At 57.9% G+C, this 56,596-nt stretch carries 55 protein-coding genes and 1 tRNA gene (1 of these 56 cut by a window edge); 36 read left to right on the forward strand and 20 right to left on the reverse strand.

The window, feature by feature from the left end; genetic code table 11:
* The first annotated feature begins 451 nt into the window (after positions 1 to 451).
* From ACR0IP_RS18705 to ACR0IP_RS18720, 4 genes are all read left to right on the forward strand, one after another.
* Positions 452 to 778 (forward strand): PepSY domain-containing protein, encoded by a 327-nt coding sequence (locus tag ACR0IP_RS18705; protein WP_480527214.1) that lies wholly within the window; start codon positions 452 to 454, stop codon positions 776 to 778.
* A gap of 83 nt (positions 779 to 861) precedes the next feature.
* Positions 862 to 1,545 carry a winged helix-turn-helix domain-containing protein gene (locus tag ACR0IP_RS18710; RefSeq protein ID WP_480527216.1) on the forward strand — a complete coding sequence of 228 codons (684 nt, stop codon included), beginning with the start codon at positions 862 to 864 and terminating at the stop codon, positions 1,543 to 1,545.
* Entirely contained in the window at positions 1,529 to 2,800 is a 1,272-nt protein-coding gene (locus ACR0IP_RS18715) for a sensor histidine kinase (protein WP_480527219.1), read from the forward strand. The genes ACR0IP_RS18710 and ACR0IP_RS18715 overlap by 17 nt, the downstream gene beginning before the upstream one ends.
* A 78-nt stretch (positions 2,801 to 2,878) precedes the next feature.
* Positions 2,879 to 3,088 (forward strand): hypothetical protein, encoded by a 210-nt coding sequence (locus ACR0IP_RS18720; protein ID WP_170379232.1) that lies wholly within the window; start codon positions 2,879 to 2,881, stop codon positions 3,086 to 3,088.
* A 528-nt stretch (positions 3,089 to 3,616) separates the two neighbouring features.
* On the opposite strand, the gene ACR0IP_RS18725 is transcribed toward ACR0IP_RS18720, so the two are convergent.
* The gene (locus tag ACR0IP_RS18725) at positions 3,617 to 4,951 is read right to left on the reverse strand and encodes a tetratricopeptide repeat protein (protein ID WP_480527221.1); all 1,335 of its coding nucleotides are present in this window, start codon (positions 4,949 to 4,951) and stop codon (positions 3,617 to 3,619) included.
* Between the two features lie 78 nt (positions 4,952 to 5,029).
* Between ACR0IP_RS18725 and ACR0IP_RS18730 the strand changes: the two genes are divergently transcribed.
* From ACR0IP_RS18730 to ACR0IP_RS18745, 4 genes are all read left to right on the forward strand, one after another.
* Positions 5,030 to 5,284, forward strand: a complete 255-nt coding sequence (locus ACR0IP_RS18730; protein ID WP_170678230.1) for a hypothetical protein — start codon at positions 5,030 to 5,032, stop codon at positions 5,282 to 5,284.
* 10 nt (positions 5,285 to 5,294) lie between these two features.
* Positions 5,295 to 6,767 (forward strand): guanitoxin biosynthesis MBL fold metallo-hydrolase GntH, encoded by a 1,473-nt coding sequence (gene gntH / locus ACR0IP_RS18735; protein WP_170678228.1) that lies wholly within the window; start codon positions 5,295 to 5,297, stop codon positions 6,765 to 6,767.
* Positions 6,768 to 6,771: 4 nt separating this feature from the next.
* Positions 6,772 to 7,752: a CobW family GTP-binding protein gene (locus tag ACR0IP_RS18740; protein WP_480527224.1), complete on the forward strand. Its 981-nt coding sequence runs from the start codon at positions 6,772 to 6,774 to the stop codon at positions 7,750 to 7,752.
* Between the two features lie 90 nt (positions 7,753 to 7,842).
* Positions 7,843 to 8,952 carry an HlyD family secretion protein gene (locus ACR0IP_RS18745; protein WP_480527226.1) on the forward strand — a complete coding sequence of 370 codons (1,110 nt, stop codon included), beginning with the start codon at positions 7,843 to 7,845 and terminating at the stop codon, positions 8,950 to 8,952.
* Between the two features lie 267 nt (positions 8,953 to 9,219).
* On the opposite strand, the gene ACR0IP_RS18750 is transcribed toward ACR0IP_RS18745, so the two are convergent.
* The 3 genes from ACR0IP_RS18750 to ACR0IP_RS18760 form a co-directional block, all read right to left on the reverse strand.
* Positions 9,220 to 9,309: transfer RNA gene (locus tag ACR0IP_RS18750), tRNA-Ser, on the reverse strand.
* A gap of 651 nt (positions 9,310 to 9,960) precedes the next feature.
* A complete protein-coding gene (locus ACR0IP_RS18755; RefSeq protein ID WP_480527228.1) occupies positions 9,961 to 10,404 on the reverse strand; it encodes a hypothetical protein in 444 nt (147 codons plus the stop codon).
* A 37-nt stretch (positions 10,405 to 10,441) separates the two neighbouring features.
* A complete protein-coding gene (locus ACR0IP_RS18760) occupies positions 10,442 to 10,810 on the reverse strand; it encodes an antibiotic biosynthesis monooxygenase family protein (protein ID WP_170768125.1) in 369 nt (122 codons plus the stop codon).
* 103 nt (positions 10,811 to 10,913) lie between these two features.
* Here ACR0IP_RS18760 and ACR0IP_RS18765 point away from each other — a divergent pair, with 103 nt between their 5' ends.
* From ACR0IP_RS18765 to ACR0IP_RS18780, 4 genes are all read left to right on the forward strand, one after another.
* Positions 10,914 to 11,402 carry a MarR family winged helix-turn-helix transcriptional regulator gene (locus tag ACR0IP_RS18765; RefSeq protein ID WP_170768124.1) on the forward strand — a complete coding sequence of 163 codons (489 nt, stop codon included), beginning with the start codon at positions 10,914 to 10,916 and terminating at the stop codon, positions 11,400 to 11,402.
* 232 nt (positions 11,403 to 11,634) lie between these two features.
* Entirely contained in the window at positions 11,635 to 12,579 is a 945-nt protein-coding gene (locus ACR0IP_RS18770) for an aldo/keto reductase (RefSeq protein WP_480527230.1), read from the forward strand.
* 144 nt (positions 12,580 to 12,723) lie between these two features.
* Positions 12,724 to 12,879 (forward strand): DUF5993 family protein, encoded by a 156-nt coding sequence (locus ACR0IP_RS18775; RefSeq protein WP_425084400.1) that lies wholly within the window; start codon positions 12,724 to 12,726, stop codon positions 12,877 to 12,879.
* Between the two features lie 9 nt (positions 12,880 to 12,888).
* Positions 12,889 to 13,455, forward strand: a complete 567-nt coding sequence (locus ACR0IP_RS18780) for a disulfide bond formation protein B (RefSeq protein WP_170379215.1) — start codon at positions 12,889 to 12,891, stop codon at positions 13,453 to 13,455.
* 425 nt (positions 13,456 to 13,880) lie between these two features.
* Here the strand turns inward: ACR0IP_RS18780 and ACR0IP_RS18785 are convergent, their stop codons facing one another.
* The 9 genes from ACR0IP_RS18785 to ACR0IP_RS18825 form a co-directional block, all read right to left on the reverse strand.
* The gene (locus tag ACR0IP_RS18785) at positions 13,881 to 17,066 is read right to left on the reverse strand and encodes an ATP-binding protein (RefSeq protein WP_480527233.1); all 3,186 of its coding nucleotides are present in this window, start codon (positions 17,064 to 17,066) and stop codon (positions 13,881 to 13,883) included.
* Between the two features lie 146 nt (positions 17,067 to 17,212).
* A complete protein-coding gene (locus ACR0IP_RS18790; protein ID WP_170379212.1) occupies positions 17,213 to 18,016 on the reverse strand; it encodes a hypothetical protein in 804 nt (267 codons plus the stop codon).
* Positions 18,017 to 18,133: 117 nt separating this feature from the next.
* Positions 18,134 to 19,027, reverse strand: a complete 894-nt coding sequence (locus ACR0IP_RS18795; protein ID WP_480527235.1) for an RDD family protein — start codon at positions 19,025 to 19,027, stop codon at positions 18,134 to 18,136.
* Complete coding sequence (locus ACR0IP_RS18800; RefSeq protein ID WP_170642702.1) at positions 19,024 to 20,019, reverse strand: stage II sporulation protein M; 996 nt, start codon at positions 20,017 to 20,019, stop codon at positions 19,024 to 19,026. Before ACR0IP_RS18800 ends, ACR0IP_RS18795 begins: the two co-directional genes overlap by 4 nt.
* Positions 20,019 to 21,263: a DUF58 domain-containing protein gene (locus ACR0IP_RS18805; RefSeq protein WP_480527238.1), complete on the reverse strand. Its 1,245-nt coding sequence runs from the start codon at positions 21,261 to 21,263 to the stop codon at positions 20,019 to 20,021. The genes ACR0IP_RS18800 and ACR0IP_RS18805 overlap by 1 nt, the downstream gene beginning before the upstream one ends.
* A gap of 35 nt (positions 21,264 to 21,298) precedes the next feature.
* Positions 21,299 to 22,255: an AAA family ATPase gene (locus ACR0IP_RS18810; RefSeq protein WP_170379206.1), complete on the reverse strand. Its 957-nt coding sequence runs from the start codon at positions 22,253 to 22,255 to the stop codon at positions 21,299 to 21,301.
* Positions 22,245 to 23,555, reverse strand: a complete 1,311-nt coding sequence (locus ACR0IP_RS18815) for a hypothetical protein (protein ID WP_480527240.1) — start codon at positions 23,553 to 23,555, stop codon at positions 22,245 to 22,247. The genes ACR0IP_RS18810 and ACR0IP_RS18815 overlap by 11 nt, the downstream gene beginning before the upstream one ends.
* Positions 23,552 to 24,250, reverse strand: coding sequence for a DUF4129 domain-containing protein (locus ACR0IP_RS18820; protein ID WP_480527241.1), 699 nt, complete (start codon positions 24,248 to 24,250; stop codon positions 23,552 to 23,554). Before ACR0IP_RS18820 ends, ACR0IP_RS18815 begins: the two co-directional genes overlap by 4 nt.
* Before the next feature lie 146 nt (positions 24,251 to 24,396).
* A complete protein-coding gene (locus ACR0IP_RS18825; RefSeq protein ID WP_170379200.1) occupies positions 24,397 to 25,284 on the reverse strand; it encodes a MurR/RpiR family transcriptional regulator in 888 nt (295 codons plus the stop codon).
* Between the two features lie 137 nt (positions 25,285 to 25,421).
* On the opposite strand from ACR0IP_RS18825, the gene ACR0IP_RS18830 reads away from it, so the two are divergent.
* Genes ACR0IP_RS18830 through ACR0IP_RS18855 form a run of 6 tightly spaced genes read left to right on the forward strand, consistent with a single transcriptional unit; the run spans position 25,422 to position 30,868 of the window.
* Positions 25,422 to 26,504, forward strand: coding sequence for an alcohol dehydrogenase family protein (locus tag ACR0IP_RS18830; RefSeq protein ID WP_480527244.1), 1,083 nt, complete (start codon positions 25,422 to 25,424; stop codon positions 26,502 to 26,504).
* Complete coding sequence (locus tag ACR0IP_RS18835; RefSeq protein WP_480527246.1) at positions 26,501 to 27,079, forward strand: dimethylsulfonioproprionate lyase family protein; 579 nt, start codon at positions 26,501 to 26,503, stop codon at positions 27,077 to 27,079. Before ACR0IP_RS18830 ends, ACR0IP_RS18835 begins: the two co-directional genes overlap by 4 nt.
* A complete protein-coding gene (locus ACR0IP_RS18840) occupies positions 27,076 to 28,182 on the forward strand; it encodes a mandelate racemase/muconate lactonizing enzyme family protein (RefSeq protein WP_480527248.1) in 1,107 nt (368 codons plus the stop codon). The genes ACR0IP_RS18835 and ACR0IP_RS18840 overlap by 4 nt, the downstream gene beginning before the upstream one ends.
* 23 nt (positions 28,183 to 28,205) lie before the next feature.
* A complete protein-coding gene (locus ACR0IP_RS18845) occupies positions 28,206 to 28,463 on the forward strand; it encodes a cupin domain-containing protein (protein ID WP_170469585.1) in 258 nt (85 codons plus the stop codon).
* Positions 28,460 to 29,569 (forward strand): enolase C-terminal domain-like protein, encoded by a 1,110-nt coding sequence (locus ACR0IP_RS18850; protein ID WP_170661279.1) that lies wholly within the window; start codon positions 28,460 to 28,462, stop codon positions 29,567 to 29,569. Before ACR0IP_RS18845 ends, ACR0IP_RS18850 begins: the two co-directional genes overlap by 4 nt.
* A 27-nt stretch (positions 29,570 to 29,596) precedes the next feature.
* Entirely contained in the window at positions 29,597 to 30,868 is a 1,272-nt protein-coding gene (locus tag ACR0IP_RS18855) for an aminotransferase class III-fold pyridoxal phosphate-dependent enzyme (protein ID WP_170661278.1), read from the forward strand.
* A gap of 214 nt (positions 30,869 to 31,082) precedes the next feature.
* Here the strand turns inward: ACR0IP_RS18855 and hemC are convergent, their stop codons facing one another.
* Entirely contained in the window at positions 31,083 to 32,045 is a 963-nt protein-coding gene (hemC, locus tag ACR0IP_RS18860; protein WP_170661277.1) for a hydroxymethylbilane synthase, read from the reverse strand.
* Between the two features lie 106 nt (positions 32,046 to 32,151).
* Between hemC and hemE the strand changes: the two genes are divergently transcribed.
* The gene (gene hemE, locus ACR0IP_RS18865) at positions 32,152 to 33,186 is read left to right on the forward strand and encodes a uroporphyrinogen decarboxylase (protein WP_480527250.1); all 1,035 of its coding nucleotides are present in this window, start codon (positions 32,152 to 32,154) and stop codon (positions 33,184 to 33,186) included.
* 56 nt (positions 33,187 to 33,242) lie between these two features.
* Here hemE and ACR0IP_RS18870 read toward each other — a convergent pair whose 3' ends face one another.
* A complete protein-coding gene (locus ACR0IP_RS18870) occupies positions 33,243 to 34,352 on the reverse strand; it encodes a CaiB/BaiF CoA transferase family protein (RefSeq protein WP_480527252.1) in 1,110 nt (369 codons plus the stop codon).
* A 126-nt stretch (positions 34,353 to 34,478) separates the two neighbouring features.
* Between ACR0IP_RS18870 and ACR0IP_RS18875 the strand changes: the two genes are divergently transcribed.
* From ACR0IP_RS18875 to uvrC, 6 genes are all read left to right on the forward strand, one after another.
* Positions 34,479 to 35,408, forward strand: a complete 930-nt coding sequence (locus ACR0IP_RS18875) for an ABC transporter ATP-binding protein (RefSeq protein WP_480527253.1) — start codon at positions 34,479 to 34,481, stop codon at positions 35,406 to 35,408.
* Positions 35,405 to 36,166: an ABC transporter permease gene (locus tag ACR0IP_RS18880; RefSeq protein ID WP_170379180.1), complete on the forward strand. Its 762-nt coding sequence runs from the start codon at positions 35,405 to 35,407 to the stop codon at positions 36,164 to 36,166. The genes ACR0IP_RS18875 and ACR0IP_RS18880 overlap by 4 nt, the downstream gene beginning before the upstream one ends.
* 104 nt (positions 36,167 to 36,270) lie before the next feature.
* Positions 36,271 to 37,068 (forward strand): S49 family peptidase, encoded by a 798-nt coding sequence (locus tag ACR0IP_RS18885; RefSeq protein ID WP_480527256.1) that lies wholly within the window; start codon positions 36,271 to 36,273, stop codon positions 37,066 to 37,068.
* Positions 37,069 to 37,236: 168 nt separating this feature from the next.
* Positions 37,237 to 38,208, forward strand: a complete 972-nt coding sequence (locus tag ACR0IP_RS18890; RefSeq protein ID WP_480527258.1) for a calcium/sodium antiporter — start codon at positions 37,237 to 37,239, stop codon at positions 38,206 to 38,208.
* Positions 38,209 to 38,228: 20 nt separating this feature from the next.
* Positions 38,229 to 39,008, forward strand: coding sequence for an SDR family oxidoreductase (locus ACR0IP_RS18895; protein ID WP_480527260.1), 780 nt, complete (start codon positions 38,229 to 38,231; stop codon positions 39,006 to 39,008).
* A gap of 290 nt (positions 39,009 to 39,298) precedes the next feature.
* Positions 39,299 to 41,173 carry an excinuclease ABC subunit UvrC gene (gene uvrC, locus ACR0IP_RS18900; RefSeq protein WP_480527262.1) on the forward strand — a complete coding sequence of 625 codons (1,875 nt, stop codon included), beginning with the start codon at positions 39,299 to 39,301 and terminating at the stop codon, positions 41,171 to 41,173.
* Here uvrC and ACR0IP_RS18905 read toward each other — a convergent pair.
* A complete protein-coding gene (locus tag ACR0IP_RS18905; protein WP_480527264.1) occupies positions 41,170 to 42,054 on the reverse strand; it encodes a DMT family transporter in 885 nt (294 codons plus the stop codon). The genes uvrC and ACR0IP_RS18905 overlap by 4 nt on opposite strands.
* A gap of 183 nt (positions 42,055 to 42,237) precedes the next feature.
* On the opposite strand from ACR0IP_RS18905, the gene pgsA reads away from it, so the two are divergent.
* Genes pgsA through ACR0IP_RS18920 form a run of 3 tightly spaced genes read left to right on the forward strand, consistent with a single transcriptional unit; the run spans position 42,238 to position 43,600 of the window.
* On the forward strand, positions 42,238 to 42,906 hold the full coding sequence (gene pgsA, locus ACR0IP_RS18910; RefSeq protein ID WP_170768727.1) for a CDP-diacylglycerol--glycerol-3-phosphate 3-phosphatidyltransferase: 669 nt from the start codon (positions 42,238 to 42,240) through the stop codon (positions 42,904 to 42,906).
* A gap of 3 nt (positions 42,907 to 42,909) precedes the next feature.
* A complete protein-coding gene (gene moaD, locus ACR0IP_RS18915; RefSeq protein ID WP_480527266.1) occupies positions 42,910 to 43,155 on the forward strand; it encodes a molybdopterin converting factor subunit 1 in 246 nt (81 codons plus the stop codon).
* A gap of 1 nt (position 43,156) precedes the next feature.
* Positions 43,157 to 43,600 (forward strand): molybdenum cofactor biosynthesis protein MoaE, encoded by a 444-nt coding sequence (locus ACR0IP_RS18920; RefSeq protein WP_480527268.1) that lies wholly within the window; start codon positions 43,157 to 43,159, stop codon positions 43,598 to 43,600.
* A 47-nt stretch (positions 43,601 to 43,647) separates the two neighbouring features.
* Here ACR0IP_RS18920 and ACR0IP_RS18925 read toward each other — a convergent pair whose 3' ends face one another.
* The 4 genes from ACR0IP_RS18925 to ubiA all read right to left on the reverse strand — a co-directional run bounded on the left by ACR0IP_RS18925 (position 43,648) and on the right by ubiA (position 47,776).
* The gene (locus ACR0IP_RS18925) at positions 43,648 to 44,178 is read right to left on the reverse strand and encodes a hypothetical protein (protein WP_170462571.1); all 531 of its coding nucleotides are present in this window, start codon (positions 44,176 to 44,178) and stop codon (positions 43,648 to 43,650) included.
* Between the two features lie 314 nt (positions 44,179 to 44,492).
* Positions 44,493 to 44,813, reverse strand: a complete 321-nt coding sequence (locus tag ACR0IP_RS18930) for a hypothetical protein (protein WP_170379160.1) — start codon at positions 44,811 to 44,813, stop codon at positions 44,493 to 44,495.
* Between the two features lies 1 nt (position 44,814).
* Positions 44,815 to 46,749 carry an OmpA family protein gene (locus ACR0IP_RS18935; RefSeq protein ID WP_480527271.1) on the reverse strand — a complete coding sequence of 645 codons (1,935 nt, stop codon included), beginning with the start codon at positions 46,747 to 46,749 and terminating at the stop codon, positions 44,815 to 44,817.
* Positions 46,750 to 46,813: 64 nt separating this feature from the next.
* Positions 46,814 to 47,776 (reverse strand): 4-hydroxybenzoate octaprenyltransferase, encoded by a 963-nt coding sequence (gene ubiA / locus ACR0IP_RS18940; RefSeq protein WP_419740495.1) that lies wholly within the window; start codon positions 47,774 to 47,776, stop codon positions 46,814 to 46,816.
* Positions 47,777 to 47,788: 12 nt separating this feature from the next.
* Here ubiA and ACR0IP_RS18945 point away from each other — a divergent pair, with 12 nt between their 5' ends.
* From ACR0IP_RS18945 to pheT, 8 genes are all read left to right on the forward strand, one after another.
* On the forward strand, positions 47,789 to 48,514 hold the full coding sequence (locus ACR0IP_RS18945; RefSeq protein ID WP_170379154.1) for a 16S rRNA (uracil(1498)-N(3))-methyltransferase: 726 nt from the start codon (positions 47,789 to 47,791) through the stop codon (positions 48,512 to 48,514).
* Between the two features lie 466 nt (positions 48,515 to 48,980).
* Positions 48,981 to 50,297: a TolC family protein gene (locus ACR0IP_RS18950; RefSeq protein ID WP_480527273.1), complete on the forward strand. Its 1,317-nt coding sequence runs from the start codon at positions 48,981 to 48,983 to the stop codon at positions 50,295 to 50,297.
* 307 nt (positions 50,298 to 50,604) lie between these two features.
* Complete coding sequence (locus ACR0IP_RS18955; RefSeq protein ID WP_170379150.1) at positions 50,605 to 51,132, forward strand: hypothetical protein; 528 nt, start codon at positions 50,605 to 50,607, stop codon at positions 51,130 to 51,132.
* 65 nt (positions 51,133 to 51,197) lie between these two features.
* Complete coding sequence (locus ACR0IP_RS18960) at positions 51,198 to 52,568, forward strand: glutamate--cysteine ligase (RefSeq protein WP_480527275.1); 1,371 nt, start codon at positions 51,198 to 51,200, stop codon at positions 52,566 to 52,568.
* Between the two features lie 70 nt (positions 52,569 to 52,638).
* On the forward strand, positions 52,639 to 53,712 hold the full coding sequence (gene pheS, locus ACR0IP_RS18965; protein WP_170480999.1) for a phenylalanine--tRNA ligase subunit alpha: 1,074 nt from the start codon (positions 52,639 to 52,641) through the stop codon (positions 53,710 to 53,712).
* The gene (locus tag ACR0IP_RS18970) at positions 53,709 to 54,233 is read left to right on the forward strand and encodes a hypothetical protein (RefSeq protein WP_480527278.1); all 525 of its coding nucleotides are present in this window, start codon (positions 53,709 to 53,711) and stop codon (positions 54,231 to 54,233) included. Before pheS ends, ACR0IP_RS18970 begins: the two co-directional genes overlap by 4 nt.
* Before the next feature lie 234 nt (positions 54,234 to 54,467).
* Positions 54,468 to 55,271 carry a CE1 family esterase gene (locus ACR0IP_RS18975; RefSeq protein WP_480527280.1) on the forward strand — a complete coding sequence of 268 codons (804 nt, stop codon included), beginning with the start codon at positions 54,468 to 54,470 and terminating at the stop codon, positions 55,269 to 55,271.
* A gap of 78 nt (positions 55,272 to 55,349) precedes the next feature.
* Positions 55,350 to 56,596, forward strand: the 5' portion of a protein-coding gene (gene pheT / locus ACR0IP_RS18980; protein ID WP_480527282.1) for a phenylalanine--tRNA ligase subunit beta. 1,150 nt of this gene lie beyond the right edge of the window; 1,247 of the gene's 2,397 nt are visible here — the first part of the coding sequence; it begins with the start codon at positions 55,350 to 55,352; its stop codon lies off the right edge, out of view.

Raw genomic sequence — 56,596 nt, forward strand, 5'->3', positions numbered from 1 at the left:
GAGGCTATTCGCACAAATCCCCTAAAAGTCGCGCTTAGCCCTGATCAAACGTTGCCACGAGAACCAGATGCTGCAAGTGCATTCGGCAACTCAGAGCCCACTCTGACCGATGCTGCGCGATGCCACAATTGCAGCGATGCGCTGAAAGCTGACTTTTCAATTATTAGCGGGCGGCCCAGAACCGACCTGAAGCGCCTGGGCCCATACCTGCGGTCGCAGCGTGTTTCCAAGACGTTCGCTGCAACCCGAAAAATTCGCCTATACACACAGGAAAGGAAAACGAATACGTGGCTCGCCAGATAGATATCGACCTAAAGTTGGATTGGATTGCGCAAGATCCTCAGCTTACAAAATTGTAAACTTCGCCGCATCTTCCAGCAAAGCGCGGCTCCCATGTTGTTCTCATCGGGAGGCAATAAAGCCTTCAAGCAACAAACGATGGAGAGAAAACATGGACAAGAAAAACGCAGCGCTCGGCGCATTGGCAGGCCTGGTTCTTACAGGAGCTGTCGTCGGCTCGGTTTCGGCACAAAGCGCCGCAGAGGCGACGGGACTCACTTTGCAGCAGGCCATCGAAATCGCGCTTCAGGAAGTGTCCGGTGAGGTCCAAGAAGCGGAACTCGAAAACGAAAACGGGATGAAGATCTATGAGGTCGAAATCCTGGATGCAAGCGGTCAAGAGTTCGAAGTCGAGATTGCCGCCGAAACCGGTGCAGTGATTGAGGTTGAGGCTGAAGGTGAAGACGACGATGACGACAACGATGAAGATGAGACATAGGTCGCGGCCAAGCTGCGAATGATTGGCCAATTCGGAGGTCGCTCACTAGAGTGGCCTCCGAATGCGTGACGGTAAGGGTTCACATGCGAATTTTGTTTCTGGAAGACGATAGCCAACTTGGGTCTTGGGTCTCTAACGGCCTGCGCGAAGAAGGTCATGTCATCGACCATTTCGAGGATGGCAAAGACGCTTTGATGGCGGCTATGACTCAGGAGTACGATCTTCTAATTCTGGACCGCATGGTCCCGGGTCTCGATGGGTTGGCGGTTCTGAAATCCTTGCGTGCGTCGAAGAATAGCACCCCCGCTCTTTTTCTAACGGCTTTGGGTGAGGTCGACGCCCGAGTCGAAGGCTTTGATGCTGGCGGCGATGATTATCTTACGAAACCTTTCGCCTTTGCCGAACTCTCTGCCCGCGTAGGCGCTTTGGGCCGCCGCCGCGAAGGCATGGAGGCGAGACAGCCGGAAGCCACGGTCTTGCGCCATGGGGATCTAAGCCTCGATCTTCTGGCGCGAACCTGCAAACGCCAGGATCAACAGATTGAGCTATTGGCCAAGGAGTTCAAACTTCTGGAATACTTGATGCGAAGACCGGGTCGATTGGTGACACGTACGATGCTGCTGGAACAGGTCTGGGATATGAGTTTTGACCCGACCACAAGTGTCGTGGAGACCCATATCAGCCGGCTACGCACCAAAATCGACAAGCCGTTTGATACACCGCTGATCCGAACCCGTCGTGGGGAAGGCTATGTCTTTGGCCGGTAATCTAACCTGGCTTCGCCGCTCCTCGACCTTGCGGCTGGCGCTGGTATTGTCAGCCATTTTCGCGCTTTGCATGGCTACCGCTGCCTACATCACGATTAAGGTAGGCTCAGATGTGTTTGAACGTCGTATCGATACGACGCTGGATGCACTGGCAAAGGCCTCGGCCCTTGAGGGTGCGCGCGGTGACCGGTTTGGCGTCATCTTGCGTCACCCAGATGATCTCGAAGACCTGCCAATTGCTTTTCAGCGTGTGGTTGCGCGCGGCGGAGGGACGGTGGAGCTGTCCGATGATTTTCGGGAATCCGAAGCTTGGCGCGTTCTTGTAGATACTGACAGTCAAGGCGTGCCGGTCATGGCGGCCGTTCCGCTTGATGACGCGGAGGATGCGTTTGAACTCTTAGGCGGTGTTCTCTGGACCACGATGTTGACAATGATTGTTCTGACATTGGTGGTAGGGTTTGCCACCGGTATCGTCGCCCAGCGACGTCTCAAGCGGATCAACAGCACGCTTTCGGCTTTGGCCTCTGGCGACCTCAGCGCGCGCACAGAGATCACGCGGAACAAGGATGACCTCGACGACATGGCACGTCAGGTGGATTTAACTGCCGCCGAGTTGGAGCGGCTGGTCGCCCAGACCCGCCATCTCAGCGCGAATTTGGCGCATGACCTGCGCACCCCACTGGCCCGCCTGCGGTCTCGACTTGAAAGCTTGCCTGAAGGAGAGGAACGCGGTGCAGCCCTGGAAGAAGCAGAGCGTTTGTCCGGCATTTTCGATACGATCATGCGGGTCGCTCGGATTGAGGCCGCCCAAGGCACAGACGGATTCGAAAAGGTTGATCTGACGGACTTGATGGCCGACATGTCGATGACATTTGGCCCAGTGATTGAGGACGCAGGCAAAGTGCTGCAATTTGATGCAAGTGACGCTGCAACGGTTTTCGCAGATCGTCAGATGCTTGTTCAGGCAGTTGCAAACCTCATACAGAATGCGATGCGCTATGGAGGAGATCAGATCAATCTGGCAGCACGTGGTCGCACCATCAGTGTCGCCGACAACGGTCCCGGTGTGGCGCAAGAGAAATATGCCGAGATCATCAAGCCCATGGTCCGTCTTGACGCAACACGGCAGAGCGAGGGTACGGGTTTAGGCCTAGCCCTCGTTCGTGCGGTAGCAGATCGCCATGGTGCAGATCTTATCTTGTCGCAAACCGATCCCCACGGGCTGACGGTGACGCTGAAGTTTGCAAATTTGTAAGTTTTGACCCAAGCGCACGTAAAGCCCGAACCACATATCAGTTTCATCAACACAACAAATGAAACTGGAGATTAGGACATGAAAACTTATCTGAACAAGGTGACCTCTGCTGCTGCTGGTGTCGGCCTCTTTCTTGTGGCCTGTGTCGTAGCGAGCCTTGGCCTGTCCTTTATGGTCATCTTGGCGATGTTTGCACTGGCCATTGTAGGCCTAGGAGTCTTGGCTACTCCGCTTTTGGCGTTGCTTCAATTCTCAGAGCGCAAGGAAGTCGAGGCGGTTGTCAAGTAAACCGACTGCCTGCGGATGCGCCTGATTGAGGGCACAAAGTGCCGCGTGCTGTTCATTGGGGCGTTCAGGTTGGGCATGCCCGCTTCGGGCTGCCACCCGTCACCGATGAAAGATGAAGGAAACAGCAACTTCGAGCATCGTTGTTCGACGTCGTAAGCGGCATTAAATAGCCGCATCGTCGCCCAAATTTTAAACTTTCTAAGCAAGCATTGATGCCAGGTTATCAAGCGCCTTCTTTTAGCTAACTCCAAAAGCGCCCTTTAACCGCACGTCCAAGTTTTTGTAGCGTCACTTTGTGCGCCTATCGAAAGCAGGTGTTCTTGCGACAATTCTGAACGCAACCATTGACGAACCTACGCTCTGATTTCGTCCCTCATAAATTCTACAAAGGCCTTCACGCGAGGATTTCGATACGCTGACGGCAAATCGACACTTTGGATTGGAAACGTTCGGGTATGGATTGCGGCGAACAACTTGACCAATCGTCCGGTTTAGACGCATATCAGTGTCGTTTTAATCGGCCGTTTGTCAAAACTTGCTAAGTGTTTCCAGTATCAAACTCCGCGTAGCGTTGTCGTTGTTGAATATCCTGTCAGCGAGAAACTCAGACGGAAAATCGGGCCACGTTTTGCGCATTTGAACAACGAGCCGTTGTGCGTCTTCCGTGTTTCCCAACTGATCTTGTGCGACGGCTTGGAATAAGAGCGAAGGAGCACTAACCGGCGCTCCGGCAGCTGGCGCCCCCTGAAAGGCATCAACAACACTCTCGTAATTCCCGAGCATGAGTTGCGACACGCCCCAGATATTTCTCGCCCCGAACCTACCGGATCCTGATCTAGGTCTCTCCGGGTTACTGACTTCGGCAGCAAGTTCCGGGGCATTGGCAACTATGGCTGTGATACCTACAAGATCGAGAATATGGCCGTCCTTCGGCCCCAATTCGACGGACATTCTGGCGTATTTTAAAGCCTCGTTTGGCTGGTTATTGACAGCCAACACCCAACCATTTGCGCCATTTGCCCACGCATCAGCAGGGGACAATTCAAGGGCCTTTTCAGATAATTCCGAAGCTTGGCCCAAGAGATCGTCTCTTTGCGCTTCATCCGGGGACAGCATGGCCAGAGTCGCCAAAACCTGCGCCGATCCCGCATAGCCATCGGAGAGTGCTGGGTCTAGCTCGGCTGAATGCTGGAACATTCCCAGTGCTATTTGTTGGCGCTTGACGTCAAAAACGGGAAAAAACATGCCTCGGGCTTGATCCGCAAGGTTGGCCGCCTGAAGTCTTGTCAAAGATTGCTCACCAAGTGCTGCACGTTCAGCTTGTTCAATAGATTGAGCCGTTGGCGGTACTTCTGTGTTTTTCTCGCTCGTCCAGATGCCAAGCACAACGACTACTGCGAGGACCCCCAATCCAACTGGCAGCAATTGCAGCCAACGCCGACGCCCGCCAGGCTCATCGCCGTTCCTTGCATTTGGTACGTCGTCTTCAATTGTAGGCTCGTATGAAAACCGCGGCTTGTATCCGCCAGGATCAACAAAAATACGAACCCCTTCGCCGTCCCATTGATCTTCGTAAAACTCGCGCAATAGCCGACGCAGTCGCCTTGCTTCGACGCGAACGAGGTTTTGGCCGCCACTGCCATCAATGCGTCGTCCATAGACCTCTACAGCAATAGCTTTGCCTCGGATCTGGGGACCGCGGCCCGCGATAGCTTCCTCGACTACGTATGTAAGAAACTGTTGGAGACGGGGTGAAGCTTGAAACTCATCGCTCGATACAACGCGCTCGAGCGCTTCCCGGACAAGATCCGGCGATGGCTGCTCAACATGTTGATCTATCGGCAATTCATTGGCTTTGTTCAAGGCAAACTCACCCCCAACTCACGGTGACTCACTTGGCCTGCTTGGTCAACCACACTCATCTCGATGTGAGAATAGATAGTGGGAGCCGGGATTAATCCAGTGGCGGTGGACCTGACAGAAGAGATTCCAGAGCTGTCCGATGCGCTGTCAGGGCGTATCGAAACGGATGCGTTGCTCAAAGAGGTCGTCGAAGACCTGAAGAAAGCTTCCGAGCTGCTGGATGATGTATCGATCACAGCCTCAGAGCGCGCGGAATGGGCCCACATAAAATCTGAACTCGTGAACGAACTTCGCCGGATGGTGAAGCGCGATCCTCGCAACATTTCCAATTGAGGGCATGGCCATGACAAAAGAAGACAACGGCAAAGATCTTAAAAACGAACCGAACCAGCAATCTGACGACATCGAAAACCCTTCCCGGCGACACGTTATGCAGGGGCTGGCAGCAGGAGCGGTCGCGACCGGTGCTGTTAGCTACGGTACAGGAACCGCACAGGCGCACCCCGGAGAAGGACCACTAGGCGAAAGCCTAAAGAACCCTTACGGCGGCAGACCTGCGGGCGGTATCACGCTGCCGGAGTACTTCCGCCCCACAAAATACATGACAGGTTCGAACGCGAACTACTTCCCGCTGTCCGAAGAGCTCGGCCCCGACGAAATGCGGATATCGTTTTGTGGTTCCACCCCGTTTCCGCCCCGCGAAGATCAGGCTGGCACCTGTATCATGGTCGAGCTGGGGAATGGAAAGAGGTTCTTCTTCGACTTCGGGTCAGGTTGTGTTCGCAATATTATCGGGATGCAGGTTCCGGGTCAGTTGATCAACGACATCTTCATTACGCACCTGCATGTCGATCACTATGCCGACATCCCTTACATCTACCCGTTCCGGGCTTGGTCTGGTGGATACACACCGCTTCGCATTCACGGTCCATCAGGTCGGACACCCGAGCTTGGCACGGCCGGAATGGTTAAAGGCATGCAGCAAATGCTCAAATGGCATCTGGAGGCCTTTGATGTATTCCCGATTGGAGACGGCTATGAGATTGAGGTCAACGAATTCGATTTCCGCCAGGAAGGTGGCATCGTTTATGACGAAGATGGCGTGACTGTTCGGTCCTGGCCTCGTAGCCACGCCAAGGACGGAGCTGTGGGGTATCGGCTGGATTGGAATGGCCTGAGCTTTGTTTGGACCGGCGATGGCCGCCCTGATGAACTGAGCCTTGAATACGGAAAAGGCGTGGATGTGTTTGTGACCGAAATGTCCGGACAGGATATCGGTCAGTTGATGACCTACAAATACGGTTTGCCGCAAGAGCTGTTCAACTACACGATCGATACGCACCATACTTCGCACTATGCGGTCGGTAAGATGATGGCTGAGGCGCGCCCAAGGCTTGCAATGGTAACCCACTATACGCAAGACGAGGATATCGATGCTGAGATGTTGGCGGGAATCCGAGCGCACTATGATGGGTTGTTCGCCTGGGGTTTGGATGTCGCCGTTGTCAACGTAACCAAGGATGCAATCTGGTATCGGAAGGCGACGCTTCCCGGAAAGTCTGGATCTGTCGCCCCCTTCCGCGAATTGGGCAAGATGGAAGCAGAAGGCAAGATCACGCTGCCGGATGAAATCAAGCCGCCAGCACCGCGGTCATCACGTGCCGAACAGCAAGATCAGAAGTACCGAGACATGGAGATCGATCCCAAAGAATACTACCCAGCTGATGTATTCCGGGCTCCTGATCCAGAATGGCCCAGCGATTTCGTCATTAAGGTCGATGACGTCATCCCGAACCGAAAGAAGAAGGCGGAGTAACGACATGATCGAATTTGGGTCGTCATCCGCAATCCCCGTAACGATCCTTACCGGCTTTCTAGGAGCCGGTAAGACAACGCTTCTAAACCGCATCCTCACCGGCAATCACGGATTGCGAGTGGCAGTCCTGGTGAATGACTTTGGATCCATCAACGTCGATGCCGACTTGGTGGTCGGCCTCGAAGATGATGTGATGAGTCTAGCGAATGGCTGCGTGTGCTGCTCGATCCGAGACGACCTGATCGAAACGGTAGAGGCCGTTCTCGCCCGGCCTGAGAAACCGGAATATATCGTCCTTGAAGCAAGCGGAGTGTCGGACCCGTCATCAATTGCGATGACATTCACAGATCAGAAGTTTCGGGACATGATCCGCTTGGACAGCCTGATGTGTCTCGTCGATGCGGAACAGCTCTTTTCTGCGCCTGAACAAATGGAACTGAAGCTTCGTCAAATTGCGTTCTCGGACATGGTTATTTTGAACAAGGTTGATCTTGTCGACAGGGCTACGGTTCAGAAGGTGCATGATTGGCTCGGGTCTCGCTTTCGTCGCTATCGTTTGGTCGAAGCTGTCAATGCGAACGTCCCTCTGGACATACTTCTTTCAGTCGGCCGCTTTGCCTCAGAACAACTAGAAACAGAAGTACCTGACCATCATGAACATGGCCCCGGCTGCGGCTGTCACCACGCTAATCATTCAGACAGCTTTTCGACAACCATGATGAAAGCGGAACGCCCGATAAGCCTGTCCTCTCTCCGCAGCGCTATTCGGACGCTTCCCGGTGATGTCTATCGTCTCAAGGGTTTTGTCTTCAGTGAGGAGGATCCGGATCATCGTATTCTTGTCCAGGTCGTCGGTAAACGCATGGACATCGCGCGGGATGAAGTGTGGGGTGAGCGCAAACCCGAAACCAGGCTTGTTGCAATTGGTGCACCAGGAGCCCTTTCAGAGCACACTCTTTCAGATACGCTACTTGAGGCTGTATAGTGGCCCAATCGGCCGAACCTGGTCTTGTGCGTCTTTAGTAAGCTCAGATGCTTCGGTTCCTGGCCCAATGAATTCAGTGGAGTATCTGATATGCTAATCGTTCTGGCGCTGTATTTTGGCCTGGCATGGTTGGTGTTTTCAATACTCCGCCTGCTGCCTTGGAACGCGGTTTCAAAGACCTTCATCTATGGCGGTGGTGTCGTGATTGCATTAGTGGTTATCGGCGCGCTGAACCACACGACACCAAGCGGTACGGTTTCGGTCCAAGGCGCGGTGATCAGCATTGCCCCAAATGTTGCAGGACCAGTGACAGAAGTCGCGGCAGAGCCCAATGAGCTGGTATCAAAGGGGGATGTTCTTTTCCGGATAGATGATACGGAATTCGCAGCCGAGGTCGCTCGACTTGAAGCGTCGCTGGCCTCCGCGCAATCTGAGGCGGATCAACTGGGTCACGACCTTGAGGCGGCTGAGGCTGACATTGCCTCACTGTCCGCGCAACTGGATTTTGGCGTGGCGCGTCGCGATGACATTATCCGTCTCACCGAACGGGGAGCGTCCACTGAGTTCCAGCTTCAGGAAGCCGTTTCAACGATAGAGCAACTTGAGGCGGGCTTGCGCGCCGCAAACGCGCGGAAGGCGGGTCTTGAAAGGCGTATTGCCGCCCAAGTGGATGGGGTCGATGTTGGCGTTGCCGAGGTAGAGAATTTGCTGATCCAAGCGCGTTGGGCGTTGGAGCAAACAGTTGTACGAGCACCTGCAGATGGCATGGTTACAGGCCTGACCCTGCGCCCGGGGAACCGGGTTTCGACTCTGCAAGGGGCAATCAATTTTGTTGTACCGGGCGACAGGGTTCTGGTTGCGACACTTCCTTTGAGTAGCCTGCAAAACATATCCGTTGGCGACACTATTCGCGTTGCCCTGCGTAGTATGCCTGGAGCGGAGTTTGATACCACGATTTCGGACATACCACCCGCTACCAGCGAAGGGGCGTTGGATGCCAGAAGTGGGCTTCCGTCACTGCGTGAGTTGATTGGCGCGGCGGACTTCATCGTTGTTGCAGAAATTCCGGAAGATCAGAGTGCAAGGGTGACCAAACTGGGTGCATCTGGTACGGGCTTGGTTATCACCGAGGAAGCAGGTGCAATTTCGGTGTTGGCAGAAATTTTATTCTGGGTCACCAAGAAACTGAATTACCTTTGATTTAACTGAATTGCGCAAGGAACGACCTATGTCGCTACCTGCAAAATCATACTTTTGCTTTGAGCTTCACTAAATGAGACGTTCGCACCTCGCGACACCTATCAAATCAGGTGGGGTCATGATCCTGAGCACCCATCTCTTGCCGGGGCCGCGTGGCTGCTTGTGGTAGCGCATGTCTTCGCTCGCGTCCTTCTTGTGGTCCAATTTGGACAACAGCTCTTTGGACATCGCGATCAAATCTCCGCGTCATCAATAAATTAAATGTAGTGGCGGAGACGAAGGGATTCGAACCCTCGAGACGGTTTCCCGCCTACTCCCTTAGCAGGGGAGCGCCTTCGACCACTCGGCCACGTCTCCGACGACGGGTATATCCGTGCAAGCAACGGAAGTACAAGGCCATTTCTTCTAGGACTGGAATTTTTTACAGGTCCGCGCGAAACTATTGAAATAGCGCGAAATAGCGCTGTTTGACTACGGGCACCGACCCGTTCAACCTGCGCAGTACAGTTAACGATTATGATGAAACCACAGCAGAATCGAAGCTTTCGAGCGTAGCTGTTCCATGTAGACCAATTCAAATACTTTAGATCACAAGGCGATCGCAGTATGCGGTCAGAATAGCCAAGTTATCCTAGGCGTTGCCGTAGCAAAATCTCATATGAGCCTGACGAGGTGAGGACGTTATGCGATTGATCCAGTGGATCAATTGTAGTCTGAACGGGCTGTTTGGATTTTCTGACGCTGGTTGAGGGAGGGCGCAACCAGCGTTGCCGAACACAATTAAAATGTCAGTTATTAGGTGCAAACCCGACATACACAACTTTTCACTGAACTTCTGTTATGCGGACAAAGTTGCCATAGGCTAAATGGTTGTTGAGGACCGGTCTCAGCCCTAATCGGACATTCGAAACTGAGCTTTGCAAATCCAGACAAGCGGACATAGCATTAGTTCGCTGCATTTGCTCGAATCTCGGCAATTTCGCCAGTGCTTGGATCAGAATCGAGCTTTCAGCGAAGCCTCCGAATTTTGCCGGTCATCCTTAACCCATCGCGAAGGTTCAATCCCATCATCGCGAGGTTGGCTGCGCCAGCGATCAACTCAATCACCTGAACTGTGAAAAAGGTGCTGTCGAACTCGCCAGCAGCGGCTTTGCCAGCCAGAAACCAAGCGGCCGGTACGAGGATCAGCAAGCCGTTCAATGCAATGACAGGCATTCGGGTTTTCTTGGCCTTCGTCAGCGCATCCTTGCGTTTCCGGCCCATTGCCATGCCCGATCCGCCAGCAATCGCCATTGCCGGGATGAGGATGAACATGCCTTTCAGGATCAATGCCTTGACGGTTGCGACCGCTTCATGGCTCGCAAAGAGTTCGCTGGTGGCCGTTGATGTCCAGAAGAGGAGGATCATCACAAAGCCGATGCCCCCTGCGATGGCGTGAATCTTAGTTTTCATAGCGGTTCACTCAAATTGGCTCTTGGAAAGGATTTCGTCAGGCCGTGCAGCAATTCGGCACCGCAACCTTCTCAAACAGATGGGGGGCGGTCACAGCGCTTGAGGGATAATGGCTGAGCTGCTGCTGAAACTCGGGGTTTGAAAACGCCGCGTGGAAATCCGCAACAGACTCCCAGACCGCGTAGTTCAGGTACATGCTGCCGTCGCCAACGGCTTTGTGCAGTTGGGTGCTGATGTAACCCGGTTGCTTCTTCATCCATTGGGCATCGCACTTCCAAGCTTCTACCAAGGCGACTTGGTCAATTGGGTCGACTGTGAAGAGATTGACGAGAACGACGGGTCCAGCGTCGATGTTCAATTGCCGTTCAATGGGAAACTCTGGGTCGAGAGGTTTGAAACTGACCATTTCGGTACTCCTTGAAAGTAGCTTTGATTTGGTGTCATGTTGTCATATTTAGGAAGCATCAAGCACAATGACAACGTGTTGTCAAATAAAATGAGGAGTCGTTATGCCGGATGAACGAAGGACCGAAGAAGGAAAAGCCGTGACAGCCTTGATACTGGATGTGTTTCGGTTGAACGGTCGATTGCAGCTTGCCGGTGATCGCCTCGTATCAGAACTCGGTTTAACAAGTGCTCGATGGCAGATTCTTGGTGCCATCGCCTATTCTGATCGACCGGAATCCGTTGCCTGGCATGCACGGACGATGGGCGTTCACCGGCAGGGCGTACAACGGATCATCAATGAATTGAGCAAAGAAGGCATGGTGGAGTTTCAGCCGAACCCTCACCATAAGCGGGCGCACTTAGTCGTACTGACCCCAAAGGGGCAGGAGTTGTTCGAAGCCGCGATTGCGAGGCAAATCCCATGGGTGAATGAACTTTCGGAAGGCCTGTCGCCAGATGATATTGCGACAGCGCAAAATGTTGTCGACCGTCTCAAAACACGTCTCGAAGAAGCCTCAACGCGGCAAGATCAGAACCCGACCCAAAGCTGACGCTCATAGAGAGTGCGGCACCGGTCAAAGTGGGCTCTGAGCGGTCATTCAGTGAAATCTGCTCAATGTCTACTTTAAGGACATTTCTGCCATTCACGAAAAAGCACCGCGGATTTGAGGCTTGGACGACTACGTTTAGGCCAGTGAGTAACTTCGCCGACAAGTCTGACTTGTTTTCAACAAACTACTCGCGCAACATCTATGAACGTCCGGAACCAATTGGGAGGTTGGCATGGCGGAGCTACGCGAAATTGGTAAGACAGGGATACGGGTTCCTCGCGTCGGGTTTGGATCGACAGGGTTGGGAAGTATTCCGGAAATCTATGGGTATGAAGTTGAGGAAGACCGCGCGATTGATACAATTCGGGTAATTCTTTCGCAGCCAAATGCGTTCCTGGACACATCCCGTTGCTATGCCATGGGGCGAAGTGAAGAGCGCATAGGTAAAGTCATTCGTGAGCTTGGCGGTTGGCCGGAAGGGCGGGTGCTTTCCACCAAAGTCGACCGGGATATGGAAACCGGTGCCTTTGATGCTTCTCAGGCACGTAGGTCATTCGAGGAAAGTCTTTCGGCCCTAAGCGTCGACAGCGTCGATATACTCCACGTCCATGATGTCGAATATGCAAACGATCTATCTGAGGTCAAAGGACCGGGTGGCGCGATTGAAGAGGTGTTCCGTATCAAGGAGGAAGGTCTGGCAAAGGCGGTCGGAATCGCAGCAGGACGTATCGACTTGATGATGCCAATTTTGGAGGGTTGGGATTTTGACGTGGTCCTGACACACAACCGGCATACGCTGGTAAACGACAACGCGGCACCTCTGATAGAACTCGCGAAATCACGAGGCGTTTCGATATTGAACGCAGCACCTTATTCCGGAGGTGCACTTGCCCGAGGAAGCGCGATCCATCGCTTTTATGTCTATCGTCCTGCAGATGATGAAGTACTTGCGCCAATACAATCTGTTGAAGAGGTATGCGGGCACTACGATGTTCCAGTCGGGGCGGTCGCGTTGCAATACTCTTTGAAAAACGACGACATCACTTCGACCGTTTGCGGGGTGACGTGGCCTCAGCATGTTCAACAGGCGATGGAATGGGCAGAGTGGTCCATCCCAGATGGTGTTTGGGAAGAACTAGCCCAGCTCGGGATATCTTCGGAGGACCCAGAGGCATAAAGTGAAATCCCAGAGGGGCAGTATAGCAAACAATGCGGAAGATCATTCGAGACTTGATAAGGTGCTTAGAACCGGTTTTCGAAAAGGAAACGGTGTCCTCAGTACCTGCTAGTCTCGGCAAGGCCAATAATCAAAGGGATCAATATGATTGCATTACTATTTGCGTTGTTCACATGCGCCCTCGGGCTCGCTTACTATAAACTCGTCCGCCTTTCATACGCACTCTTCGTAGTTACGCTTTTGGCGAGCGTTTATTGGCTTAAATTTCATGCAACAACGCCGCTTTCAATCCAACTGTGAGATCGTTCCATGTCACCTGAATTTGCCCGAAATATGAACGCGCTTGGTGCCCTGGCTGTCTGCCTCGTGTTGGTTCTTGCATTCTATTTTCAACTTGTTCTCTACGAATTACCCTGTCCGTTATGTCTATTGCAGCGTGTCGGTTTCGTGGCCGTGGGGTTTGGGCTCGGGCTAAATCTGTTATGGGGCACGCGTGCAAGGAACTACGGAATCGTCCTTGTGGCAGCAATATTCGGTATCAGCGTTTCGATCCGCCAAATCCTACTGCACATAGTGCCCGGCACCGGGCACTATGGGTCTCCGGTTCTTGGTCTGCATTTTTACACTTGGGCCGGCATAGCCTTCGGATTGATCATACTCGGGACTGCAGTGATGCTTGTCTTTGAAAAGCAATATGATCTAGCCGCGGACGTCAGGGCATCGGAACGGTTCGGTGGAAGCAAGTTGGCCAAAACGGCTTTCATGTTGATCTTAGTTTTGGCAGTTGCTAACGCAGGCTCAGCTCTACTGGAGTGTGGACCAGGTATTTGCGACGATCCGCCAACAGACTACAAATTTTTGGATAAGCTTGAGTAAGCAAGGGAAACTTAGGTCGAGGTGCGAGCTTGTGCGTAGTTTTTCTGGTATTTCGCCGCCCAAAATCAAAGAAGATATTCAGAGGCGGTCTCTCGCTTGATTTTGATTGCAAGCAGTTACCAACAAGGAAATTTAAAACTAGTAGTCAACTAAATGGTCACGGTTAAGGCAGGTGACCGCTTTGGCCTCAGAGTAGTACTTTGCAGCAATCCACGTGCGTCTCTGCTATAGTGTTTAACCTTGGTTCAATAACATCACACCTTGTGCTACGCCTCGCTTGATATCGAATTTAGTGTGGCATGTATGATGAGGCCTTTTCTCTATAACTAGAAATTTATCATAAACTTAACAGGATTTTGCAGGCTTAGTGATACTGCCTTCGTCTCCGCCACAACCTCGAATTCTGGCGCCTTTCGAATAGATTGCTACGCCAGCTCGGCTAGAGCCGTGTCGATCCGGGACAGCATCGGAGATTGGCCCGCAGTCTCAACGATGACGCGGGCTTTGCTCAGGTGTTGAACGGCCAATTGCTTTTTCTTGCGGGCTTTGTAGAGCAACCCAAGGATCATGTCGCAGCGGGCTATATAGTGCCCTTTGTCGTCGAATTGGGGGTTGCTGCGCACCTCGTCCAGCATAGCAACCAGTTTCTTTTCGCCAAAGAACAGCACCCAAAGGATCGAGCGGAAATTCCGGAGAAAGACGCCGGCCGACGCTCCGCCCTCACCGGTCAGGATCGCAAGGTACATTTCGCATAGGAACAGACGCGCCCAATCGGCCGAGACTTTGGTGCCTTCGTCCGTGCGCTTTTGAACGGCTCGTTCGATCTGACGAAGCCCGTCTGCGATGCGTCCCTTCAGGGCATAGGCAACCCCCAGCATCGTTGCCGGGCCCATGGTGAACAGCGTCCAGCCGTGTTCGTTGCAATTGGCGATATGGGCCTCGATGATCTCGATTGCGCCGGGTGTTTCGGTGGGCACCATAGCTGATACGCGGGCGGCCTCGGCGATGGCGCGCTCGAACTCGACTTTTGAAGCCTTGTGCGCCTCTTCCGCGATGGCCAGCGCTTTTTCGTGGTCATCTGCAACCATGGCGATCAAGGCTTTCATCGCCGTGCCATAGCCCAAAGCCCTTGGGTCGTTGGTCTTCTTACCCAGCGCAACCATCTTATCTGCGGTGGCGTGTGCGCGGGCGACCCGACCGCGGGTCAGTTCGTTCCAACCGATGGTGGCGAGGTAAAAGTTCTGGATATAGGCGTCGTCGATCTTTTCCAGTTCGGTCTCGATCACGCGCGCTTTGGCTTCGAACTCGGCGTTTGAAATCGGCGAGAAATAGATCGACACCGAAAGCTCATTCACCATGGCATAGGCCCGTGAGGCCGGATCGCCCAGGCGCTCAGCCATGGCGGTCAGATCCTGTTGCACCCAGTGGGCCTCGCGGTATTTGCCATTACAGACAAGGCAGGACACGTAGTGGTGCAGGAACAGCGCGTGATGAGAGCTGTCGCCCACCTGCTCAAGGATGGGGCGTACGGACCCGGCAAGGTCAATGATCGTTTTGACCCTGAGCGAGATGTTCGAACACAGCGCAAAGCTGGCCAGAAACGCGGCGAATTCGGGCTTTGAGGCGCAGTCCGGGTCGCTTTCATAGAGGGCGTAGGCTGCCGTGTAGTAGTTGTTGGCCTCATCCAGCGAATAGACGCCCAGAGACTTGTCCCCGGCCATCGCCGTATATCGAAACGCTTTGTCGGTCTGGTCCGTCTGGCCGTAGTGGTAGGCCAACATTTCGGCCACTTCCTGCAGGCGGTTTGCGTTACGCAGAACCAGACACTCGGCCACTTCAAGATGCAGGCCTGCGCGGCGGGTGGCCACAAGGCCTTGATACACGGCATCGCGCAGCAGAACATGCTTGAACACATAGTCCGAGGAGTTTTCGTCGCGATACAGCACGTCCTGAGCCTGAAGTCGCTGCAGGGCGTCACCGGTTTCGCCGGGGTCTTTGGCCAGTTGCGAGAGCAGACCGGGATCAAACCGTCGCCCAATTACGGCGGCGGCTTGCAGCAGGTCCCGATCCTTGGTTGGCAGGCGGTCAACGCGGGTGGTCAGCAGGTTCAGCATGCTGGCCGGCAGGTCGGCCTGCGCCATGTCGATATCCAGATGCGCCTCGGTCGCGTCGACCCGAAGGCTGCCTTGCTCCAACAAGTAGGTCAGGATTTCTTCGCCAAACAGCGGGTTACCACCGGCACGTTCGGCCAGTTGCCTGTCCAGCCCCACAGGCAGAGTGGTTACGCCCAGCCGGTTGCGCGCCAGGTTGGCGAAATCCTCGGTCACCAGAGGTTTCAGCGCGATGGTTCGAACCTTGTCGTCATCGCGCCAAGCAGGCGTGTATTCCGGGCGGTGGGTCTGGATCAGCAACAGGTTGGTCAGGTCCGACCGGTTGACGATGCCCTGCAACAGCTCTTCCGAGGCGCTGTCGATCCAATGGCTGTCTTCGATGAACAGGATCACGGGCTGCTTGGCGCATCGCGCCTTAAGCAGTTCAGGCAGTAGTTCACGGGTGCGTAGGCCAATGAGAACGCCGTCAAGCCCGTCCAATGCGTCCGGAGGGGGCGTTAGACCCAGCAGGTTCATCAGCAGACCTAGGTTCTGTTGAGAAAAGCACTCCCAAGCCTTCAGGCCGGTCTCAATCTTGTAGGCGATGCGGGTCGGGTTGTCCTGATCCTTGATGCGGAATCCGGTTCGGACAATCTCGATGATCGGCAGGAAGGGAACCTGCTGCCGATCCGCAAAACAATAGCCAGTCAGGACGTCAATCTGATCGCGGGGCAGGCGGTTGAGGAATTCGAACACAAGCCGGGTTTTTCCCAAGCCTGGTTCCGCCACCAGATCCACCACCGAAACGCCGTTGCGCGCCTGAGCCAGCGCGTCGGCCAATTGGGTCAGCTCGCTGTCACGCCCCACATAGGTGCTGAGACCACGCGCGACCGAGGCATCAAATCGCGAGGCATCGGCTCGTACGGATTGTAGTTGCCACAGTTTCTGAGGGGCAGCGAGACCTTTGAGCTGATGTTCCCCATCAAAGCGCAGCTCAGTTACCCATTCGACAAGGCTGCGGGTCTTGTCGCAGATCAGCGTACCACCCGATGGGGCCAGGTTTTCGATCCGTGAGGCCATGTTGACCGTGCTTCCCACCGCTGTTGCAGGCCCGTCCGCGCCCTGTACGGCGGCCATCAGAACCGTGCCGGAACTGATGCCGACCCGCATCTGAGGGCGCACACCAAAGCGGGCCTCGATCTTTTGGGCGGAAGCATGGAAAGCGTGATGAATGGCGTCGGCGGCGCGGCAGGCCCGTTCGGCCGGGTCCTCCAGCGCGTCAGGGATGCCGAACAGCGCCATGATGCTGTCCCCGGCAAAGTCGCGGACCGTGCCGCCATGCTGAGATACGGCTCCCGAGAGGGTGTCGTAGACCAGACGCACAAACTCCAACGCTTGTTCTTCGTCCAGTTTCGAGACGATCGACGTATAGCCAACCATATCCGCAAACAGGACCGAGACCTGGCGCCGCTGCCCCAGATCGCCCTGTTGTTGTGTAGATATGACCCCGCCGTCCTGCATTACCACCGGAGTGATACAGCAGCAAAGCGCGCGCCGCCAGCCGTTGCGGACATGTTGGTGCGATTGGCCTATGAAATGTACGCGAAAATGTCACGCAGAGATGCGCGGATGCCCGCAGCCCTGTGACCGAGCTGCGGGGCTTGGACTTACTTGAACACGTCCACCAGATCCGAGACGCTGACGCCTTCCTTGATCTCTTTCAAGCGGGCAAAGATCAGCGCGATGGTGATGCTGAGCCAACCATAGGCAATCGCGTTGAGTGCGGCCTCGAAGAAGGCCCATGGACCCAAAGATGCCGTTGGATCAGCAATTCCGGAGAACCCGAACGCAGCCGCGAAAACAAATGTGACTACCATGACGACCAGCACAATACATAGACCCATCAGGATCAGCGCGCCGATGATGGGCCAACGGTAGTTCTTGGTCAGAGTCGCGCTGCGTCCCATCGCGCCGAACCCGGCCCTGTCGATCACGATGGCCGGTACGATGACGGAGAATACGGCGTAGATCCAGATACCCGGCACGACCAGAAAAACAAGTCCGATAAAATACAAGATCGTGGTTACGATCGACAGAACTGCAATGGCAGGCAGGTTGACGACAGCCGCCGAGAAATAACTGCCAATACGCGCCGCGCGCCCCAATTTTGCGTCATAGGCGAACTGTATTATCACGGCCGTGGTGACGGCATATGCGAGCAATGTGATCAGAGCCGACACGATCACACCAGAATAGAAGGCGGTATTGTCGAAACCGGCGGTGCCAATGTCATCGAGAGACTGCCCCACCGCATAGTTGTTCACTATGACTTCGATCAGCGCCGGAATGAATCCCAGCAGAAGCACAAGGTGGATCTTTTTGAAAAAGATCGAAAACGTCTCGCCGACAATGGTGCCGACGCCAAGAGGCATGTGAGCCTCGGGGTATTCGGAGTTGGCTGTATCTGTCATTTTTTGTTCCAAACTACTTTTGTGTTCTGTCTCTGATAGAGCCTTTAGAACGGGTTCATCCTCAAGACGAGTTTCGTTTTTCTGCTTCTCGCTTGGGTAAATCTGCAACAGGCGTGGTTAGCCTTGTTTCTCTGCCTCGGCGTGGAATTTATCGGCGCGTTTGTCGCCAAACAACTGGCGCTGTTCCAGAAAGGCGCGTTGTGCTTTGTAGAAGGCCTCGAGAAAGGCAAGCTGGTCTTCTGGTCGTACCGCATCGGCATAGTCGATCTTGCGCCGGACCTGCTCGACAATTGCGGCCATGGTTTCCTTTTTCCGTTTGTGTGCCTCGGGCCCGGTCGCGCGTGCTGCGCCGCGCAGAAACCCTTCGAGGGTCTGCAACTCGAACGCGCCGTAATGTTCCAGCTGATGGGTCAGAAACTGGAACCGGGGCTGGGTCGCGGTGGCGGGTTTGATCGCTTTGGACATATCGGGTAGCAGGATCGGCTTAGGCAGGTGGATCACATAGGTGCCTGCGATAATGTCCCCCAACCGCTGGCTGCGCTTGTTGAACACCGGCACCGCAACCACGCCCAGTATCCAGGCCAGCGAGATCAGAGACGGGATCAGAGCCTCGGCATTCAGGGTCAGAACCAGCGTGCCAGGCAGGAAAATCTCGGCCTCTTTCATCAGGTTGCGAACGACAAGCGATTGCGTCGTCAGCGCTTGACCATCTGCCGAGACAACCTTGATCTTCATCATGCGCTTACCGATGGTCTGGCCGTTCCACACCAGCTCGGACGCAGCGTAGTAGGGGATGCGGATGATGAAGAACAGCATCGCAGCAACGGCCACCAGCGCCTCGGGCGGGACAACGTCGATGGCCAGCAAAAGCAAGAAGAGGGCGATGGCACCCACCCCGGTGATCAAGATATCAGCGAATTGGGCGGCCATACGCACGCCCACACCCGCAACCCGGAAATAGAGCGGCACACCTTCGGGGGGCAGTAGGCGGTCGAGCTTGGGTTGCGTCATGACCGCTTCCTTCCGCCCATGCAGAACCACAGCAACCACAGCGCGCCGATCCCCCAGCCGATGGCGATGCGCGTGGTGCGGTCCTGTACCAACTGCCGGCCGAAGCCTTCCAGCAGCGCAGCAACCACCAGCATCATGGCGGCGATCAGCGCCAGTTTCACTGCGTCATGCCCGGCGGCCCGCAATGCCGCGCGGCGTGTGAGCTGGCCGGGGAACAGTACGGCAAGGCCCAGTTTCAAACCGCCCGCGCCTGCGATGCAGATCGCCGACAGCTCGGTCACGCCGTGGACCGACAGCCAGCCAAACAGGTCCCAGCCCAATCCCCGATCAATGTGTAGTGCGTAAAAAACGCCCAAAATCAATCCGTTATAGAACAGCAAAAGAACCGTTGGCGCACATAGGAACGCCCCCAATCCGAATACAAAGATCGCGATGCGCGTGTTGTGCGAGAACAGGTAAGTGGCGAAAGCCCCCAGACCGGAGCCGTCCTCTTCTCCGTAAATGACCGAGCGCAGGTAGTCCGTGCTGGCGTCCGGCCCGCGCCCTCCGGCCAGTTCGGTCGGCATGAAGACAAAGAACCATTCGGGATTGTCGAAGTAGAAGAAATACCCGGCGATGGCACCAGCCGCCATGCACAGAAACCCCAGCAATGTGACGTGCCACGAGGACCGCATCGCTTGCGGCCCGCCGCTGGTCAGGAACTTGCGGATGATCCCGCCCAGCCGTTGTTGCGGGGCGTAGACACTCAGATAGGCGCGGCTTGTCAGCGCCTCGAGATATTCCAGCAACCCGCGATCCAATGAGATTTCGCGCGCGATGGACAGAGATGTTGTGGCCTGCCGGTAGAGGTCGGCCAGATCGCGCGCCTCTTGAAAGCTCATACGGTGCAGGCCCTGACCTTCGGCCTTGTCGACCAGATCGGACAAACGTCGCCAGTCGCTTTCGCGTTCCTGCCGGAACCGGGCCGAGCGGATCAGGTCAGCGTCAGACATCAGATCATCTCTCGCGCTTTGATTTCCAGATAGGTCGAGATCAGCCGCGCCGAGATCTCGCCCGGTTCGGCGTCTATCACGGTCACACCGATCTGTTGCAGCCGTTCCAGCACAAGGCGGCGTTCGCGCAGAAGCTGCCCGGTCGAGACGGTCTCGGCCACGTCGTTCATGTCCTGCGGGGCTGTGTTGACCTGCGCCTCGAGGATCGGATCACGCAGGGTGACGAAAACGATCAGGTGCCGCTTGGCCAGCGCGTTGATGTTTTCGACCATCAACTCGGCCGAGGTGGTGTCGACGAAATCCGAAAACACGATGATCAGGCTGCGTTTCGGGGTGCGCCCGTTCAGCTCGGTCATGGCGAGGGTGTGGTTGGTCTCGACGCTTTCATATTGCAGTTCGGCCGTACGGCTGCGCAGTCGGGTGAACGCTGCGCGGCCCGGTTCGGGGGGCAGGAACATGCGCGGCTTGGCGTCATAGGCGTAAAGTCCGACCAGATCCCCCCCGATGGCTGCGGCCCAGGCGGTGGCAAGTGCCGCGGTGATGGCATGGTCGATCTTGGGCAGGCCCGCGATCTCCTCGCGCATCTGATAGCCGTTGTCCAAGGCGATGATGACATGGTGGTTGCGCTCGGCCCGGACCTCTTTGGCGACCAAAGACCGATGCCGGGCGGACCGCTTCCAATCGATTGAGTTCGCATCCATGCCGGGTACAAAATCCCTCAACTGGTGAAACTCTGTGCCCTCACCGATGGCGCTGTTTTCCTTTACGCCGAACAGGCGTGATTGGACCGTCGTCGAAATTTCACCCGATTGCACCCGGCGGATGTTGGGTAAGACCGCTATCTCAAGACCAAAGGCGATTTTCGGGACGAATTCGAACAGTTTGAAGCGGGAAGACCAGCTGAGCCATAGATGTGAGAGGCGCCATGTCCCCCGGCGAATGGCGCGAAACGGAATGCGAGCCTGACCGCTGGACAGGTCGAACCGGGCCGGTCCTTCGAGCCCTTCGGGCCAGTGTACCTGCCCGGTCATGCCCGAGGTTGCAGGACTGACGGTCAAGGCGATCTCATCCTGTTCGCCCACGAAGATATCACCCAGCGGCTCTACCGAGACTGAACGGCGGCGCGGCCAGGACAACAGCAGGTCACCTATGGCCAGCACGCACAGAACCACCCACGGCACCCCGGCCACGGTGCGGGTTGCGTCGCCCATGACAACGGCAACCAGCGACAGGCCAAGCGCCACGCAGGCCGCCACCAGCAATATGCGCGAGGGACGGATCAGCGGGGGGCCTCGATCTGGTTGAGGATGTTCTCCAACACTTGCTGGGGACCGCGCCCTTCGATCTCAGCGGCGGGGGACAGCACGATACGGTGTTGCAGCGCGTGGATGATCAGGGTTTTGACGTCATCAGGAATGGCAAAATCGCGCCCGTTCAAGGCTGCTGTCGCGCGGGTCGCCCCGGCGATGGCATCCGCGGCGCGGGTCGAGGCCCCAAAGGCGATATCAGCGCTTTCTCGTGTGGCGCGCACCAGACGCAGGATATAGGCGAGAATGTCGTCATCCAGCACGATCTCATCAATCAACTGCCGGGCCGCTGCCATCGTCGGAGCGTCCAGCAGAGGGCGCACCGTTTGCGTTGCGCCTATGGGATCCAGCGGCGCATTGGCATGCTGGCGTAGGATCGAAAGCTCGACGTCTTCGGGCGGGAAGCTGAGGTTTGCCTTGAACAGGAAGCGGTCCAGCTGCGCCTCCGGCAGCGGGTAAGTGCCTTGCTGTTCAATCGGGTTTTGGGTGGCAACAACTATGAACTCGGACCCCAGCGAATGATCGGTGCCGTCGATGGTCACCATGCGTTCGTTCATCGCCTGTAGAAGCGCGGCTTGGGTCTTGGGCGGCGCGCGGTTGATCTCATCCGCCAGCAGAATCTGGCTGAAGACCGGGCCTTTGGTCAGAACAAACTCGCTGGTCTGGAAATTGTAGATTGAGGTGCCCAGAACGTCGCCTGGCATCAGGTCAGGTGTGAACTGAATGCGCCCGAATTCTAGGTTCAGTGCCCCAGCAAAGCTGCGCGCCAGCAGCGTCTTGGCGGTGCCCGGAGGTCCCTCAAGCAGCACGTGGCCGCGCGCAAACAGCGCCGTCAGCAGCAGGTCAACCGCCTCTTCCTGGCCTTGCACAACTTTGCCGATCTCAGCCCTGAGGCTTTCGGCATGGGAAAACAATTCATCAAGCGTCATCGGCAAGTTGCTCCAGTATCAACTCAAATTGGTCCACATAGGGAATGGCATGTTCCGGCCCCAGATGCGGGGGGAGGGCGCGGATAGATGCGATCAGATCTTCCAGTTTCGCAGTCAGGTCCGGTTTTCGGGCGCGAATATAGTTGAGGTACGCGCCCTCGGGCGTGCCGCGCAGGGCGTGCGAGGCGCCAAAGACCGATGCCGCGCGGGCGCGCAGGCGGGTGTCGATGAAATCCGACAGCAGTGCACCGTCCTGATCGGTCATCCGCATCAGCCGCGCACGGACCCGATTGGCGGTGCGTTTGCCTGACCCGAGACCCAGCGACAGATCCGCAACCGGCCCGCTGCGCACCCCGCCGCGCCAGATCGCAAGGGCCAACAGAAGCCCCGCGCCGATCCAGAGCGTCAGGAAGGGCGGTTCGAACAGGCGTTTCAGATCGTCCCAGGTGCGTTCGCGCGCGACATGCTGTTGCGGGTCGGTCAGCCAGTTACGGTCGCTATAGTCGATGATGATCCGCTTCTCGCCCGCGATCTCGGGCAGCACCTGCGCCGCGATCCGGGCATTGTCGCCCAGAGCCAGCCCATGGTTGTTCAACAAATCCGGGTCGGACAGAACATGGACCTTCTGCTGCTCACCATCGCCCGGCAGTGGGCAAAGGCCCAGAACCATAGCGCCCTGACGGCCCACCAGCGGCTCGCAGCCTTGCCCGTCAAAGACCTGCGCCGCGTAGAGGCGGGCGGTCAGCGCATCGTCAGAGGCCACGTCAAAGTCAGTGAACGGAACGCGGGCCGAGCGGATTGTGCCGACATTCGAACCAACGATCCCATGCAGAACCGCCTCGGTCCCTTCTTCGGGGGACAATAGAATAGGGTGCCCCAACCCGGTCAGCCTCAGGCCCGAGCGCCATTTGGGCAAGATCACAAGGCTTGGAGTCGAGAGCGCCTTGTCGCGGATCACGTCCAGAGTCTGATCGAACTCATCCGGTTGCAGCAGCAGTTCGTCTTTGGTCTGCGCGCGTGCGCGGTCTTTGCCCGGCTGAGTGTCATAGATGGGCTGGATCAAAAGGCCGATGGTGCTGCGGTCCAGCGGCCAGCCTCCGGTAAAGGTTTGCGCGGTGTGGCCTTGATCGCGCAGCCACAGCTCTAGCCCGTCGAACCCAGTCGAGGAGTCGCGCAGCGCATATTGTCGACCCGCCATCACATAAAGGAATATGCCGATGCACAGCGCGCCGATGATGCCAAAGATGATCCAGTCGACCCGGACCCGCTCGGGTGCTGCAATATTGGCGGTATCGCTCATGCGCGAACCTCGCGCAGGATGGGGCGGATGCGTGCCAGCAGCGCGTTGAAGTCGGGATCGCTGATGGAGCGGTGGCCGAAATGCACCCGTTCACTTTCCAGCACCAGCGCACGTAAATCGGGGATGTACCAGAGGCTCTGCGGTAGGCTGCGCAGCGCCTCGCGATGGGTCCAGCTGCGCTTGAACAAAACCTCATTGGCGCTGAGGCAACGGGTCAGGACCAGTTGCGCCAATCCAACGACGGCCTGGTTGCGATCCTCCTGCCTTAGAATGGTGTCCAGATCGGGCAATTCCTCATCCGTCTCTGCCGTGTCCACTGACGGCTTTCCGGCGCGCTTTGCGTTGCCCGCCCCTGACCGGAAAGAAACTGACGTTCGGCCCACGCTGAGGTACAGGATCCACGCCAACACGGCCAGAACCAGTGCCGAGACGATCCCCATCGTCCAGTTGGTATCAAGCGAGACGGTTTGAGACTCTTCGTCAGGTGTGGGTGAGAATTTGGTGTCCAGCGGAGGTGCCGGTTGGGTGGGGTCAAAATACACTACATCCGTGTCAATCCCGCGATAGCGAACGGCCTTTAGATAGTCCTGCCCCGAGGGGCTAAGCTCGGTTGGGGAAAGCGCTTTCTCTTGCGCTGTCACCAGTGTGGGAGCGCAGAAAAGAAACGATAGAAATAAGGCCGTCAAAAAACGCATTGGGCTATCGTTAGTTCACTCTCGTCATGCATGCAATCGGCAGAATGCGCTTCGCGCATGGATTGACCACGGCGGGCACGCGACCCGTGTTTGTCGCGCCCATGTGGCGATTTCATGACAGGTTTTTAGAGCGGGGTCAGGTGTGACTATTCGGGCTCTTCCGCATAGAGACCAAGCTCATGCCTGCGCTGGTGGAACCGCGCAACCCGATCGACGATCTCATCACTGGAAACAGCGATCACGAAGGACAGAAGCGTCTCAAGCAAAGCAATTGTCGAGACCGACGAGGGGAAGAATTGTGGCGTGTCCGCAGACAGAACAAACCCGTGCTGTGCGTTCAGGATTACTGGGCTGGCCGGGCTGTCCGAGATGCCAACGACCGTCATACCCTGCTGGCGCGCCAGCTTGATCGCCTCGATCACTTCGGTCCGATAGGGGTGGCAGGTGATCGCAATCAGCACGTCCTGTTCATCCGCCCAGGCCAGATCATCCACCGGGGTTGAGCCCGAACGGGGGATGGCATGAAACTGCTTCATGCCGGTCGAGGCGAGATAGGTGAAGTTGCGGGCGTTCGAGTTGTTTACCCCGACGCCCAGCGTAAAGATCTGGCGGCAATTCCAGATATCTTCGGCGGCTGCCTGCAGTTGTTTGGCGTCGATCCTGGCAAAGGTCTCTTCGATATTGCGGATCGCTGCGCCGATCATGTCGGCGTAAAGCCCGCCCAACTCGCCGGACTTGCCGATGTCCTGAAGCCACCGGGCGCGGTCAGGAAATGAGACCGATCCTTGTCGGATCGCCTGTCGGAACGGGGCGCGAAAATCCTCGTAGCCTTCAAAGCCGACTTGTCGCGCCATGCGGACAAAGGTGTTGGGTTTGACATTGGCGGCTTCGGCAATTTCACGCACGGTCGAGACACCGACATCTGTGGGGTTCTCCAACACATAGCGCGCGGCCTTTTGGGCCTCGGGTGTCAGGGCCTCCCATTCCTCGGCCAGACGGTCGAGAACGATTGATGATACATTTGTGTCATTCATTGTTGACCGTGGTACACTTGTGAAATTAGCCTGTCGAGCAGATTCGCACACTGGGCGCACCAAGATGGTCGAAAACGCCGGTATGTGGCCCCCGAAACACCTCTGCCGACCTGCGGCGCATTTGAGGAGACTACTGGATGAGTTTGCCTGACACAATGAAGGCGATGGTGACCATGGGTCACGGCGGGTTGGAGCAGATGGTGCTGCATGAAAACTGGCCCCGCCCGGAGCCCGCTGCGGGTGAGGTGTTGATCAAGGTTGCCGCCTGCGGGCTGAACAACACGGATGTGAACACACGCTCGGGCTGGTACTCCAAGACCGTCACAGATGCGACCACGGGCGGTGCGTTTGAAGAGGTGGGCGAGGATGACCCAACCTGGGGCGGCGCGCCCATCACTTTCCCGCGCATTCAGGGTGCCGATATTTGCGGTGAAATCGTTGCCGTCGGTGCGGGCGTGGATGCTGCGCGCGTTGGCCAAAGGGTGATCACCGATGGCTGGCTGCGCGACCCGGACGATCCAGAAAACATGGATAAAACGGGCTACTACGGGTCCGAACGGGATGGCGGTTTTGCTGAATACGCAACGACGCTGGCCGTCAACGCGGTGCCGATCACATCAAACCTGTCGGATGCCGAACTGGCGACCTTCTCCTGTTCCTATTCCACGGCCGAGGGCATGCTGACCCGGGCAAATGTCACGGACAAAGACACGGTTCTGGTGCCGGGAGCCTCTGGTGGTGTTGGTGGCGCACTTGTGCAGCTGGCCAAGCGGCGTGGCGCGCGGGTGATCGCGTTGGCGTCCGAGGCGAAACACGCCGATGTTGCCGCTCTGGGTCCAGATATGATCCTGCCGCGTGCGCCGGAAAATCTGCGTGCTGCGCTGGGCGATCAGAAGATCACCGTGGTGGCCGACGTGGTCGGTGGTCCCTACTGGGCGAAGCTGATCGACATTCTGGAACGAGGTGGGCGCTACACCTGTTCGGGTGCCATCGCTGGCCCGATGGTCGAATTTGACCTGCGTACGTTCTACCTGCGCGATCTGACCTTCACAGGCTCAACTGTGATTGACCCGCAGGTCATGCAGAACCTTGTGAAGTACCTTGAAGCGGGTGAGATCAAACCGGCCTTGGCAGCCACCTATCCGCTTGAGGAGCTTCGGGAAGCGCAAGCTGCGTTCATTGCCAAGCAACACACCGGCAATATCGTGGTGATCCCGTGACCTTGGATGATGTGCTGCAGGCCGCGTATTTGATGCATCAAACGCACCCTGATCTGTCCGCCTTTGGCGCGTGGCCGTCTGACCTGTCGGCGGTAGAACTTGAGCCGAACCATATCCCTGCTGCGGATCAGGTGCGCGAGTTGACCCTTCCAGGAAGTGCTGTGACGCAGGCTTTGGTCGAGGCGATCAAGGCGACTGCGCATTTGGCCCAGTGGAAACACACCTACACGGTGGAGGAGGTCGGTGCCGAGTTCCTCAGCCGCTATGGCTACTACGAATTGTTCGGCCCGACCGGTCATTTTCATTCAACCCAGCTGCGCGGTTATGTCGGCTATTGGGGGCCGGGTCTGGCCTATGACTGGCACAGCCATCAGGCGGAGGAGCTTTACCTGACGCTGGCTGGGGGTGCTCTGTTCAAAGTCGATGGGGATGAGGCGTTTGTAGCCGAGGGTCAGACCCGCAGTCATGAAAGTTGGCAAAGCCACGCGATGACCACGACGGATCAGCCGATCCTGACCTTTGTGCTTTGGCGCGGCGAAGGGATGGGCGATCTGCCCAGAATGGATGCAGCATGAAGATCACCCGGATCCGCGTGTTTCAAACCGGGCTGCCCTATGTCGGCGGGGCCTATGTCTGGGGCGCGGGGAATGCCATCGAGACGGCCACGGCCTCGGTCGTGGTCATCGACACGGATGCAGGCTTGCAGGGTTGTGGTGAGTTCACGCCCTGCGGCGAGAACTACATGGTCGCGCATTCCGAAGGCGTTGTCGCGCTGGCACGACTGGTCGCGCCGCACTTGCTGGGGGAAGACCCCCGTCAGGTTGGCCGGATCGAGCAATTGATGGATCATCTGGTGCAGGGGCATGGCTACGCGAAGGCTCCGTTCGATGCGGCCTGCTGGGATATCTTGGGGCAGGCCTGTGATCAGCCCGTCTGGATGCTGCTGGGTGGAAAGCTGACCGATGGCGCGCCCATGTACCGCGTCGCGCCGCAAAAGGCGGTAGATGAGACCGTGGCCGAGATGAATGCCTATCGCGATCAAGGCTACCGGCAGTTTCAGATCAAGGTTGGTGGTGACTGGGCCACCGATATTGACCGTATCCGCAGCACGGTTCCCTTGCTGCAGCCGGGCGAAAAGGCGATGGCGGATGCCAATCAGGGTTGGCGGGTCGACAATGCGATCCGGGTGGCGAGGGCCACGCGAGATCTGGATTTCATCCTCGAACAGCCCTGCCGCACCTATGAGGAATGCCAGCAGGTCCGCCGTGTCGCAGAACAGCCGATGAAGCTGGATGAATGCGTGAAGGGTATCCACATGGCGCAACGGATTGTCGCCGACCGTGGGGCCGAGATCTGCTGTCTGAAAATCTCGAACCTCGGTGGGCTCAGCAAGGCGCGGCGGGTGCGGGACTATCTGGTCGAAAACCGTATACCCGTGGTCAGCGAAGACACCTGGGGAGGTGAAATCACAAGCGCGGTCGTGGCGCATTTTGCGGCCTCGACTCCGTCCGAGTATCTTCAGAACACGACTGACCTGATGAACTACAACACTCGGTCGACCGGAATTGGCGGCCCGGAGGCTCGGAATGGCAAGCTTTATGCCTCGGATACGCCTGGCTTGGGGGCGACGCCGGATTTTGAAAGCCTCGGAGCACCGGTAGAGGAGTTCCGCCAGTGAGAGACCAAGCCAAAGCAACCCAGATGATTGACGACGCGCGCGTACGAGTGACTCGGTTTGACTTTGCCCCCGGCGCTGAAACCGGCTGGCACCGCCATGCGATGGACTATGTGATCACCGCCGTCACCGATTGCCACATGCGTTTGGAATTGCCTGATGGAACGGTCAATGAGGTGACAGTGCCTGCCGGAACATCCTACCGCCGGGACCAAGGGGTCGAGCACAATGTGATAAACGCGGGGGACCACTCCATGTCCTTTGTCGAAGTGGAACTGAAATGAAGATCACTCGACTAACGGTTTTTCAGGTCGATCTGCCGCTGGAGCATCCCTACTGGCTGTCTGGTGGGCGGCTGAAGTTTGAAAATCTCGACGCAACGATTGTGAAGGTTGAAACGGATGCGGGCCTCACGGGATGGGGCGAAGGCACTCCCTGGGGCCACACCTATGTGCCCGCGCATGGGCCGGGTATCCGGGCTGGGATCGAAACCATGGCTCCGTTCATTCTGGGTCTTGATCCCCGCAAGGTGATGGAGGTCGAGCGCGCGATGGACCTTGCTCTGCCCGGTCACCTCTATGCCAAAAGCCCGATCGATATGGCCTGCTGGGACATCGCCGGTCAGACGGCGGGCCTGCCGATTGCTGATCTGATGGGCGGAGGCTCCCGCACGCCGCGCCCGATTGCCTCGTCCGTCGGGGCAAAGACCGTTGAGGAAACCCGCGAAGTCATCGAACGCTATCGCAGCCGCGGATACGTCGCGCATTCGGTCAAGATCGGCGGCGATGTAGAGCGCGACATCGCCCGCGTTCGGGATGTGGAAAGCCTCCGCCGACCGGGTGAAATTGTCCTCTATGACGTCAATCGAGGTTGGACCCGGCAACAGGCCCTGAGGGTGATGAGCGCCTGTGAAAACCTGAATGTGATGTTTGAGCAGCCGGGCGAGACGCTGGATGACATCGCTGCGATTTCGGCGAAACATGCGTCACCCGTCTCGGTGGACGAGTCTCTTGTCACCTTGCAGGATGCCGCCCGGATTGCGCGGGATGGATTGGCCGAGATATTCGGGATCAAGCTGAACCGGGTCGGTGGGCTGACCAAGGCCGCGCGGATGCGGGACATCGCGCTAGCCCATGGGATCGACATGTTCGTCATGGCGACCGGAGGAACCGTGCTGGCCGATACCGAGGCGCTGCATCTGGCCGCCACCATCCCAGATGACAATTGCCACGCCGTCTGGGCCTGTCAGGACATGATCACCGTCGACATCGCAGGCGGGCGCGGCCCGCGCAACGTGGACGGCCATCTGCATCTGCCCGACACGCCCGGCCTTGGTGTGCATCCCGACGAAGACGCTCTGGGCGCCCCGGCGGCCGTTTACAGACTCTGATTTTCTTGACGATGGAGATCGCGTGATATGCTCAAGATCAACACTCAATCCGAATGGATCGACCGCGCCAAGGCGGCTCTGCCTGCGGGTGGCTTCGGCAATTTCGACCCCGGCATCATGATCTCACGCGGCGAAGGCAGCCGCGTCTGGGATGAGGATGGCAACGAATACATCGACTACCTGATCGGCTCCGGCCCGATGCTTTTGGGTCATGGCCACCCCGAAGTGCTTGAGGCCGTTATGGAGCAACTGCCCAAGGGCATGACCTTCTTTGCCAATAACAGCAAAGGTGTCGAACTAGCCGAGGCGATCATTGACGCCGTGCCCTGCTGTGAACAGATGCGCTTTGTCGCTTCGGGCGGCGAGGCTGATATGTACGCGATTCGTCTGGCCCGCGCCTATACCGGGCGGGACAAGATCCTGAAATTCGAAGGCGGCTATCACGGCATGAGCGCCGAAGCGCAGATGAGCCTCGCCCCCAGCCGTGAGGTGAATTTCCCGCAAGCCGTGCCTGACAGTGCTGGTATTCCTTCAGGCGTCGCCGAACAGATGCTGATCGCGCCTTTCAATGACCTTGAGGCCGTCGAGACCCTACTGAACGAACATGACGATATCGCCGCGATCATGGCAGAGCCTTTGCAGCGTATCATTCCTCCGATGCCGGGATATCTGCAGGGTCTGCGCACGCTCTGCGACAAATACAATGTGCTGCTGATCTTTGATGAGATCGTCACCGGATTCCGTCTGGCCTATGGCGGGGCGCAGGAACGGTATGGTGTGACGCCCGATATCTGCACGCTGGGTAAAATCACCGGCGGCGGTTTTCCTCTGGCTGCGCTGGGCGCAAGCGCTGAGATCATGAAGCATTTCGATAAATCGCTGGTGAGTGAAGCCGGATGGCTGATGCAGCTGGGCACTCTGTCAGGTAACCCTGTGGCCTCGGTCGCCGGGTTGAAAACGATGGAGATTCTGCGGCGCGAGGGGACATATGAGCAGCTGCGCGCAACAGGCGCGGCCTTGCAGCAGATGCAGGTGGATGAGCTAACCAAAGCGGGTATTCCTCATCAGATCTGCGGCGACGAAACGCTGTTTGACGTCTATTTCACCGAAACCCCCTGCCGCGACTACCGCAGCGCTAGACACGACGACCCCAAACGGAACGAGCTCTACAATGATGTTCTACGGGAGAACGGGATTTTCAAATCGCCGGGCAAACTCTACCCGTCTCTTGCCGTGACAGAGGCCGATCTGGAGCAAACGCGCGAAGCGGTGAAGCGAGCGGTCGCGGTACTCGGCTAATCAAAAGAAAACGGGCCGCTGTCGAAATTGACAGCGACCCGTTCACCTATTGCAGTCTGGGCGTAGCCTCGCCCCCTCGAATACTTGTTAAAACACCAACAATCTGAAAACTTTCGATACTTTCGAGGCTATCCAGTCTTGCAACCGGTATGGCCTATTAATGCCTGTCTTTTCGGAATGCCACAGTGAACAAGTTCACTTTGGCTAAAATTATTTAGGATTTTTTCCAATCGAAGAAACCGGGGCCTGCCTGACGCAGCAGAGTGTCGGCCATTTCCCGGCCCATCTCGGTGGCGTCTTCAATTGCGCCCGTTGTGTTTTCCGCAATGGCCTCGGACCCGTCGGGGCGCAGAACTTCGCCCCGCAGCCGCATTTGGCCGCTCTCGATTTCGCAAAGCCCGGCGATGGGGGTCTCGCAAGACCCGTCCAGCCCGGCCAACAGCGCACGCTCCGCTGTCAGCCGTTGACCGGTTTCAGCGTGATGAATTGCTTCAAGCAGTTCGGCGGCCCGGCTGTCTGTTTCGCGGCGTTCAATGCCGATCGCGCCTTGCGCGATGGCGGGCAGCATATCGTCGGTCGAAATTGCGGTGGCAGGGACGTCCTCCATCCCCAGTCTTCGGATGCCGGCCATGGCCAGAAAGGTGCAATCGGCCACGCCGTCCGCCAGTTTCTTCAGGCGGGTCTGAACGTTGCCGCGAAATTCGACCACATTCAGGTCCGGGCGGCGGTTCAGCAATTGCGCCCGACGGCGCAGGGATGAGGTGCCGACAACAGCGCCCTCGGGCAGGTCGTGGATCGAGGTGAATTGCAGGGAAATGAACGCATCACGCACATCCTCGCGCGGTAGGAACGTATCCAACACCAGCCCAGCGGGCTGTTCGACGGGCATATCCTTGGTCGAATGGACGGCAATGTCGATATCGCCGCGCAGCATCGCCTCTTCGATTTCCTTGGTGAAAAGGCCTTTGTTGCCGATCTCTTTCAACGGGCGATCTGCGTCGATCATGGCGCGGTTGTCGCCGGTGGTTTTGATCACCACGATCTCAAACGCCTCATCGCTCAACCCAAATGCATTGCGCAGCCTCTGGCGGGTCTCATAAGCTTGCGCCAAAGCCAGCGGAGAGCCTCGGGTGCCAATTTTCAGCGGCGATGCGGGGGTGGGCAGAGTCAGTGTCATGGACACCAGCTTTAGTCGCGTCACATTGCCCTGACAATGGGGGCAGTGCTTGACAAATTGCCACTGAGCGCCGACCCGTGGACGAAACGCAAGATTGAGGGCGATGATGGCTGAGACGAAGAAATTGCTGCGGGCACTGGCCGGAGAGGTTCAGGACATTCCGCCGATCTGGATGATGCGTCAGGCCGGGCGGTATCTGCCGGAATATCGCGCAACACGCGCGCAAGCCGGGGATTTCCTGTCGCTGTGCTACAATCCTGAACTGGCGGCCGAGGTCACGTTGCAGCCTATTCGTCGCTATGGGTTTGACGCCGCGATCCTGTTTGCTGACATCCTTCTGGTTCCTCAAGCGCTGGGTGCGGACTTGTGGTTTGTAACAGGCGAAGGCCCGCGCCTTTCGACGATCACGCAGCAATCCGACTTTGACGTGTTGAAGACGGTTGAGGACATTCATGAGACCCTGTCCCCGGTCTATGAAACTGTGCGTATCCTATCGAAGGAACTGCCGTCCGAGACGACCTTGATCGGATTTGCAGGGGCGCCGTGGACTGTCGCGACCTATATGATCGCAGGACGCGGCACGCCGGATCAGGGTCCAGCGCATGCGCTGCGCGAGGAGAATAACGCTCTGTTCGAGGCTCTGTTGGAGCGGATCACACTGGCGACGATCGAGTATCTGTCGGCTCAGATCCAAGCCGGGGCCGAGGTGGTCAAGATCTTTGACAGCTGGGCTGGGTCGCTGAAAGGCGACGCTTTCCAGAAATACGCGGTTGAGCCGTGTCGTGTGATCACGCAGGCCATCAAGGCACGCCATCCCGGTATTCCAGTCATTGGCTTCCCGCGTGAAGCGGGCGAGGGCTATGTCGGGTTTGCCAAGGCAACTGGTGTGGATTGTGTGGCGTTGGACAACTCGGTCGCGCCTGACTGGGCGGCGGCGCATGTGCAGGTGGACGGTTGTGTGCAGGGGAACTTGGCATCGTCTCATATGGTGACGGGCGGTCAGGCGCTGGTGGATGAGACGCGGCGGATTGTTGAGGCGTTCGCCAAAGGACCGCATATCTTCAACCTCGGCCATGGGATTACGCCGGATGCAGATCCTGAGAACGTGCAGTTGATGATCGACACGGTGCGTGGGCGGTAAAAGAAGGGGGCCAGCCCCCTTCTTGGCTTTTGGTCAATTCATCCACCGGGATATTTTTAGCCAGATGAAGGGGCGGATCGGTTCTGGGCGGAGAGTTCGTCCAGAATGTCTTGGGTGTGTTCGCCTCGGGCCGGGCTGGGTTTGGCACTCCATTGCGTGGTCGAGAAACGGGGCGCTGCGGCGGCTTGCATGGTGCCATCCACGGTTTGCCAGGTTTGGCGGGCGGTGTTCATGGGGTGGTTTTGGGCCTCGACCGGGTCAAGGACCGGGGCGACGCAGGCATTGGTTTCGTGAAACAGCGCGGCCCAGTGGTCGCGGGGTCTGCTCAGGAACAGGTCTGTCAGTTTCTTCGTTTGGTCCGGCCAGAGCTTTGGGTTGAATTGCTCCTGCAAGTCGGGGTTTTGTGAGAGGCCCAGAACGTTCAGGAATTCGGCGTAGAATTTTGGCTCAAGGCATTGGACCGTGACGAAGCCATCATCGGCGCAGCGGTAGGTGCGGCTCCAATGTGGACCGTCGAGCAGGCTTTGGCCGCGCGTCTCGGACAGGTTTCTGGTTTGGCGCATGCTCATCAGCAGGTTCATCATATGCGCCGAACCATCGTAGATGGCCGCATCGACGACGGTACCCTGACCAGTGCGCTGGGCGTTGAGCAAACCAGCGAAGAGGCCGGTGACCAGATACATCGCCCCGCCGCCAATGTCGCCGACGAGGGTTGCAGGGGTTTGTGGGGGTGTTTCAGGTTGCGCCGCGTACCAGAGCGCGCCCGAAAGGGCGATGTAGTTCAGGTCATGCCCGGCGGTGTGGGACAATGGGCTGTCCTGTCCCCAGCCGGTCATGCGTCCGTAGACCAGTTTGGGGTTCAGCTCATGGCAGATGTCGGGCCCCAGTCCCAGTTTCTCCATTACGCCGGGGCGGAAACCTTCGATCAGCGCATCGGCGGTGGTGATGAGTTCCTTGGCGGTGTTCAGGTCGGTTGCATCCTTTAGATCAAGCGCAATGGACCGTTTGCCCCGGTCCAGCACCGAGCGTTCCGGCATGCCGGGTGTCACACTGCCGCCCTTGCGATGGATGGTGATCACATCCGCGCCGAGATCGGCCAGAAGCATGGCCGCGAAAGGGCCGGGGCCCAGGCCTTCGATCTCGATAATGCGTATTCCGTTTAGCATGGACCTCTCCGGTATGTGCAGCGTTTCCCGGACCCTACAGCAATTCTGCGCAGAGCTCTGTGCGAAATTGGCCTGTTCCACCGGGAAGCGAAACGATAGGGTCTCTGCCAGAACGGGGAAACAGGCATGACTACCATTTTGTCGATCAATGATTTGCGCAAATCCTATGCGGACGGGTTTGAGGCGCTGAAAGGCGTGTCGCTGGACATCGAGGAAGGTGAAATCCTTGCTTTGCTCGGGCCGAACGGAGCGGGCAAAACGACGCTGATATCGACCATTTGCGGGATCACCACGCCGACCTCGGGCAGTGTCTCGGTCGGTGGGCACGATATCCAGGCCGAGTTCCGCGCCGCCCGCAAGATGATCGGGCTGGTGCCGCAGGAGATTGCGCTGGAGCCGTTCGAGAAGGTCTATAACACTGTCCGTTTTTCCCGAGGGTTGTTTGGTTATGGCAATGACAGCGCGCGGATCGAAGAGATCCTGCGCAAACTGTCGCTTTGGGACAAACGCAAGAACGCGATTAAGGAACTGTCCGGGGGCATGAAGCGCCGGGTTCTGATCGCCAAGGCCTTGGCCCATGAACCGCGCATTCTGTTTCTGGATGAGCCGACAGCCGGTGTCGATGTCGAGCTGCGCAAGGATATGTGGGAGATCGTTGCCGAGCTGAAGAAGGCGGGCGTCACCATCATTTTGACAACGCATTACATCGAAGAAGCCGAAGCCATCGCCGACCGTGTGGGCGTCATCGACAAGGGCGAGCTGCTGCTGGTGCAGGATAAAGACACTCTGATGGCGCAGATGGGCAAGAAACAGATCGAGGTCATGCTGACCGAGCCCATCTCAGCGATCCCGGACGGTTTGGCCGCGCATAATCTGGTTTTGAACGGAAATGGCGATGCGCTGATCTACACCTACGACACCAATGCGGATCGGACCGGGATCACAACGCTGCTGAATGACGTGGCCCAATCGGGGCTGGTCCTGCGGGATGTGCAGACCCGACAATCCAGTCTCGAAGAGATCTTCGTCAATCTGGTATCGGGAGAGGCCGCATGAACTGGACTGCCATTGCCGCCATCTACCGGTTTGAGATGGCTCGCTTTTTCCGCACCTTGGCCCAGAGCTTTCTGTCGCCGGTCCTGTCGACCTCGCTGTATTTCGTGGTCTTTGGCACGGCCATCGGCAGCCGGATTCAAGAGGTTGAGGGCGTCTCATACGGGGCATTCATCGTGCCGGGGCTGATCATGTTGTCGGTGGTCATGCTGGCGATCTCGAACGCGTCGTTCGGGATCTATTTTCCAAAGTTTCTGGGCACGATCTATGAGTTGCTCTCGGCCCCGGTCAATTTCATCGAGATTGTCATAGGTTATGTAGGCGCGGCCGCCACCAAGGCGCTGTTCGTGGGTCTGGTGATCCTTGCGACGGCGACATTCTTCGTCGACATCCGGATCGAGCATCCGCTGGCGATGGCCGCGTTTCTGGTGCTCTCATGCCTCAGTTTTTCGCTGTTGGGGTTCATAATCGGGATATGGGCCAGCAATTTTGAGCAGATGTCGTTGGTGCCGCAATTGGTTGTCACACCGCTGATCTTTCTAGGGGGCACGTTCTATTCGATCTCGATGCTGCCGCCGCTATGGCAGACGATCACCTTGTTCAACCCGGTGGTTTACCTGATTTCGGGCTTCCGCTGGTCGTTTTATGGGCTGGCAGATGTACCGATCGTGTTCAGCCTTTTGGCCATCGTGGCCTTCACCGGACTGTGCCTTGCGATCATCTGGTGGATCTTCAAAACAGGCTGGCGCATCCGCAGCTAGTGCGTTGCATTTTTGCCCATCGGTGTGAGGAAATTGTCTAACGCCGCGTTTTGCATTCGGCGAGTCCCTTGTTTAGCCGATGGGGGCACTCTACATCGGCACCCATGAAACTCAGCCTGCCTTTTGTCAAAAAACCGCCCGTTGTGGCCATCGTTCGCCTGTCCGGTGCCATCGGCATGGCCGGACGCGGCGCGTTGAATGATACCTCTCTGGCGCCTGTGCTGGAAAAGGCCTTTCGCAAAGGCAAACCTGCGGCCGTCGCGCTCGAGGTCAACTCGCCCGGCGGGTCACCTGTGCAAAGCTCTCTGATCGGCGCGCGTATCCGGCGGCTGTCGGAAGAGCTTGAGATACCGGTCGTGGCCTTTGTCGAAGACGTTGCGGCCTCGGGCGGGTATTGGCTGGCGGCGGCAGCGGATGAGATCTGGGCCGATGACAGCTCGGTGCTTGGGTCGATTGGGGTGATCTCGGCCGGGTTTGGCGCACATGAGTTTCTGGTGAAGCAAGGTTTTGAGCGGCGCGTTCACACGGCCGGGAAGTCGAAATCCATGCTCGACCCGTTCCGCCCGGAAAAGGAAGAGGATGTCGCGCGGCTTGAACGCCTGCTGGAAGACATCCACGAGAATTTCATCACCCATGTCAAAACCCGTCGTGGGGACAAGCTGGACGCGGATGCTGATCTGTTCACTGGTGAAATATGGCTGGCGCGACGCGCGCAGAAACTGGGCCTGATCGAAGGCATCGCCCATCTGAAACCCAAGATGCAAGAGCGTTTCGGCGACAAGGTGAAGTTCCGCCGTTACGGCGTGCGTAAACCACTTTGGTCACGTTTCGGGGCCGCGCTGGCGCAGGACGCCGTAGCGGGGCTAGAGGAGCGGGCGGCCTTCGCGCGTTTCGGTCTGTAACGTGATCATCAAGATCGTCACTCTGTTTCTGGTCGCCATGGGTGTATTGGCGATGTTCGGAAAGCTGCGCTTTCCGGGGCAAAACCGGTTGAGTTCTGCCAAATGTCCGCGTTGCGGTCGGTTCAGGATCGGCAAAGGCCCCTGTGCCTGTGAAAAAGGAGGCCGGACATGACGGCATGGCTGCTCTCCGGCCTCGGATTGGTGATCCTGTTGCTGGCAGGCGATGCGCTGGTGCGCGGTGCGGTCAACCTAAGCCTGCGGCTGGGCGTGCCCGCCCTGATCGTCAGCCTGACGATCGTTGCCTTTGGAACGTCGGCACCTGAGTTGTTGATTGCGATCAGCGCGGTGAAGGAGAACGCACCGGGCATCGCTTTGGGCAACGTCGTTGGCTCCAACACGGCGAATATCCTTCTGGTTCTGGGTCTGCCTGCCTTGTTGGCAACGCTGCACACCAGCGAATGCGATAGCCGCAAGAACTATGTCTTCATGCTGTTGGCGAGCATCCTGTTCATTGGCTTGGCCTTCTGCGGGGTGTTCAATCTGATCAGCGGTGCCATTCTGCTGGCCGCCCTTGGGTTGGTGTTGTGGAACGCGTTTCGCGAAGCCAAAGCGCATCGCAAAGCCTGCGCTGATGCAGCCGGGGCATGCGCCGACGATGAAGAACTGGACGGTCTGGAAGAGGCCGATCCGAACATGCCCTATTGGAAGATCTCGATCTACGTGATCCTTGGCCTGATCGGTCTGCCCATGGGCGCGCATCTATTGGTCGAAAACGCCACCGAAATCGCCCTGATGTACGGGATCACCGAAACGGTGATCGGTTTGACACTTGTGGCGGTCGGAACCTCTCTGCCCGAATTGGCGACGACCGTTATGGCGGCGCTACGGCGTCAGGCGGACGTGGCGCTCGGCAACGTGATCGGGTCGAACATGTTCAACCTGCTGGCCATCGTCGGCATTGCGACTTGGTTCGGCAACATCCCGGTCGATCCGGAATTCCTTGAGTTCGACCTGTGGGTCATGCTGGGCGCCTCGCTGCTGCTGATCCCGTTTGTGTTCTTCAAACAGGATATTTTGCGGATCTGGGGTCTGGTGTTGACTTTCCTTTATGCGCTTTATGTCACCACATTGCTGATGTGATCTGACGGAAAGAGGTATCCATGTCCCGAGCGCTAGTAACCGGAGCCGGCATCCGCTTGGGCCGAGCCATGGCACTTTATCTGGCAGGGCGCGGGTATGATGTAGCAGTCCACTATGCGACCTCGGAACAGCCCGCGGCTGAGACGGTTGCCGAAGTTCAGTCGCTGGGCCGCAAAGCTGTGGCGCTACAGGCCGATCTTCTGGATGAGGCGCAGGTAACCGCCCTGCTGCCTCGCGCGGCTGAGGCTCTGGGTGGTCCGATCACTTGTCTGGTCAATAACGCGTCGGTTTTTGAGTATGACAATATCCATACGGCCACGCGTAAAAGCTGGGACCGGCACCTCGACAGCAATCTGCGCGCGCCCTTCGTTCTGACTCAGGCCATGGCCGAACAGGGCTTGCAACCCGAGACTGATGCGCAGGGAGAGCCGCAGGCCTCCGGCTTGATCGTCAACATGGTTGATATGCGAGTGCGGAAACTGACGCCTGAATTCATGAGCTACACCATCGCCAAGATGGGTCTGTGGGCACTGACGCGCACGGCTGCTCAGGCGCTGACACCCGCGATCCGTGTCAATGCCATCGGTCCCGGACCGACTATGCAGGGACATCGTCAGAGCGAACAGCACTTTAAAACGCAGCGCGCCAACACAGTGCTGGAGCGGGGCTCGAACCCGTCAGATATCACCGCAGCTTTGGGCTATTTTCTAGATGCGCATGCCGTCACGGGGCAACTTTTGTGTGTGGATGGTGGTCAGCATCTGGGATGGCAAACGCCGGATGTACTGGGCGTAGAATAAGTAAATCCGCTGCAAGTTTTGCACCGCTCTCTTTTGCGTTACTTAGCCGTTACAAAAACGTCTTATTTTTCATACACTTGCTAAGCGTGTAAAAAAATATCAATAAAAAACAATCGCTTAAGTATATGCCTGTTTTTTGTGCAAATTGACGAACAAGCAAGGAAACAAGGAAGATTCTACGCTCACGGAAACTTATCTTCATACTTATCCACAGAAACCGTGGATTTGTTTTCTCTTGAACTGAAGTGCCCAAGATTGCAGCCATAGACAGAGAATCATATCTCAGGCCCATGACAACCCAGGACGAATCGACACCCGAGCTTCAGCCCACCGGCTATGCCTGCATCCAGCGCTATGTGAAAACGCTGGACAGCTCGCCCGGTGTGTACCGGATGTTGGATGCGGACAGTCGGGTTTTGTATGTGGGTAAGGCGCGGAACCTTAAGGCGCGGGTGTCGAACTACACGCGCCAGGGGCATTCGGGACGGATCGAGAAGATGATCGCCTCAACCGCCTCCATGATGTTTCTGACCACAAGGACCGAGACCGAGGCGCTGCTGCTAGAGCAGAACCTGATCAAGCAGCTTAAGCCCAAGTACAACGTGCTGCTGCGGGATGATAAGAGTTTCCCGAACATTCTGGTCGCCAAGGATCATGCTTATCCGCAGATCAAAAAGCATCGTGGCGCCAAGAAAGAGAAGGGCGCGTATTTCGGCCCATTTGCCAGCGCAGGTGCAGTGAACCGGACGCTAAACCAGCTGCAAAAAGCGTTCCTTCTGCGCAATTGCTCGGATTCCATGTTCGACAGTCGCACGCGCCCTTGTCTTCTCTATCAGATCAAGCGGTGTTCAGGGCCATGCGTCGGGCTGATCTCGGAAGCCGACTATCGTGAAAGCGTCAAGGATGCCGAACGCTTCCTCTCGGGCCGGTCCACCAAAGTGCAAGAGGAGTTGGCCGAACAGATGATGGCCGCCTCCGAGGCGATGGAGTTCGAGCGCGCCGCCGGTCTGCGGGATCGTATCCGGGCGCTGACGCAGGTGCAGACCAGCCAAGGGATCAACCCGCGCGGTGTGGCCGAGGCGGACGTGATTGGCCTCTATATGGATAGCGGGCAGGCCTGTGTGCAGGTGTTCTTCATCCGCGCGAACCAGAACTGGGGGAACAAGGATTTCTACCCTCGGGTTGGCGCGGATGTGTCCCCGGCTGAGGTGATGGAGGCGTTCATCGGCCAGTTCTACGATAACAAGGAACCACCGCGTCAACTGATCCTGTCGGACGGGATCGAAAACGCGGATCTGATGGAGCAGGCGCTGACTGAGAAAGCCGGGCGCAAGGTTGAAATCCTCGTGCCCCAGCGCGGTGAGAAACAGGAACTGGTCGCCGGGGCCCTGCGCAACGCGCGTGAGTCGCTTGCCCGCCGCATGTCGGAAAGTGCCACGCAGGCCAAATTGCTGCGCGGTGTGGCTGAGGCGTTTGATCTCGACGCGCCTCCGGATCGGATTGAGGTCTACGATAACTCTCACATTCAGGGCACCAATGCGGTCGGCGGCATGATCGTCGCTGGCCCCGAAGGCTTCATGAAAAACGCCTATCGCAAATTCAACATTCGCGGTGACGATCTGACGCCCGGCGATGACTTCGGGATGATGAAAGAGGTTCTGACCCGCCGCTTCACCCGCCTGCAAAAGGAAGACCCGGATCGTGAAAAGGGCATGTGGCCCGATCTCTTGCTGATCGACGGCGGGGCCGGGCAGGTAAGTGCCGTGCATGAGATCATGGTCGAGCATGGCGTCGAAGACATCCCGATGGTCGGCGTCGCCAAGGGCGTTGATCGGGATCACGGCAAAGAGGAATTCCACCGGATCGGTCAGCGTGCTTTTGCCCTGAAGCGTAACGACCCCGTGCTGTATTTCATCCAGCGCTTGAGGGATGAGGCGCACCGGTTCGCCATCGGTACCCACCGCGCGAAACGGGCCAAGGCCGTGGGCGCGACGCCACTGGATGAAATCCCCGGTGTAGGGGCCGCTCGCAAACGTGCTCTGCTCACTCATTTCGGAAGTGCCAAGGCGGTCAGCCGGGCCAATCTTGCGGATCTGAAAGCGGTCGAAGGGATCTCGGCCGGGTTGGCGCAGAAGGTCTATGATTTCTTCCACGACAAGGGCTAGGCCTTTCGGCCGCGCCACAGGATATACAGCCCCGAGGCCACGATCAGTGCGCTGCCGATCCACATTGTCTGATCCAGTGTTTCGCCAAACATCATTACGCCCAACCCGACGCCAAACAGCAGGCGGGAATAGCGGAACGGCGTAACGGCCGAGACCTCACCCGTTCGCATGGCTTTCATGAGCGAGGCATAGGCGGCAGTGCCCATCAGGATCGCTCCGCCAACGTGCAGGCTGGCGTTCAGGTCCAGCGGAGCCATCGGCACCCCTTCCCAGAACTGATAGGCCAGACCAGCCACGATGATGCAGAGGAAGCCGTAAAAGCCCAGAACCTCGGTCCCCAGCGTCGCGGGTGCGGCGCGGCTGGCCAGATCGCGCCCGGCAAAGCCCAGCATGCCCAGGACGGCCAGGATCGACAGAGCCGAGAAGCTGTCTCCGGTCGGTTGAATGATGACCACGACGCCAATCAGACCGACCAGAATCGCGCTCCACCGTCGCCAACCGACGGTTTCGCCGAAAAACAGCGCGGCACCTGCCACCACGACCAAAGGTGTCGCCTGTAGGATCACGGTTGCCGCTGACAGAGGCGTCAGCGTGATCGCCAGCACGTAGAACATCCGCCCCAAAATCTCGAATAGAACGCGCACTTTCATGGGCCGTGACAGCACATCCCGATGCAACAAGCTGGCGCCACGCAGCAGGGCGACGGCGGCAAAGATGATCGCGCCACCGGCACCGAACAGGGTCAAGATCTGCCAGATCGGCAAATGCGCCGAGGCGCCTTTCAACAGCGCATCCTCGAGCGCGAAAAGTGCCATGCCCGCGATCATCCACGCGCTTCCGATCAGGTTTGATCGGGGGTCGGTTCGAATATGTGCGGTCATGGTCTTCCGTCGCTGCTGAGCCGTGCGCCAATCTGACCGCAAAGCCGCCCCGGGCCAAGCTGTATCTGCCCGAGAGTTCCTGGTTGCGACCCTTTGACTTTTTACCCCACAACCCTCTGTGAACGGGTCAGTTTTTCATTTGTCTGTCTTTTCTGTCCTTGGGTGGCGATGTAGTGTCGGTTCATGAAGTGGAACTTGCCCAATATTCTGACCTTGCTCCGCCTGCTGGCAGCGCCCGGTCTGGCTGTGATGTTTTTGTATTTCACCCGTCCTTATGCCGACTGGTTCGCCCTGATCCTGTTCATGTCCGCCGCGATCACCGACTGGTTTGATGGCTATCTGGCGCGGGCCTGGAAACAGGAAACCAAGATGGGTGCGATGTTAGATCCGATTGCCGACAAGGCCATGGTCGTGATCGCGCTGATGATCCTCGTCGGCTATTCGACCGAGCATTGGACCCCGTGGCTGGTGCTGCCCGCCACCGTGATCCTGTTTCGCGAAGTGTTCGTCTCGGGCCTGCGTGAATATCTGGGTGATGTCGCCGGGACGCTCAAGGTGACGAAGCTGGCCAAGTGGAAGACCACGGCCCAGATGTTTGCCATCGCCATCCTGTTCTCGCAGGGGATTTTTGAGCATAATTTCGTCATGGCGACCTTGGGCATGGATCCCACGATCATAGATCAGGTCTTGACCGGAGAGGCTGAGGACATCAACAACATCCGCTGGCACCTTGAGGGAATGTTCTGGTCAGGTCGCATTGGCCTGTGGCTGCTGTGGATTGCCGCCACGCTGACATTGATCAGCGGCTATGACTACCTACGTAAAGCCATGCCGCATCTGAAGGAGAGCTAACCGATGGACGTGCTGTATTTCGCCTGGGTCCGCGAACGCATCGGCCTGCCGAAAGAAAAGGTCGAAACACAAGCTGCGACCGTGTCTGATCTGGTGGTCGAACTCAGCGCACGTGAGGATCGCTATGCCGCGGCCTTTGCCGATCTCTCTGCGCTTCGGGTGGCATTGGATCAGGAGCTGTCCGATTTTGATGCCCCCTTGGCCGGTGTGCGTGAGGTTGCGTTCTTTCCGCCGATGACGGGCGGCTGAGATGCGGATCGCTGTTCAGGAAGAGGCGTTTGATCTGGGGGCCGAAGCTAATGCCTTTGCAGCTGGCGACGACGCCAATGGTGCGATCGTGACATTTACGGGTGTCGTGCGCGATCTGGCCTCGGGCGATCTGGATGTGATGGAGATCGAGCATTATCCGGGCATGACCGAACGCGCGCTGACCAAGATCGCGGAAGAGGCCAAGGAGCGTTGGTCTTTGGGTGATGTTCTGGTGATCCACCGCCACGGCAGGCTGGCTCCGGGCGACCGGATCATGATGGTCGCGACAGCCGCACCGCATCGCAAGGATGCGTTTGAAGCGGCAGAATATCTGATGGACTACCTGAAATCCCGCGCACCGTTCTGGAAGAAAGAAATCACCAATTTCGGTGCCGAATGGGTGGCCGCGAAGGACGAAGACGAAGACGCCCTGACGCGGTGGTAGAGGTCGGCTCCGGACCCGTTTCCAAGTGCCGGGCCAAATGGAATAGCCTAGCTATTCTGCTCCGTATTGCAGGTCCGCGCCGCCTCGATCGCTTTCAAGGTGCCATCAAGACTTACGGTAAATCCGCTCTCTTTTTCCGGGAAGACGGTCATATCGTACTTTTTCATGACGTCCTCAACGAATTGCGGGTTGTTGGCCAGAATGTAGCCTCCTGTATACCCTTCCGCGAGATGCTTGGTCTTCTTGTAGGCTTTGGCTTCGTAGACATTGCCGTCCAGCGACAGGATGATGTCTTCCTTTTTGCCTTTCAGGCCAATGTCATTCTGAGTGAAGACACCAAGGTATCCCATTTCCTGATCCTTGGTCAGGCCCATTTGTACGACGTTGTTATTTTCGTCGACACGCTCAATGAGGCATGAGCCGCGGGTATCATCCACATAGATGGTCCAGCCGGATTCCTCGCCCCATTTCGAAAACGTGTCATTCTCGGAAGGGATCACATCGCTCGAGGCGAAGGCGGCAGTTGCGCCAAATGCGGCAAGGGTAGCGGCGGTTTTCAAAGTAACTTGGAAATTCATGATAGACTCCAGTTTTACAGAAAAAGGACAGTTCTGTGTGCAGGCAAAAACACACTCATTCATTATGTTGAATTTGTTGAAAAACTAAAGAAACCGGAGTCGGATCGGCTAAAACCCGCCGACCCAAGCCGCTCAGGCGCTTTGGGTTTAGACCGAGACGCGAAGACTCTGCGGCGCTTCCAACAGTCTTGGAACGTTCGTGTTGCCGGATGACTCAGGTAAAATCCGAAGCACCGTCATTAACTCCGATGGCGGTGCATGCTCCCGTGTCGTCATCTGAACGGAGCGCGAGAAAAAAGATCCAGCGGGTCGTACTAGTCCGCGTTGTTGATGCGTCCGCGCATTTCTTCGGCCTCTTGCCGGGCGGCGCGGAGGCCGTCCATGGCAGCGGCCAGTTCTGCCTCGGTTTGGGTCAACTGGTTGGTCAGCTCGGCCTCGCGCTGCTGCAGATAGGTGATGGCCTGATCGCGGGTTTCCTCGGCCTCGTGCAGTTCCTGGCTCATACGGTCCAGATCGGCGACGTCACTTTGGCGCACGCGGGACAGGCGATGGGCCAGCCAGTTAGCAAACCATCCCATGCAGAAAGCCGCGAACAGGATGACGGCGGTGGCTATGATGAATTCTACTCTGTTCAAATTACTGGTCCTCTGCTTCCGCATCCGGCGCGGTCGTCTCGGTCTGGTCTTCTGATGCGGACGTCTCGGTCTCGTCTTCCGCCCCGGTCTCAAGCGCCTCGAGGCCGGTTTCCGAGGCCTCGGTGGGTTCCGGCCGGATAAGGCGGAACTCAATCCGGCGGTTTTCTTCGCGGCCCTCTTCGGTGTCATTGTCGGCGATTGGCTGTGTTTCGCCATAGCCGACGGCCGTATAGCTTGAGGTCGGAATGCGCCGTCCGCGCAACTCGTTCAGGATCGACTGCGCCCGCGCTTGGCTGAGCTGCTGGTTCATCTCTTCACGGCCCTGACTGTCGGTATGGCCCTGAATCTCCATCCGGATCGGGCCGCAATCACGTAAGATATCGGCGATCTGATTGACCGTATCGCGCGACTCCGCAGCAATCGTGGCCGAGCCCGGCTCGAACGCGATTTTGCTGGTGGCCTGAATTTCAGCGATACCTTCTTCACAAAGTTCAGGATCGGGCAGGGCGTCTTCGGGTTCGGGCGGGGCGACATAGGTGATCGACAGGGTGAAGTTCTGCGCATCGCCCAGCTTGTCCGAAAGCAGACCGGCGATCCGGGCCTTGGCTTCTTCATCATGGCTGATGCCGTTCAGGTCAACCAACTCGGGCGTTACGGTCAGTGCGCCGTTATGCAGTTGTGACAGGGCCTCAAGCCCGGCCAGAACGCGCACGGGCCAATCCATCGGCAAATCCGAGGTGATGCGGGTCGCGGTATAGACATTGTCGGACCCAAACGCCGCACGGGCGTAGCTGTCGACCATGTCGCGCAGAACGTCGTCACCGACGCGGCCGCGCAATTGAATCAGACCCTCGGGACTGCGGGTGGCAGAGAACTCCACGGGTCCGGTTTCATCCGCGACCTCGGGCTCGGGCAGCACGGCATGAAGGGCGAACACCGCGGGCAGTGCGTTTTCCAGCTCACCCACGACGCGGTCGAACAGCTCCGAGTTCGTACCTTGAGCCGCGACCAGAGTGATATCCGCATCCGACATCGTCACCGATCCTTGCCCGATTTCAGCAAGCGCGTTGATGCTCTGTTCTGCGGCTTCTGCCCAGCGGGGGGAGGGTACACCCAGACCAATGGTACAGAACGATGGTCCGGCAAGACCGGCTTCCTCTGCCGCTGCGATGATCTGATCGCGGGCGTCTTCATCTTGGGCGGAGCAGGCGTCAAACTGCCCTCCGGCCTCGTCAATCAGGTAGCGCAGAGTGAAGGGCGTAATCACCGGGCGCGGGGCTGATATGGACAGACCGATCCGAACACTTGGCGGCGCGGCGCGGGTCAGGTCCTGCTCCAACCGCTCTTTTTCCTGCTGGCTGTTGGCAATCGCAGTGATCCGGACAAGGCCGGGACTGGCCGATATCTTGGCGCGCGGCAGATCGGACAGGGCCAGCACGGCATAGGCCAGCGCATCATCCCAGCCATCGGGTTTCGGGTAGTCGGCGGTTTCGACCAGATCTGAGACGGAATGGTCGCTGTCCAGCGCCTGTAACCCGTCCATAAGGGACTCGCGGTCCTCGCTGGCCGGGATCAGGCCGATTACCGAGACACCGCTGTCATTGCGCAGGATTTCTACGGAAAACCTGGGGGCGGCCAGTGCTGATGTGGCGGCTACGTCCATCTCATCAATGACGCGAGAAGTGTCGACCTCGGTCCCAGCAGCGGTCAGGGCATTGAAGCGGATCGCCTCATCCGGCGCGGTGCCCGTGAGTATGACGCGCAGGCCGTCGGATTCGACCTCGGCCCAGTTGTGACCTTTCAGGTCCAGTGCACGTCGGACGGCGAATTCCGAGGCGTCTTCGACCTTTGTCACGGCAAAGCCCGCAGCCAAAAGGGACAGACCTGCAGAGACAAGGAAGATCAGACAAACAGCTACAAAATAGGGCAGACGCATATGCGGGCTTCAGACTCCTCGGGCGTTTGGGCGGGGTTGTACAGGCCCCGGCGCGCAGGTGCAATCAGAGCAGCAGCGCGACGCAGAGGAAGATCAGCGGAATTAGGCCGGTATCCCGGTTCGACCGGAACAGCATCAGAAGTTTGGCATTGTCCTCGATGTTCAGATTGCGCAGCTGCCACAGCATATGCCAGCCCATGGCCCATGGCCCGCCCAATGCAATCGTGACAATCCAGAACGGCGATTCCGGAACGCCTGCGTCGATGATGGCCAGCCCCATCAGCGAGACAGTGGCGATCAGAAAATACTTCAGCCATCTGGCCGTATCCGCCCCAAACAACCGCGCGGTGGATTTGACACCGATCAGCGCGTCGTCCTCGGTATCCTGATGCGCATAAATCGTGTCGTAGAACAGCGTCCACGCGATACCCGCCAGATACAGCATCACCGCAGGCCAGCCCAGCGATCCGGTATGGGCAACCCAGGCCAGCAGCGCCCCCCAGTTGAAGGCCAGTCCCAGAAACACCTGCGGCCACCATGTGAAGCGTTTGGCAAAGGGATAGAGGGCAACTGGCAACAGTGACAGAACGCCCATGAGGATAGCTCCAGTATTGAAACTAAGCAGAATCCCCAGCGATATAAGCGCCTGCAGACCCATCCAGATCACGGCTTGCCGCACACTAACCTGACCCGAGGGGATCGGGCGGGATTTTGTGCGTTCGACCTGCGCGTCGAAATGGCGGTCGGTGATGTCGTTCCACGTGCATCCCGCGCCGCGCATCAAAAAGGCGCCAATAGCACAGCCGATCGCGATCCATGCATCCTCCAGCCGCGGCGTGCCATCGCCCAGGATCGCAAGCACCAGCCCCCACCAGCAAGGGATCAGCAACAGCCACGTTCCGATCGGCCGGTCCGCCCGGCTCAGCCGCAGGTAGGGGCGGGTGAAGGCGGGCGCGCGGGTGTCCACCCAATTGCCGGTGACAGCATCAGCGACCTGACCGTCTGGTGTTGGAGCATTGCCTTGCATATGTAGGGTCTCATGAGTGCGAAGATCAGACTGTATGTAGAGCAGCCCTTGGGTCAGGGGCAATCGGTTCCTTTGACGCGCGATCAGGCGCATTACCTGTTTGCCGTTATGCGGCAATCCGTCGGCGCGCAGATTGCGCTGTTCAATGGCCGGGATGGCGAATGGCTGGCCGAAGTCTCTGAGGCGGGCAAGCGCGGCGGCGTTCTGTCCTGCCTGCAGCAGACCAAGCCTTTGCAACTGCCACCGGATTTGTGGTTCCTGTTTGCACCGATCAAGAAGGCGCGCACGGATTTCATTGTCGAGAAGGCTGCAGAAATGGGGGCCGCACGCATCCTGCCTGTGCAGACGGAGTACACAAACTCCGAGCGTATCCGGCAGGACCGGCTTCAGGCGCATGCGGTCGAGGCCGCCGAACAATGCGGAGGTACCTTTGTGCCTGAGGTCGCGGATCTGCAAAAACTGGACCGCGTGCTGGATAGTTGGCCTCAGGATCGGCGGTTGATGTTCTGCAATGAGGCCGAGGTCGGTTCAGCCCTTCGATTGGCCGCCCAGGAAAAAGGCCAGCCCTGGGCTATTCTAATTGGCCCCGAAGGCGGGTTTTCGGACCAAGAGCGCGCCCGTTTGACCGCACTGCCCTTTTCGCACGTGGTTAGCCTCGGCCCGCGTATTCTGCGTGCTGATACAGCGGCGGTGGCCGCGCTGACCATGTGGCAGCAGGCTTTGGGGGATTGGTTCTGAAGCACTCCTTTAAGGAATGACGGATTTCTGTCTTAGCTACACTTAGCAAAAATAGGTTGTTTCCATCCGAAAGGCTCGAATGCTTTCGACCGAGCCGCAATCTTTCTCCCAGGACGGCGTTTGTTCGCGCTGGTGGTGTCTTTTCGACAATGGCTTTGCGGACTATGTGCCCTTGGGTCAATTGGATTATTTTGGCCGCCGAAGAGACACTGGATTACCTCAGTCTTGTTTTGCTGCAGGGCGACATACCAGTCCTGAGCCTCATTAAGTTTCTGCTGAGGTTTTCCGTTTTCGGTTCTTCGTATCGTGAATTGTCACATCTTTGCCAACTGGAAAGACCAGGCTTGTGTTGGCGAGATAGGTGAACCTGTCAACCGTGACACAGAGCTGTCCGAGCGGTTCTTAAGAATCCTTTAACCGATTTTTTGCTATTCAAAGTTGAATTGAAACCAGGAGCATTGGCACCATGAAGACTTGGTTGTCGGTTGTGATGACCTTAATCGTTTTGGCGGGGTGCAGTAAGGATTTGCAGGGCACGCAGTCGTTTGACCCTGCGGCCGAACCCGCCGCGCAGCCCGTGGCGGCGCGAAGCAACCTGAATGGTAGTGTCGTGAGCACGGAATTTGCCGAGCTGGTGCGCAGATCTGTTGCCACCTCTCCGACGACTGCGGCGGGAACCGCCAATGTTCTGGCCTCGCAATTTCGTATCGAGGCTGAAAGGGGCGCGTTCCGACCCCAGCTGAACGCCGAAACCTCTCTGACGTCCGATGGGGATACGGTTCCGATCCTTCGCCTAAGCCAGATCATCTATGACGGCGGCAAGGTCTCGAGCCGTGTCGGGCTGCGCCAGATCGAGGCGCGCCAGACCTGGTTGAGCGAACTGTCCGAGCTGAGCGCCCAAAGCTTTGAGGCGATTGAGGCCATCATTGACCTTGACCGCAACCGTCGTCTTGAAGTTCAGGCTCGGCAGAACCTGGAACGCACAGAGGCACTGGTCAGCGATCTGCAATCCCGGTTCGATGCCGGTGCCGGATCGGTGGCAGATTTGCTGGCGGGTCAGGGCCGCCAGTCCAATGCAGAAACCGAGCTGGCGCAGGCCGAAACAGAAGTCGAGCTGGCAACCGCCATCTGGATCGAAGTGTTCGGCAGCCGCCCGAGTGCCATTCCAACCATCCCACCGGCCCCGGTTCTGGCGGGAACGACTTCGCAGGCCATGGTCGAACGCAGCCCGCGTCTTCGCACACAGGTTGCCGTCAGTGAGGTACGCCAGCAAGAGGTTGTCGTGGCGGAGCGCGCCACTCGCCCGACCTTGTCTGCGATCCTAGAGACCGACTTTAACGAAGGCAGTATCGACAATGGGGCGCAGGCCCGTCTGGGCGTGAATGTCCCAATCTATCAGGGTGGCTCTGCCCGTGCCAATGTTGAAACGGCGCGGGCCAATCTGCAGCAGAGCGAGGCCGATGCAGCAGAGCTGCGCCGCGAATTGCAGCGCAGCCTGTCACAGGCTCTGGAGGAGACGAACTCAATCCAGCGGCGTCTTGCGACGGCCCGCCGCGCGGTTGAGATCAACGAACAGGCACTCGATGCGGCGCGGGGACAGTTCGACATCGGACGGTCGACGATCGTGCAGATTCTGGACGCTCTGCGCGAGCTGAACCTGGCCCAGGTCCGTGTCATCCAGTTGGAGGCACAGGCGCGCCGGGCTGAATATGCGGTGCTTGCGGTGACGGGCGATATTCTGGATGCGCTGGGCGTCGCACAACCGACTGACCCAACCTTGTGATACCCCCATGACCCCAACCGCCACAGACCCGCTGATCACGCATCTTCAGCTTTTGACAGAGCGGTTGGGCCACGGGCTGGGCAAAAGACGGGCGAGAACCCGGGCATGGTCGCGCAGGTCGATATGCTGTCCGAGCCGAAAACGGTGCTGGAGTATCTGACCAAACCGGTGATCCGCGTCAAAGATCGCGCCTTCCGGGACTAGTCCGAGATACGAAACCCCCTCTTGAACTCTGCGCCACTCGGCCCGATTTTGAGGGGGCTGGGGATTGCCCAACACGTCCAAGCGCTGAAACAGGAACACCGATATGAGTTTCATTCGACCCGAAGCCAAATTGGCCCTGTGGCGCTGGCGCGAGGTTGTCGCTGCCGGTTTTGTTTTGATTCTGGGCCTCAGCTGGGTCAGTGGGCCGGGTGGTCTGCTAGGCGTTCTGGGTTGGATACTGGTGGCTGTCGCAGTCGCTCTGACCGTTATCGGCGTGCAGCGTGCCCGCTTTCGCACCGGTGCAGGCGGGCAGGGCGTCGTCAGCGTCGATGAGGGGCAGATCACCTATCTCGGCCCGCTGGATGGCGGCATGGTGGCAACGCGCGAGATTGAGCGACTCGCGCTTGATCCGACTTCAAGCCCGGCGCATTGGGTGCTGGACCAACCGGGGCAACCTACGCTTCACATTCCTGTGAATGCGGAAGGGGCCGAGGCGCTGTTCGATGTGTTCTCGGCGTTGCCGGGATTGAAAACGCAACAGATGCTGGCCGAACTCCACGGCGGGTCACGCCATCCGGTGGTGATCTGGGAAAAAACCTCCTCTCGCCCGGCCCACCTTAGGCTGCATTGACACTGGCGCGGTTTGCGCTCAGGACTGACCGATAAGACAGACACATCAGGATCGGAGATCGGTTCATGTCCATCCCTCAGTCCGGCGGCGGTCCGATCGAGCGCCACGAGCAATTGGCCGAATATCTGGAATCGGGCTGCAAGCCCAAGGCCGATTGGCGTATCGGGACCGAGCATGAGAAGTTCGGCTATTGCAAAGACACCCTCAAACCGCTGCCTTTTGAAGGCAAACGTTCGATCGTTGCGGTGCTTGAAGGGCTGCGCGACCGCCATGGCTGGGCCGAGGTGCGCGAAGCGGGCCATCTGATAGGTCTTGAAAAAGACGGCGCAAATGTCAGCCTTGAACCTGGCGGCGCGCTGGAACTGTCGGGCGCACCGCTCGAGACGATCCACGAGACCTGCGATGAGGTGAACACCCACCTGCGCGAGGTGAAGGACATCGCCGATGAAATCGGCGTGGGCTTCATCGGTCTGGGCGCTGCTCCGATCTGGACCCACGAAGAGATGCCGCTGATGCCCAAAGGGCGCTATCGGCTGATGAACGACTACATGGAAGAAGTCGGCACCATGGGCCGTGCCATGATGCGCCGCACCTGCACTGTTCAGGTCAATATCGACTTTGGGTCCGAGGCCGACATGGTGCAGAAACTGCGCGTGGCGCTGGCGCTGCAACCGGTAGCGACGGCACTGTTCGCAAACTCTCCGTTCTTTGAGGGTAAGGTCAACGGCCAGAAAAGCTGGCGCAGCCATATCTGGCGGCATCTGGACGATGCGCGCACCGGCATGCTGCCTTTTGTGTTCGAAGAGGGCTTCGGGTTCGAGCGTTACGTGCAATACGCGCTCGATGTGCCGATGTATTTCGTCTATCGCGACGGCCAGTATATCAACGCGCTGGGCATGTCCTTCCGCGACTTCCTGAAGGGCGAGCTGCCCGCTCTGCCTGGTGAGACACCGACACTGTCCGATTGGGCCGACCATCTGACCACGGCCTTCCCCGAAGCGCGGATCAAGAAATTCATGGAAATGCGCGGCGCCGATGGTGGCCCATGGCGTCGTCTGTGTGCGCTGCCGGCCTTCTGGGTCGGCCTGACCTATGACCAAACCGCGTTGGATGCGGCGTGGGATCTGGTCAAAGGCTGGGATGCTGAAACCCGCGAGGAACTGCGTGTTCAGGCGGCGGTCAGGGGCCTGCAGGCCCAGGTCGGAGACATCAATATGCACGATCTGGCGCGTGAGGTCGTGGCGATCTCTGAGGCTGGTCTGAAAGCCCGTGCTTTCCCCGGTGCTGGCGGTCTGGTCCCGGATGAAACGCATTTCCTGAACGCGTTGAAGGAAAGCATCGACACCGGCAAGGTGCCTGCCGATGAGTTGCTGGAACACTACAATGGCGACTGGAACGGCGACCTGACCCGGATTTTCCCCGAATACAGCTATTGATCCACCCGCTCCCGCTTGCATTCGCGGGGCTGGCCCGATAGCAGGTTGGCGACCAAATTCAGAGGGCGTCATGGACGATCTTAAGGCAAAATATCTGGGCCAAATCGCCGAGGCCGGCGACGAGAACGCGCTTGAGGCGATCCGCGTCGCTGCCGTGGGCAAAAAAGGCGAGGTCGCGCTGAAGATGCGCGAGCTGGGCAAGATGACGCCCGAGGAACGTCAGGTCGCAGGCCCGGCGCTGAACGCCCTGAAGGATGAGATCAACTCGGCGCTCTCCGCCAAGAAGGCCGCTCTGGCCGATGCCGCGCTGGATGAGCGTCTACGTACCGAATGGCTGGACGTCACCCTGCCGACCCGCGCGCGCCGTGAGGGTTCGATCCACCCGATCAGCCAGGCGACCGAGGAACTGACCGCGATCTTTGCCGAATTGGGCTTTGCCGTGGCTGAAGGCCCTCGGATCGAGGACGACTGGTATAATTTTGACGCGCTGAATATCCCCGGTCACCACCCCGCGCGGGCCGAGATGGACACGTTCTACATGCATCGCGGCGAGGGTGATGATCGCCCGCCGCATGTGCTGCGGACCCATACGTCTCCGGTGCAAATCCGCTCGATGGAGAAACAGGGCGCGCCGATCCGCGTAATCTGTCCGGGCGGTGTGTACCGTGCTGACTACGACCAGACCCACACGCCAATGTTCCATCAGGTCGAGGGGCTGGCGATTGATAAAGACATCTCGATGGCGAACCTGAAATGGGTTCTGGAAGAGTTCGTGAAGGCGTTTTTCGAAGTTGACGACGTCGAGCTGCGCTTCCGCGCCTCGCACTTCCCCTTCACCGAGCCATCGGCCGAGGTCGATATCCGCTGTTCCTGGGATAACGGTCAGCTGAAGATCGGCGAGGGCGACGACTGGATGGAGATCCTCGGCTCTGGCATGGTCCATCCCAAGGTGATCGCCGCCGGTGGGATCGACCCCGAGGTCTACCAGGGCTTTGCGTTCGGCATCGGGATCGACCGTCTGGCGATGCTGAAATACGGCATTCCGGATTTGCGGGCATTCTTTGATTCCGATCTGCGCTGGCTGAGGCACTACGGGTTCGCAGCGCTGGATATGCCGAACCTGCATGGTGGTTTGTCGCGTTGAGCGAAGTTGAAGTGATCACGGCATGCGAGAATGTGTGCCGTGATTTCTATTGGTTGTCAGATTCTATCATGTGGTTGGGTGACTTGATAACTGACCTTGGTCCACTGATTGCTTTAGGTGGAGCCATTTATATTTACTATAAGAAGTCGGCAGATGAACGCAAAGAGCTTCGGCGCGATGAACGGCGCAAGGTATATGCCGACTTTTTGCGTCAGTGTCAGGCGTTTTGGAATGAAACAAGTTCTGGGCCAGTAGTTCCTGAAGCGTCGACGACCGCTACTAACCAGTTGCATGTTCTCGACGAACTAAGGTTGTTGGCTCCTGAAAAAGTCTATGATTCCGCGTTAGAGCTTCAAAAAGCTTACGTTGAGTTTGGTGCATACGGGCTATCTATGACTCGGCGGCAGTGGTTGAATAAAAATGATGAGCAGAGGTCCAAAGACGCTGAATTCTTGAGCAAAATCACTTCAGCGACCAACAACCTAGTTTCGGCTATGAAAAAAGACTTAGAAAAGATTTAGGATAGCCGAAACGTCTGGATGCGCTGGCGATTTGTCTCCGCCCGCGCAACGCTCGAACAGTGCTCGGATTTGGCTGGCATAAAATGCCCAACACCGACCGAGGATCGCCATCCCGCGGTCTGGCGACAGCGCGGCTCGTGATCCGATATGACAAATGGGCGGTCACGCGGCTTGTTACAGGTTCCCACAGGGTTGTGACGTGACAGTTTGCGTCAGGCGGCTAGGCTCCGGCCTATGATCTATCGACTGCTTTTTCTTCTGCTGACCGCAACCCCGGCACTCGCCATGGGGCCTTGGAAATCCGACTGCCATGGCGATACGGCCTGTGAGGTCGGCGACCGCTCGTACCATGTGCTGGAGCCTGAGGGGTGGGACGGCGAAACGCCTCTGCCCGTGTTGCTGCATTTCCACGGTTGGGCGCGGCAGGGGACCGTGGTGGTGAACCATGAACGCATTGCCGGGGCGACCAAGCTGCGGGGCGTGTTACTGGTGGCCCCAAACGGGCTGGGCAAAAGCTGGGATTTCTGGACCTCGGGCACAGGTGATGTGCCCTTTGCCGACCGCGTGTTGGAGGATGTCGCCAAGCGCTATCCGGTTGATCCGGCGCGTATCTATGTTTCGGGCTATTCCTTCGGCGGCGCGATGGCGTGGCGCTATGTGTGCCAGTCGGGCAATGACGTTGCCGCCTTGCTGGCCGTTGCAGGCAGCATTCGCCAGACCGAGGATTGCCCCGAAGCCCCGAGTGAGGCGCGCCATGTCCACGGCCTCAGCGATACGGTGATGGATTTTCCCTATGGTGCGAATGGCGACACGACCTATCCGGTTGCCCTGTGGCGCGCGAAATACGACTGCCACGACGCGACCCCGCGCGGAGATTGGAGCGTGGTGCCGATCCTGACCCTCAGCCGGGTGGAGTGGACCGATTGCGCGCAGGGGCAGGTGGTGCTGGATACCCATCCAGGTGGGCATTTTATCCCCCATGGCTGGATCGGGCGGCAATTGGACGAGCTTTTGGGCCGCACCCCCACCTATCCGTGACCCGCAGCGCTTGCACCTTGGCGCATTCTTTGTCATTGCCTGTGCCGACTGGATATCTGCCAAAAAAGGCCCCGAGCAATGAAATTCACTCTGTCCTGGCTGAAAGACCACCTCGACACCGATGCGTCGGTTGATGAGATCACTGAGGCGCTGACTGATCTTGGCCTTGAGGTCGAAGAGGTCGTGAACCCGGCGGACCGGCTGGCAGGCTTTACCTTGGGCCATGTGAAACATGCCGAGAAACACCCCGACGCCGACAAGCTGCGCGTCTGCACAGTGGCGACGGATGAGGGCGATCTGCAGATCATCTGCGGCGCCCCAAACGCGCGCGAAGGCATTAGGGTCGTTGTCTGCAAGCCGGGCATGTATATCCCCGGTCTGGATATCACCATCAGCGTCGGCAAGATCCGAGGCGTTGAGAGCTTTGGCATGATGGCCTCGGAGCGCGAGCTGGAGCTGTCGGATGAGCATGACGGCATCATCGAACTGCCTTCGGGCGAGGTTGGCGACACATTCGTCGACTGGCTGGCCGAGAATGACCCGTCCAAAATCGACCCGATGATCGAAATCGCGATTACCCCCAACCGCCCGGATGCGTTAGGCGTGGCGGGCATTGCACGTGATCTGGCCGCGCGCGGCGTAGGCACGCTGAAAGAGCGCGCCTATGCGCCGGTGCCGGGCGATTTCGACAGCCCCATCAAGGTGACGATCGACGAGGATACGCTGGACGGTGCGCCTCATTTCACTGGCCGTCTGATCCGTGGCGTCAAGAATGGCCCCAGCCCGCAGTGGTTGCAGGATCAGTTGAAGGCAATCGGTCTGCGTCCGATTTCGGCTCTGGTCGATATCACCAACTACATGACCTACGACCAGAACCGCCCGCTGCACGTATTTGACGCGGACAAGGTACAGGGCAACCTGCGCGTTCACCGTGCCAAAGGTGGCGAGAAATTGGTGGCGCTGGACGAGAAGGAATACACGCTGCAACCCGGCATGATGGTGATCTCGGACGACAACGGGCCTGAATCCATCGCCGGTATCATGGGCGGTGAGGAAACCGGTTGTACTGATGAGACCGTGAATGTCTTCCTCGAAAGCGCGTTCTGGGATCACGTGCAGATCGCACTGACCGGTCGTGCGCTCAAGATCAACTCGGACGCGCGCTATCGGTTCGAGCGTGGGATCGACCCGGAATATACTCTGGAAGGGTTGGAGCAGGCGACGCAGATGATCCTGGATATCTGCGGCGGTGAGGTCTCCAAGGTGGTTGAGGCTGGCAAGGTTCCGAACCATGCGCGAGCATACAAGTTGGATGCGGCGCGTGT

It is taken from the genome of Ruegeria sp. AL11, assembly GCF_056540865.1.

Coding starts and splice junctions, on each gene's coding strand:
- ACR0IP_RS18705 (WP_480527214.1), top strand. CDS start 452: ATGGACAAGAAAAACGCAGCGCTCGGCGCATTGGCAGGCCTGGTTCTT.
- ACR0IP_RS18710 (WP_480527216.1), top strand. CDS start 862: ATGCGAATTTTGTTTCTGGAAGACGATAGCCAACTTGGGTCTTGGGTC.
- ACR0IP_RS18715 (WP_480527219.1), top strand. CDS start 1,529: ATGTCTTTGGCCGGTAATCTAACCTGGCTTCGCCGCTCCTCGACCTTG.
- ACR0IP_RS18720 (WP_170379232.1), top strand. CDS start 2,879: ATGAAAACTTATCTGAACAAGGTGACCTCTGCTGCTGCTGGTGTCGGC.
- gntH (WP_170678228.1), top strand. CDS start 5,295: ATGACAAAAGAAGACAACGGCAAAGATCTTAAAAACGAACCGAACCAG.
- ACR0IP_RS18740 (WP_480527224.1), top strand. CDS start 6,772: ATGATCGAATTTGGGTCGTCATCCGCAATCCCCGTAACGATCCTTACC.
- ACR0IP_RS18745 (WP_480527226.1), top strand. CDS start 7,843: ATGCTAATCGTTCTGGCGCTGTATTTTGGCCTGGCATGGTTGGTGTTT.
- ACR0IP_RS18755 (WP_480527228.1), bottom strand. CDS start 10,404: ATGAAAACTAAGATTCACGCCATCGCAGGGGGCATCGGCTTTGTGATG.
- ACR0IP_RS18760 (WP_170768125.1), bottom strand. CDS start 10,810: ATGGTCAGTTTCAAACCTCTCGACCCAGAGTTTCCCATTGAACGGCAA.
- ACR0IP_RS18765 (WP_170768124.1), top strand. CDS start 10,914: ATGCCGGATGAACGAAGGACCGAAGAAGGAAAAGCCGTGACAGCCTTG.
- ACR0IP_RS18770 (WP_480527230.1), top strand. CDS start 11,635: ATGGCGGAGCTACGCGAAATTGGTAAGACAGGGATACGGGTTCCTCGC.
- ACR0IP_RS18775 (WP_425084400.1), top strand. CDS start 12,724: ATGATTGCATTACTATTTGCGTTGTTCACATGCGCCCTCGGGCTCGCT.
- ACR0IP_RS18780 (WP_170379215.1), top strand. CDS start 12,889: ATGTCACCTGAATTTGCCCGAAATATGAACGCGCTTGGTGCCCTGGCT.
- ACR0IP_RS18785 (WP_480527233.1), bottom strand. CDS start 17,066: ATGCAGGACGGCGGGGTCATATCTACACAACAACAGGGCGATCTGGGG.
- ACR0IP_RS18790 (WP_170379212.1), bottom strand. CDS start 18,016: ATGACAGATACAGCCAACTCCGAATACCCCGAGGCTCACATGCCTCTT.
- ACR0IP_RS18795 (WP_480527235.1), bottom strand. CDS start 19,027: ATGACGCAACCCAAGCTCGACCGCCTACTGCCCCCCGAAGGTGTGCCG.
- ACR0IP_RS18800 (WP_170642702.1), bottom strand. CDS start 20,019: ATGTCTGACGCTGACCTGATCCGCTCGGCCCGGTTCCGGCAGGAACGC.
- ACR0IP_RS18810 (WP_170379206.1), bottom strand. CDS start 22,255: ATGACGCTTGATGAATTGTTTTCCCATGCCGAAAGCCTCAGGGCTGAG.
- ACR0IP_RS18815 (WP_480527240.1), bottom strand. CDS start 23,555: ATGAGCGATACCGCCAATATTGCAGCACCCGAGCGGGTCCGGGTCGAC.
- ACR0IP_RS18820 (WP_480527241.1), bottom strand. CDS start 24,250: ATGCGTTTTTTGACGGCCTTATTTCTATCGTTTCTTTTCTGCGCTCCC.
- ACR0IP_RS18825 (WP_170379200.1), bottom strand. CDS start 25,284: ATGAATGACACAAATGTATCATCAATCGTTCTCGACCGTCTGGCCGAG.
- ACR0IP_RS18830 (WP_480527244.1), top strand. CDS start 25,422: ATGAGTTTGCCTGACACAATGAAGGCGATGGTGACCATGGGTCACGGC.
- ACR0IP_RS18840 (WP_480527248.1), top strand. CDS start 27,076: ATGAAGATCACCCGGATCCGCGTGTTTCAAACCGGGCTGCCCTATGTC.
- ACR0IP_RS18845 (WP_170469585.1), top strand. CDS start 28,206: ATGATTGACGACGCGCGCGTACGAGTGACTCGGTTTGACTTTGCCCCC.
- ACR0IP_RS18850 (WP_170661279.1), top strand. CDS start 28,460: ATGAAGATCACTCGACTAACGGTTTTTCAGGTCGATCTGCCGCTGGAG.
- ACR0IP_RS18855 (WP_170661278.1), top strand. CDS start 29,597: ATGCTCAAGATCAACACTCAATCCGAATGGATCGACCGCGCCAAGGCG.
- hemC (WP_170661277.1), bottom strand. CDS start 32,045: ATGACACTGACTCTGCCCACCCCCGCATCGCCGCTGAAAATTGGCACC.
- hemE (WP_480527250.1), top strand. CDS start 32,152: ATGGCTGAGACGAAGAAATTGCTGCGGGCACTGGCCGGAGAGGTTCAG.
- ACR0IP_RS18870 (WP_480527252.1), bottom strand. CDS start 34,352: ATGCTAAACGGAATACGCATTATCGAGATCGAAGGCCTGGGCCCCGGC.
- ACR0IP_RS18875 (WP_480527253.1), top strand. CDS start 34,479: ATGACTACCATTTTGTCGATCAATGATTTGCGCAAATCCTATGCGGAC.
- ACR0IP_RS18880 (WP_170379180.1), top strand. CDS start 35,405: ATGAACTGGACTGCCATTGCCGCCATCTACCGGTTTGAGATGGCTCGC.
- ACR0IP_RS18885 (WP_480527256.1), top strand. CDS start 36,271: ATGAAACTCAGCCTGCCTTTTGTCAAAAAACCGCCCGTTGTGGCCATC.
- ACR0IP_RS18890 (WP_480527258.1), top strand. CDS start 37,237: ATGACGGCATGGCTGCTCTCCGGCCTCGGATTGGTGATCCTGTTGCTG.
- ACR0IP_RS18895 (WP_480527260.1), top strand. CDS start 38,229: ATGTCCCGAGCGCTAGTAACCGGAGCCGGCATCCGCTTGGGCCGAGCC.
- uvrC (WP_480527262.1), top strand. CDS start 39,299: ATGACAACCCAGGACGAATCGACACCCGAGCTTCAGCCCACCGGCTAT.
- ACR0IP_RS18905 (WP_480527264.1), bottom strand. CDS start 42,054: ATGACCGCACATATTCGAACCGACCCCCGATCAAACCTGATCGGAAGC.
- pgsA (WP_170768727.1), top strand. CDS start 42,238: ATGAAGTGGAACTTGCCCAATATTCTGACCTTGCTCCGCCTGCTGGCA.
- moaD (WP_480527266.1), top strand. CDS start 42,910: ATGGACGTGCTGTATTTCGCCTGGGTCCGCGAACGCATCGGCCTGCCG.
- ACR0IP_RS18920 (WP_480527268.1), top strand. CDS start 43,157: ATGCGGATCGCTGTTCAGGAAGAGGCGTTTGATCTGGGGGCCGAAGCT.
- ACR0IP_RS18925 (WP_170462571.1), bottom strand. CDS start 44,178: ATGAATTTCCAAGTTACTTTGAAAACCGCCGCTACCCTTGCCGCATTT.
- ACR0IP_RS18935 (WP_480527271.1), bottom strand. CDS start 46,749: ATGCGTCTGCCCTATTTTGTAGCTGTTTGTCTGATCTTCCTTGTCTCT.
- ubiA (WP_419740495.1), bottom strand. CDS start 47,776: ATGCAAGGCAATGCTCCAACACCAGACGGTCAGGTCGCTGATGCTGTC.
- ACR0IP_RS18945 (WP_170379154.1), top strand. CDS start 47,789: ATGAGTGCGAAGATCAGACTGTATGTAGAGCAGCCCTTGGGTCAGGGG.
- ACR0IP_RS18950 (WP_480527273.1), top strand. CDS start 48,981: ATGAAGACTTGGTTGTCGGTTGTGATGACCTTAATCGTTTTGGCGGGG.
- ACR0IP_RS18955 (WP_170379150.1), top strand. CDS start 50,605: ATGAGTTTCATTCGACCCGAAGCCAAATTGGCCCTGTGGCGCTGGCGC.
- ACR0IP_RS18960 (WP_480527275.1), top strand. CDS start 51,198: ATGTCCATCCCTCAGTCCGGCGGCGGTCCGATCGAGCGCCACGAGCAA.
- pheS (WP_170480999.1), top strand. CDS start 52,639: ATGGACGATCTTAAGGCAAAATATCTGGGCCAAATCGCCGAGGCCGGC.
- ACR0IP_RS18975 (WP_480527280.1), top strand. CDS start 54,468: ATGATCTATCGACTGCTTTTTCTTCTGCTGACCGCAACCCCGGCACTC.